This window comes from Microbacterium sp. MDV22-iso44 (genome assembly GCF_058629135.1).
Genome location: NZ_JBZVWS010000003.1, coordinates 386,846 through 443,049 on the forward strand (window position 1 = coordinate 386,846; position 56,204 = coordinate 443,049).

Below are 56,204 nucleotides of genomic sequence, written 5' to 3' on the forward strand. Positions count from 1 at the left end.
CCACGAATCGCGCCGGCGGACGGTCTCGACGACCACCTCGCGACCCGGCTCGGTGAGGTCGATGACGACCTTCCGGCGGTCGCTCTCGTCGGGGGTGCGGGTGAGGTAGCCGAGTTCCTCGAGGCAGTTCACGGTGCGGTTCATGGACGGCGCCGAGACGCGCTCACGCTCGGCGAGCTCGCCGAGCGTGTGGGGCCCGTGCACCTTGAGGCCGGCGAGGACGGCGAACTGCCCGTCGCTCATCGTGTCGACGGCGCGCTGCGAGCGGAGGCGCCGCGCGAGACGGAAGGTGGCCATGCGGAAGTCGGATGCCGCGAGCGCGAGCTCCGTCGTCGAATCGTCCGTCGTCGAGGTCTCGGGTGCACTGCTCATTTTCGTTAGCATAACTCATTAGTCTGGCTAAGAGCTTGGAGTCCGGCATCCGCCGACCGCGTCAGCGCCCTAGGATTCGAGCCATGCCCGAGTTCATCGATGCACACGGCATCGCGATCGTCTACGACGTCCACCCGGCGCAGGGCAACCCGCGCGGCGTCGTCCAGCTCCTCCACGGCGTCGGCGAGCACGCCGGCCGCTACGGCAGCACCATCGCCGCCCTCACCGCCGCCGGCTTCATCGTCTACGCCGACGACCACCGCGGCCACGGCCGCACGGGACTGCGCCAGCACGGCGGCGATCACTCCCGCCTCGGGCGGCTCGGCCCCGGCGGCCTCCGCGCCACCGTGGCGGGACTGCAGCTGTTCACGCGCGTCATCCGCGACGAGAACCCCGGGCTCCCGCTCGTCCTCCTGGGGCATTCGTGGGGGTCCTTCCTCGCGCAGAAGCTCGTGAACGCGGACCCCCGCGCGTACGACGCCGTCATCCTCTCGGGCTCGTCCCTCCTGTGGCCGGGGGACTTGAACGCCGCGCCCCTCAACAAGCGCTGGGCAGGACCGGACGCCACCGGCGTCGAATGGCTGTCGACGGATGCCACGGTCGGCCGTGCGTTCCTCGACGACCCGCTCACGACCACGGTGCCCCTGCTGAAGCTCTTCGGTCCGGTCGACACCCTGCGCCTGATCGGCAAGCCGAAGCGCGACCTCGGCGTCGACGTCCCCGTGCTCCTCATGGTCGGCCGTGACGACCCCGTCGGCGGACCGCGGAGCGTCCACCGCCTGGCCGACGCGTACCGCACGCGCTCCGGCCTCACCGACGTGACGACGCTCGTGTACCCCGAGGCGCGCCACGAGATCTTCAACGAGCGCTGCGCGCCGGAGGTGCACGCCGACCTCGTCGCGTGGCTCGACGCGCGCATCGCGCGGCGGGACGCGGCATCCGTCCCCGAGAGTGGATCCGCACCCGCTGCGGGCACGGGAGAATAGGACCATGCACGGCGAGTACAAGGTCCCTGGCGGCAAGCTGGTCGTCGTCGACCTCGAGGTGGAGGACGGCCGCATCGCGGACTTCCACCTCGCGGGCGACTTCTTCCTCGAACCCGACGACGCGCTGGCCGACATCGATGCGGCGGTGACGGGTCTGCCCGTCGAAGCCGACGTCGCGACGATCGCCGCCGCCGTCCGCGGCGCGCTCCCCGAGGGGGCGCAGCTGCTCGGCTTCACGCCCGAGGCCGTCGCCACCGCCGTCCGCCGCGCGCTCATCGTCGCACCGGGCTGGGCCGAGTTCGAGTGGGAGGTCGTCCACGAGAAGGCCGTCTCGCCCGCGATGAACCTCGCGCTCGACGAGGTGCTGACCGCTCGCGTGGGCGACGGTCGACGCACCCCCACGCTCCGCATCTGGGAGTGGAACGAGTCCGCCGTCGTCATCGGATCGTTCCAGTCGTACCGTAACGAGGTCGACCCCGAGGGTGCCGCGAAGCACGGCTTCCAGGTCGTCCGACGCATCTCCGGCGGCGGCGCGATGCTGATGGCCGCGAACTCGATCGTCACCTACTCGCTGTACGTGCCGGCATCCCTCGTCTCGGGCATGACCTTCGCAGACTCCTACGCGTTCCTCGACGACTGGGTGCTGCACGCGCTGCGCTCGCTCGGGATCGACGCGACGTACCAGCCGCTCAACGACATCGCATCGTCGAAGGGCAAGATCGGCGGCGCCGCGCAGAAGCGCCTCGCCAACGGGGGAGTGCTGCACCACGCGACCCTGAGCTACGACATGGATGGCCAGGTGCTGACCGAGGTCCTGCGCATCGGACGCGAGAAGCTCTCCGACAAGGGCACGGCATCGGCGGCCAAGCGCGTCGACCCGCTCCGCAGCCAGACCGGCATGGCGCGCGCCGACATCATCGAACGCTTCAAGGAGACGTTCACCTCGCTCTACGGCGCGAAGGCGGGCTCGATCTCCGAGGAGGAGTACGCCGAGGCCGAGGCGCTCGTCGAGTCGAAGTTCTCGACGGACGCCTGGCTGCGCCGCGTTCCGTGACCGTCGAGATCCATCTCGGCGACAACCTGGAGGTCGCCCGGCGCCTGCCGGACTCCTCGTTCGCGCTCATCTACCTCGACCCGCCCTTCAACACCGGGCGTACCCAGGAGCGGGCGATCGAGTCCGCGGTCCGCACGGAGGGGTTGCAGCCCGATCCCGACGCGCCCGCGCCGGCCGTCGGTCCGGTCAAGGGCGGCTTCCGCGGCGCGTCCTACGCCCGCACGCGTGGCGCGTTGAAGCTGTACGACGACCGGTTCGACGACTACTGGGGGTTCCTCGAGCCCCGGCTGCGCGAGGCGTGGCGGCTCCTGGCCGACGACGGCACCCTCTACGTGCACCTCGACTACCGCGAGGCGCACTACGCGAAGGTCATGCTCGACGCCGTCTTCGGTCGGGAGTGCTTCCTCAACGAGCTCATCTGGGCGTACGACTACGGCGCGAAGTCGCGCAAGCGCTGGCCGAGCAAGCACGACACGATCCTCGTCTACGTCAAGGATCCGTCGGCGTACTTCTTCGACTCGGATGCCGTCGACCGAGAGCCCTACATGGCTCCGGGGCTCGTCACCCCCGAGAAGGCTGCTCGCGGCAAGCTGCCGACCGACGTCTGGTGGCACACGATCGTCCCGACCTCGGGGCGGGAGAAGACCGGCTACCCGACCCAGAAGCCCGAGGGCATCCTGCGGCGGATCGTGCAGGCGTCGAGCCGGCCGGGCGATCGGGTGCTCGACCTCTTCGCCGGCTCGGGGACGACCGGCGCGGTCGCCCACGCGCTCGGCCGCGACGCCGTGCTCGTCGACCACAGCCCCGAGGCGCTCGCCGTCATGCAGGCGCGCATCCCCGAGGCCGTCGTCGTCGGCTGAGCCCCGGCATCCGCTCGCCTGTCACGACGCGCCGTCGGCGGGCGCGGTTCGGGACAGGGGAGCGTCGTCAGGGGCGACGGATGCGGGGAGCCGCAGCGCGCAGGCGCGACACGTCGGCGTCGTCGAGGAGCTCCCGCGGCACGATGATCGCCGGTCCCGTGAGTCCGGTGATCCGCACCATGACCGAGTTCGGCGCCGTCGAGACGCGCCAGATGGCGGATGCAGCGACCGTGAGGCTCGTGGCCGAGGTGGTCACCGTCAGGCCGGCGTCGGTCGCCGCGACGGTGAGGCGGTCTCCGTGCGGGTAGATCCCCTCGATGACGCGGGCGAGTTTCTGCGACCCCATCCGGCGGACGGAGAAGAGGGCGATGACGAGGACCACGGCCCAGAACCCGGCGATCACGAGGGAGCGGAAGTTGCCGTTCAGGGCGAACATCCCGACGCCGAGCAGGAGGAACAGGGCGATCCCGGCCGCCCATAGCCCGGGCTCCTTCGTCCGCTGATGGTCGCGTGCCAGGCGTGCGGTGACCGCACGGTCGATGACCATCGACTTCCCCGTCGTCGTCTCCTGCACTGCGGCATCCGCCATGGCGACCCCCTCGCTCGTGCCTTCATCGTGGCATGCGGCCTGTCCACGCACCAGCGCCGGCAGCCCACCCGGCGACGGGCGGACTGCCGACAGGAGGCATCAGGCCTGCAGGAACCCCAGCAGCGCCTCGTTGACCTCGGCGCCGTGGGTCCACAGCAGGCCGTGCGGGGCGCCCTCGATCTCGACGTACGTCGCCTCGGGCAGGAGCTCGCGGAACCGCCGCGCGGTCGCGTCGATCGGCAGGATGTTGTCCGCCGTGCCATGGACGATCAGTGCCGGAACGGTGACGGCGGGGATGTCGCCGCGGAAGTCGGTCGGCCACGTCAGGGGCGCGGCGGCGATGGCGGCGTTCCCCGCCTGGTTCGCGACGGCGATCGACGCGTCGACGGCCTCCTGCGAGATGCGGTCCCCGAGGTAGTCGTCGAGGTTGTAGAAGTCCCGGAAGAACCCGGTCAGGAATGCATACCGGTCCTCGGCGACGGCAGCCGCCGTTCCGTCGAAGAAGGCTTGGTCGCCGGCGCCGTCGGGGTTGTCGTCGGTCTTCAGCAGCCACGGCTCGAGCGAGCCGAGGAAGGCGACCTTGGCGATGCGGTCCGCGCCGTAGCGCGACAGGTAGCGTGCGATCTCGCCGGTTCCCATCGAGAAGCCGACGAGCACCGCGTCGGTGAGCTCGAGTTCCTCGATGAGCGCGTGCAGGTCGGCGGCGAAGGTGTCGTAGTCCGAGCCCGACGCCGTCTTCGTCGACGCGCCGAACCCACGGCGGTCGTAGGCGATGACGCGGTAACCGGCCTCGAGGAGCGCGGCCTGCTGCTTGCCCCAGGACTCCCCGTTCAGGGGGAACCCGTGGATCAGCACGACGGGCTGGCCCGATCCCTGATCGGTGTAGAAGATGTCGACGTCGACCGAGTTCTCGGTCCCCACGGTGATGTGCGCCACAGCGGCTCTCCTTCCAGCCGGAGCGAACCTCCGGCGACACCTCGACGCTACGGTCCGCGCGGCTGCCCGGCCAGCGGTTGACGGATCCTTCGTCCGTCGTTCACCGCCCGCCCGCCGGTACCGTGGCCTCATGGCGTCGATCGACCTGAACGCGGACCTCGGTGAGACCGTCGACGGCGTGCCGACCGCCGACGACGAGGCGATGTTCGCGGTCGTCTCCAGCGCGTCGGTGGCCTGCGGCGGACACGCCGGTGACGCCGCGTCGATGACGGATGCCGTCGCCCGCGCGACGGCTGCGGGCGTCGCCGTGGGCGCACATCCCTCCTTCGTCGATCGGGCCGGCTTCGGCCGTGTCGCGCGCGCCGTCGCGCCCGACCTCCTCCGCACGCAGGTGCGCGAGCAGATCGGCGCGCTCGTCGCCGCCGGCGCCGACCTCCGCTACGTGAAGCCGCACGGTGCGCTCTACCACTCCGTCACGGTCGATTCCGCGTCGGCGGAGGCCGTCGTGGCCGCCGTGGCCGACATCGCCCACGACCTCGGCAGGCCGCTGCCGTTGCTCGGGATGCCGGGTGTCGTCGTCGGGGCCGCGGCGGCCCACGGCATCCCGTTCCTCGTCGAGGCGTTCCTCGACCGCGGCTATCTGCCGTCCGGCGCGCTCGTGCCCCGCGGCGAAGCGGGCGCCCTGCTGCACGACGCCGACGCGGTCGCCGCGCGGGCGGTCCGGCTCGCCGGCGACGGGCTGGTCGACGCGGTCGACGGGTCGACGCTCCGCGTGCAGGCGGCCTCCCTGTGCCTGCACGGCGACACCGCGGGGTCGGTCGCCATGGCCCGGGCGGTGCGGGCCGCGCTCGACGCGGCGGGGGTCGCGGTGCGCGCCCCGTGGTGATCCGCCCGTTCGGCGACAGTGCGCTCCTCGTCGAGGTCGACGGGCTCGCGGATGTCCTCGACCTCCACGCGCGACTCGCCGAGGCGCCCCCACCGGGCGTGCTCGATCTGGTCCCGGCGGCACGGACGGTGCTCGTGCACGTCGACACCGCCGTCCTCCCGCTGTCCGCAGCCCGCACCTGGATCACGGCGGGGGAGAGCGCCGAGAGGCGCACCGGCACGTCGCCGGCGCCGAGCGAGGTCGAGCTCCCCGTCGCCTACGACGGCCCGGACCTCGCCGAGGCGGCATCCCTCGTCGGTCTCTCACCCGACGCGCTCATCGGGCGGCACCTCGCGGCGCGGTGGCGCGTCGCGTTCACCGGCTTCGCGCCCGGGTTCGGGTACCTCGTCAGCGACGACTGGAACCTCGACATGCCGCGACGGGCGACGCCGCGCACCCGCGTGCCCCGCGGCGCGGTGGCGCTCGCCGGCGGGTTCACCGGCGCCTACCCGCGCGAGACCCCCGGCGGGTGGCAGCTGATCGGCACGACGGACGCGCCCCTGTTCGACCCGAGCGCTGCCGAGTCCGTCCTCCTCCGCCCCGGATCGCTCGTGCGATTCCGCCGCGTCGCCTCGGTGGCCGTCGCCGCGCCCGCGCAGGCCGTCCGGCCGGCGGGACCCCACGCGTTCGACGTCGTCGACCAGGGCGCCCTCGCGACGGTGCAGGATGCCGGTCGCCCCGGACGCCTGGCCGACGGGATCGCCCTCTCGGGGGCGGCCGACCGTCCGGCGTTCGCGGCTGCGAACCGGCTCGTCGGCAACGCCGAGGGTGCTTCGGCGATCGAGATCACCCTGGGCGGTTTCCGCGCGACCTCCTCCCGCGACCTCTGGATCGCCGTGACGGGTGCGTGGGGCCCGGTCCGCATCGCCGACCGTGAGGTCGACGCCTACCGCCCGGTGCTGTGGCCGGCCGGCACCGACCTCTCGATCGGCGCGTTCCGGGCCGGCGTGCGCGCGGTCCTGGCCGTGCGCGGCGGTGTCGCCGCGGCAGCGGCGCTCGGGTCGGCCGCGACCGACTCGCTCGCCGGGCTCGGGCCGGCGCCGCTGCGCGCGGGCGACGCGGTCGCGACGGCGGATGCCGCGCGGCATCCGGTCCCCGCAGTGGACCTCTGGCCGTGGACGCCGCCGCCCGATGTGCTCGAGGTCGCGATCGCCGCGGGGCCTCGCGCAGCGTGGTTCACCCCCGAGGCGCGTCGGGCGCTCGTCGAGAGCCGGTGGGTGGTCGGGGCGCGGGCGGATCGCGTCGGCATCCGCCTCGATGGTCCGTCGCTCACGCGGACGCCGGGCGCGGTGGGGCGCGAGCTCCCGAGTGAGGGGATGCTGCCGGGCGCCGTGCAGGTGCCGCCCGACGGCGTCCCGGTGATCCTCGGTCCCGACGGTCCGGTCACGGGTGGATACCCCGTGATCGGTGTCATCACGGCGGCGGGCCGGGCGGCGCTCGCGCAGGCTCGGCCGGGCTCTCATCTTCTGGTGCGGAGCGCAAGCCCCCGCCGGTGACACGCCCCGCCGCGTAGGGTCGGCGGCATGTCCCTCCGCCGCGCCTCCGCCGTCCTCCTGCTCCTGGCGGGACTGGGTCTCGCCGGATGCGCCGCGGAGTCCGCTCCGCCCGCCGAGTCGAGCCAGGCGGCTCCCGAGAGCGACGCCGTCGAGTTCGCGCCGGCGTCGGGCGACGTGATCACCGCGGAGCAGTACACACTGACCCTGCCCGAGGGATGGGGCTACCCCGACGGTGCTCCCGACGGCTTCGACGAGACGACCTTCGCGGCCGACCTGACCATCGAGGACGGCTACCGCGACAACGTCAACATCCTGGTCTCCCCCGGGGGAGAGGTGACCTCCGAGCAGGTCGAGGAAGCGGGGGTCGCCCAGCTCGAGGAGGCCGGCGCGTCCGACGTGAAGGCGCTCGAGCGCGTCACGGCAGCCGGCTCCGAGTCGGCCCACCTGTCGGCACGCGTCGAGCAGGGGGAGACGCCCTACGTGATCGACCAGTTCTACCTGGTCAACGCGGGACAGACCTACATCGTGACGTTCGCGTCGGATGTGGAGAAGTCGCAGGAGGAACGGGACGCCCTCGCGCAGTCCGTCCTCGTGACCTGGCAGTGGACCTGACCCACGCCCGCGAGTTATACCGCAGCCCGTCGAACTCGTCAACGATTCGACTGGACACGGCGCGTCGCGCGTCCTATAGTGGGTAGTTGCGCTCCCCTCTACTTGCCCTCATATGGTGGTCGGCTTGTGCCTGCGCCCCCGACGGTCTCCGTCGGCGCGCGCCGCAGGCGTTGACGGGAGTACTCCACCTGACGACAAGGAAAACCAGCCCTCCCCGGGCTCACGGAGGTAATCCCCTTGGCTGCTGCGCGCAACGCAACTTCCACCACCACCAACAAGAACGGTCGCGGAGCATCCCGCCTCTCGTTCGCCAAGATCTCCGACACGCTGGAGGTCCCTGACCTCCTCGCGCTGCAGACCGAGTCGTTCGACTGGCTCGTCGGCAACGAGGCATGGAAGGCACGCGTCGCTCAGGCGCAGGCCGAGGGCCGCACCGACGTGCCCGAGATCAGCGGCCTCGAGGAGATCTTCGAAGAGATCTCGCCGATCGAGGACCTGGGCGAGACCATGCAGCTCTCGTTCACGAACCCGTACCTCGAGCCCGAGAAGTACTCCATCGAGGAGTGCAAGGAGCGCGGCAAGACCTACGCCGCCCCGCTCTACGTCGAGGCCGAGTTCATGAACCACCTCACGGGTGAGATCAAGACGCAGACGGTCTTCATGGGCGACTTCCCGCTCCAGACCGCCAAGGGCACGTTCATCATCAACGGCACCGAGCGCGTCGTCGTCTCGCAGCTCGTGCGTTCGCCCGGTGTCTACTTCGACAAGACGCCCGACAAGACCTCCGACAAGGACATCGTCTCGGCGCGCGTCATCCCCAGCCGCGGTGCGTGGCTCGAGTTCGAGATCGACAAGCGCGACCAGGTCGGCGTCCGCATCGACCGCAAGCGCAAGCAGTCGGTCACCGTCTTCCTGAAGGCCCTCGGCCTGTCGAGCGAAGACATCATGCAGGAGTTCGCGGGCTTCAGCTCGATCGAGGAGACCCTCGAGAAGGACACCATCCTCACGAAGGAAGATGCGCTCCGCGACATCTACCGCAAGCTCCGTCCGGGCGAGCAGGTCGCCGCCGAGGCCGCCCGCGCGCTGCTGGACAACTTCTACTTCAACTCGAAGCGCTACGACCTCGCCAAGGTCGGTCGCTACAAGATCAACCAGAAGCTGGGCATCGACAAGGCCCTCAGTGACTCGGTCCTGACCGTCGAGGACATCGTCGCGACGATCAAGTACCTCGTCCGTCTGCACCGCGGCGACGTCAGCTACGACGGCGTCCGCAGCGGCAAGCCCGCCGAGATCCGCCTGGACGTCGATGACATCGACAACTTCGGCAACCGTCGCATCCGTGCCGTCGGCGAGCTCATCCAGAACCAGGTCCGCACCGGTCTGTCCCGCATGGAGCGCGTCGTCCGCGAGCGCATGACCACGCAGGACATCGAGGCGATCACGCCGCAGACCCTGATCAACGTCCGCCCCGTCGTGGCCGCGATCAAGGAGTTCTTCGGAACCTCGCAGCTGTCGCAGTTCATGGACCAGAACAACCCGCTCGCGGGTCTGACCCACAAGCGTCGCCTGTCGGCGCTCGGCCCCGGTGGTCTGTCGCGTGAGCGCGCCGGCGTCGAGGTCCGTGACGTCCACCCCTCGCACTACGGCCGCATGTGCCCGATCGAGACCCCGGAAGGCCCGAACATCGGCCTGATCGGTTCGCTCGCATCGTTCGCTCGCATCAACGCGTTCGGCTTCATCGAGACGCCGTACCGCCGCGTCGTGGGCAACAAGGTCACCGACCAGATCGACTACCTGACGGCGGCTGAAGAGGCCGACTACGTCGTGGCCCAGGCCGGTGTCGAGCTCAACGCCGACGGCACGTTCGTCAACGACCGCATCCTGGCCCGTCGCGGTCAGGGCGGCGAGGTCGACCTGTTCCCCGTCGACGAGATCGGCTACATGGATGTCTCGCCGCGCCAGATGGTGTCGGTCGCGACCTCGCTCATCCCGTTCCTCGAGCACGACGACGCGAACCGCGCCCTCATGGGTGCGAACATGCAGCGTCAGGCCGTCCCGCTGCTGCGCAGCGAGTCGCCGATCGTCGGCACCGGTATGGAGGGCTACGCCGCCATCGACGCGGGTGACGTCCTCACGGCTCAGAAGGCCGGTGTCGTCTCCGAGGTCTCGGCCGACGTCGTCACCGTCCAGCTCGACGAGGGTGGCACGCAGGACTACTTCCTCCGGAAGTTCGACCGCTCCAACCAGGGCACGTCGTACAACCAGCGCGTCGTGGTCTCGGCCGGTGAGCGCGTCGAGGTCGGCGAGGTCATCGCCGACGGTCCCGCCACCGAGGAGGGCGAACTCGCCCTCGGCAAGAACCTCCTCGTCGCGTTCATGACGTGGGAGGGTCACAACTTCGAGGACGCGATCATCCTCAGCCAGGAGCTCGTCAAGAACGACACCCTCTCCTCGATCCACATCGAGGAGTACGAGGTCGACGCTCGCGACACCAAGCTGGGCAAGGAGGAGATCACCCGTGACCTCCCCAACGTCAGCCCCGACCTGCTGAAGGACCTCGACGAGCGCGGCATCATCCGCATCGGCGCCGAGGTGCGTCCCGGCGACATCCTCGTCGGCAAGGTCACGCCCAAGGGCGAGACCGAGCTCTCGGCCGAGGAGCGCCTGCTCCGCGCGATCTTCAACGAGAAGAGCCGCGAAGTCCGTGACACCTCGCTGAAGGTTCCCCACGGTGAGCAGGGCACGATCATCGCCGTCAAGGAGTTCAACGCCGAGGACGGCGACGACGAGCTCGGCTCGGGCGTCAACCGCCGCGTCGTGGTCTACATCGCCCAGAAGCGCAAGATCACCGCGGGCGACAAGCTCGCCGGTCGTCACGGCAACAAGGGCGTCATCGCGAAGATCCTGCCCGTCGAGGACATGCCGTTCATGGCGGACGGCACCCCGGTCGACGTCGTCCTCAACCCGCTCGGCATCCCCGGTCGAATGAACTTCGGCCAGGTCCTCGAGACCCACCTCGGATGGGTCGCGAAGCAGGGCTGGAAGGTCGACGGCTCGCCGGAGTGGGCTGCGAAGCTCCCCGAGCAGGCTCGCGAGGCCGCTCCCGGCACGAAGGTCGCCACCCCGGTGTTCGACGGCGCGTTCGAGGAGGAGATCGCAGGTCTCCTCGACTCCACGAACCTGACCCGCGACGGAGAGCGTCTCATCGACAGCTCCGGCAAGGCGAAGCTGTTCGACGGTCGCTCCGGTGAGCCGTTCCCGGCCGGCATCTCGGTCGGTTACATGTACATCCTGAAGCTGCACCACCTTGTCGACGACAAGATCCACGCACGCTCGACGGGCCCCTACTCGATGATCACCCAGCAGCCGCTCGGCGGTAAGGCCCAGTTCGGTGGCCAGCGCTTCGGTGAGATGGAGGTCTGGGCGCTCGAGGCCTACGGCGCCGCATACGCGCTGCAGGAGCTGCTGACGATCAAGTCCGACGACATCGTGGGCCGCGTCAAGGTCTACGAAGCGATCGTCAAGGGCGAGAACATCCAGGAGCCCGGCATCCCGGAGTCGTTCAAGGTCCTCATGAAGGAGATGCAGTCCCTCTGCCTGAACGTCGAGGTCCTCTCGGCCGACGGCACCGAGGTGAACCTGCGTGACAGTGACGACGAGGCCTTCCGTGCAGCGGAAGAGCTCGGCATCAACATCTCCACCCGGTTCGAGTCGACGTCGATCGACGAGATCTGACCCGTACCGGCAACGAACAGAATTCCGACACAGGAGAATCAGTGCTCGAGTCACACACCTTCGATCAGCTTCGCATCGGTCTCGCCACCGCCGACGACATCCGTCGTTGGTCCTTCGGCGAGGTCAAGAAGCCCGAAACCATCAACTACCGCACCCTGAAGCCCGAGAAGGACGGCCTCTTCGGAGAGCAGATCTTCGGACCTTCGCGCGACTGGGAGTGCGCCTGCGGCAAGTACAAGCGCGTCCGCTTCAAGGGCATCGTCTGCGAGCGCTGCGGCGTGGAGGTCACCAAGTCCTCCGTCCGTCGTGAGCGCATGGGCCACATCGAGCTCGCCGCCCCCGTCACCCACATCTGGTACTTCAAGGGCGTTCCCTCGCGCCTCGGATACCTGCTGGACATGGCGCCGAAGGACCTCGAGAAGGTCATCTACTTCGCCGCCTACATGGTGATCTCGGTCGACGAGGATGCGCGTCACCGCGACCTCCCGACCCACGAGGCGAACCTCCGCCTCGAGATCAAGAACATCGCCGACCGTCGTGACGCTCGCGTCGCCGACCGCCTGCAGAAGCTGGAAGACGAGCTCGCCGCCCTCGAGGCGGAAGGAGCCAAGGCCGACCAGAAGAAGAAGGCCAAGGACGCCGCCGAGAAGGAGATGACCACGATCCGCAAGCGCGGCGACGAGCAGGTCGCCAAGCTCGAGCGGATGTGGGACGAGTTCCGCGGTCTCGAGGTCGGTCAGCTCAAGCAGGAAGACGACATCTTCCAGGAGCTGCAGGACCGCTTCGGTCAGTACTTCGAGGCCTACATGGGCGCGGAGTCGATCAAGCGTCGCCTGCTGGCGTTCGACCTGGCCGCTGAGGCCGAGTCGCTCCACCTGCAGATCTCCGAGGGCAAGGGCCAGCGCAAGATCCGTGCGATCAAGCGTCTCAAGGTCGTCAACTCGTTCCTGTCGACGGGTATGAGCCCCGCATCGATGGTCCTGGACGTCGTCCCGGTCATCCCGCCGGAGCTCCGCCCCATGGTCCAGCTCGACGGTGGCCGTTTCGCCACGTCCGACCTGAACGACCTGTACCGTCGCGTGATCAACCGCAACAACCGTCTCCGTCGCCTGATCGACCTCGGTGCCCCCGAGATCATCGTCAACAACGAGAAGCGGATGCTGCAGGAGGCCGTCGACGCCCTGTTCGACAACGGCCGCCGCGGTCGTCCCGTCACCGGTACCGGCAACCGCGCCCTGAAGTCCCTCAGCGACATGCTGAAGGGTAAGCAGGGTCGTTTCCGCCAGAACCTGCTCGGCAAGCGCGTCGACTACTCGGGCCGTTCGGTCATCATCGTCGGCCCGCAGCTGAAGCTGCACCAGTGCGGTCTGCCCAAGCAGATGGCGCTGGAGCTCTTCAAGCCGTTCGTCATCAAGCGCCTGATCGACCTCGGTCACTCGCAGAACATCAAGGCCGCCAAGCGCGCCGTCGAGCGCACCCGTCCCGAGGTCTGGGACGTGCTCGAGGAGATCATCCGCGAGCGTCCGGTTCTGCTGAACCGTGCGCCCACGCTGCACCGCCTCGGCATCCAGGCGTTCGAGCCGCAGCTCGTCGAGGGCAAGGCCATCCAGCTCCACCCGCTCGTCTGCGCCGCCTTCAACGCGGACTTCGACGGTGACCAGATGGCCGTGCACCTGCCGCTGTCGGTCGAGGCTCAGGCCGAGGCCCGCGTGCTGATGCTCGCCTCGAACAACATCCTGAAGCCGTCTGACGGCCGTCCGGTCACCCTGCCCTCGCAGGACATGATCATCGGTCTGCACCACCTGACGACCCTCAAGGAGGGCGCTGCCGGTGAGGGCCGTGTGTTCGGTTCCGTCGGCGAGGCGATCCTGGCCAAGGACGAGGGCACCCTCGACCTGCAGGCCAAGGTCCGCATCCGCGTCCCCGGCCTGACCTTCCTCGAGGGGGAGGCTCCGGAGGGCTACGAGCGTCACGGTCTGGTGGATGCCTCGCTCGGCCAGGCGATCTTCAACGACACCCTCCCCAAGGGCTACCCGTTCGTTCGCGAGCAGGCCGACAAGGGCAAGCTGTCGCAGATCGTCAACAAGCTGGCTGAGGAGTACCCGAAGACCGAGGTCGCGGCATCCCTCGACCGGATCAAGGACGCCGGCTTCTACTGGGCCACTCGTTCGGGTGTGACCGTCGCCCTCAGCGACGTCCTCACGCCGCCGAACAAGAAGGAGATCGTCGCCGCCTACGAGAAGCAGGCAGCGAAGGTCCAGGGTCAGTTCGAGAAGGGCCTCACGACCGACGCCGAGCGTCGTCAGGAGCTCATCAAGATCTGGACCGAGGCGACCGACGAGGTCCAGAAGGCGATGCGGGACAACTTCCCGGCCGACAACACCATCAACCGCATGGTGAGCTCGGGTGCCCGTGGTAACTGGCTGCAGATCCGCAACATCGCGGGTATGCGAGGCCTGGTGAACAACCCCAAGGGTGAGATCATCCCCCGTCCGATCATCTCCTCGTACCGCGAGGGTCTGTCGGTGGCTGAGTACTTCATCGCGACGCACGGTGCGCGTAAGGGTCTGGCCGACACGGCCCTCCGTACGGCCGACTCGGGGTACCTCACGCGTCGTCTCGTGGACGTCTCGCAGGATGTCATCATCCGCGAGGAGGACTGCGGCACGACCAAGGGTCTCGAGTTCACGATCGCCGCTCCCGGCGCCGACGGCGAGCTCGTCCGCGACGCGAACGTCGAGAACTCGGTGTTCGCCCGTACCCTCGCCGCCGCCGTGGTCGACGCTCAGGGCACCGTCCTGGCCGAGGCCGGCGACGACGTGGGCGACGTCCTCATCGACAAGCTGGTCGCCGGTGGCATCGAGAGCATCAAGGTGCGCTCGGTCCTGACCTGCGACTCGGCCGTCGGTGTCTGCGCGAAGTGCTACGGCCGTTCGCTGGCCAGCGGCAAGCTCGTCGACATCGGCGAGGCCGTCGGCATCATCGCCGCTCAGTCGATCGGTGAGCCCGGTACCCAGCTGACGATGCGTACGTTCCACACCGGTGGTTCGGCATCGGCGGACGACATCACCCAGGGTCTGCCCCGTGTCCAAGAGCTGTTCGAGGCTCGTACCCCCAAGGGTGCGTCCCCGATCGCCGAGGCCGACGGTGTCATCAAGATCGATGAGACCGACAAGGCCAAGAAGCTCATCCTGACTCCGGACAACGGCGACGAGCCGCACGTCTACCCGGTCCTCAAGCGCGCCACCCTCCTCGTCGAGGACGGCCAGCGCGTCGAGGTCGGTCAGCCCCTGCAGGTCGGCACGCTCGACCCCAAGGAGGTCATGCGTGTCATGGGTGCCCGCGAGGTGCAGAAGTACCTCGTCGGCGGCGTGCAGGGCGTCTACCGCTCGCAGGGTGTGCCGATCCACGACAAGCACATCGAGGTCATCGTGCGCCAGATGCTGCGCAAGGTCACGGTCGTCGACCACGGCGAGACGGACCTGCTGCCCGGTGAGCTGGTGGACTTCAAGCGCTACCAGCAGATGAACCGCGAAGCGGTCGCCGCGGGCAAGCGCCCCGCGTCGGGTCGTCCCGAGCTGATGGGTATCACGAAGGCGTCGCTCGCGACCGAATCGTGGCTCTCGGCCGCGTCGTTCCAGGAGACCACCCGCGTCCTCACGCAGGCGGCCATGGAGGGCAAGAGCGACCCGCTCGTCGGCCTCAAGGAGAACGTCATCATCGGAAAGCTCATCCCCGCCGGCACCGGCCTTGCGAAGTACCGCAACGTCGTGGTCGAGGCGACGGAGGAGGCCAAGAGCGAGCGGTACCCCAACCGCATCTTCGCCTCGGACGGTGCGTACAGCGACGCCGACCTGAGCTACGTCGACTTCGACAGCTTCTCGACCGACGACTTCACCCCCGGCAGCTACAACTGATTGAGGTGAGAGACGAGCGAGCTTGCTCGCTCGGCCGAGCCGATTGAAGTTGTCGAGCGACGCAGTCGTGAGAACAACTGATCGAGGTGTGATCGTCTGACCGAAGGCCCCCGGGACTCGTTCCCGGGGGCCTTCGGCGTTGCCGCGCGAAGGTGGCGCGGCGGGGCCACTACCGTGGACGCATGGCACGGGTGGGTGGGCGCAACGCCGCTTTCGCATGGTTCGTCGGCATCGTCAGCGCGGCGATCGTCGTGACGTTGCTCGTCCTCGCGATCCCGATGTTCCCGGTGGCGTCGCAGTGGCTCGCCCAGAGCGGACGGACGACGGACGGGTCCGACGGTGCCGGGGCTCCGTCGCCCGGGGCGTCGAGCGCCTCCGATGCCGCGTCATCGCCGCAAGGCTGCCGCGACCTCTACAACGACGCCGCGTGGGCGGTCCTGCGGCAGACCGACGGCGCCGTGGTCACCGCGTCGACGGACCCGCCCGTCTCGAGTGCGAAGGACGTCGTGGCCGCGCTCCAGCCCGCGGTCGTCCTCACGTGTCGCTGGACGTCCGATGCGGGTGAGATCTCGACGACGGTCGCGGCCGTGCCGACGGATGCCGGGGCCATCGCTGCCGCATCCCTCCCCGCCAAGGGGTTCACGTGCGCCGACGACGACGGGCGCGTCCGATGCGAACGCACGGACGGCGATCTGGTCGAGTCGATCGAGGCGGGCGGTGGCCGGTGGCTGTCGACGTCGCAGCAGGCGTGGCATCCGTCCCGGTACGCCGAAGGCGTGGCGGATGCGGTGTGGCCGGCCGAGGGGTGAGCCCTCAGCCCCGGACCCGACCCCTCAGCCCCAGATCTTCGACACGATCGCCGCGGTGTAGCCCTGCGGGGCGAGGTTCGAGTACTGCGTGTCGATCGCCACTCCGTCGCGCCAGTAGACGGTGCGACCCACGGGGAGGCCGAGGTCGTCGGTGCCGCTCTTCTCGCACCGCAGGCCTTCGTCCGGCTCGTAGCAGAGGTAGCCGTCGTCGACGCCGAGCAGGTACAGGGCGTCGCGCGCTTCGCGCTCGGGGGAGTAGCCGACGACCGTGACGAGACTCGTGCGGCTGGCGCCCGGGTCGGCCCACACGCAGACGCGGCTGCTGTCGGGACGGATGCCGCCGCCCATCCCCGGGGCGTTCAGCGGGATGCCCTGGAGGGTGGTGAGGATGCTGTCGCTCAGGATGCTCTTGCAATCCGAGGGGAGTGGAGTGGTCGACGTCGAAGGGCCGAACGGGAAGTCGGCGATCGCGACGGGTGTCATCGTCGGTGTGGGGGTTCCGGATGCCGCATCCGTCGGTTCGGGCCGGAGCGTGTCGGGCTCGGGGGCGCAGGCCGACACGGCGGCCGCGAGCGCGGCGGCGCCGAGGAGGGCTCCGACGGCCCGTCCGATGCGTGCGCGCCGAGAGGACATGGTCACCACGATACGCACACCGCGCCACGCCGCCTGAAGAAACGACGGGGCGCCTCCCCGGCGCCCGTGGAACGCCGGGATACGCTCGCTTCAGCGGTGGCGCACGCCCCCGCGTGAGGAGTGACACGGCAATGAGCGACCCCAAGTTCGGCGAGCGGAACGACCAGGCCAACGAGCCCGCTTACGGTGAGCCGATCGAGGAGCCGACGACCTCCGACGACTCCCGCGGTGTCGACGACGTCGTCGGCAGTGCGAACGACAGCCTCGCCGACGCGGAGGCCGCCTCGCGCGCCTCGGATGAGCGCACCCGCGGCGACCGTTCCTTCGACGTGACCGATCGGGGCTCCGACCTGTCGATCGACTACGGCAAGTACAGCGAACCCGACGCGCCCGTCGCCTCCAGCGCGGTCAGCAGCGAACCGCTCTACCGCCCGTCGGCCGAGACCCGCGACGATGCGGTCACCGAGGCGATGCCTCACGCCGATGCTCCCACCCGCGTCAACGAGTCCGTGCCCGCCGATTCGACGACGGATGCCGCGGCCCCCGCCGCAGCGACGGCTGCCGCCTCCCACGTAGACCAGACCCCGACGACGGTCACCTCCAGCGAGCCCGCCGCCGCGCCGACGGCCGCGTACTCGCAGCAGCCGATCTTCGTGCAGGCGCCCGAGGCTCCCCGCCCGCGCGGCAACCGCGGCGCTGCGGGCCTCATCGGCCTGCTCGCCGCGCTCCTTTTCGCCGTCCTCTACCTCGTGGCGATCCTCGGGCTGGATGCGCTCGAGAACGGACTCACGGTCGACACCGTCGGGCAGCGGCTCGTCGAGGTCGTGACGACCTGGGCGTTCTGGGTCCCCGTCGCCGTGTTCTTCCTCGGCTTCTGGCTGCTGGGCGCGTTCATCAACCGCGGTCGCTGGGGCCTGTGGGTCGTTTTCGGGCTGATCGTCGGTGCCGTCGCTTACGGCGGGCACATCCTCGGGCAGCTCTTCCAGGCCCCGTTCTGGTCCATCGCGCCGTCGCGCGCGAACGAGATCGTCGGCGAGCAGCTCCTCGCACCGCTCGCCGTCATCGCTTTCGTCCTCGGTCGCGAGATCACCATCTGGTTCGGTGCCTGGGTCGCCAGCCGCGGTCGTCGGGTCACCGAGCTGAACGACGAGGCGCAGCGCGAGTACGAGCGCACCCTCGAGGCCGGCCCCCAGCTCCACCAGTACTGATGACTGCCCGCGGCTGATGACCCAGCCCGCCGGCGTCGCAGCGCCGATCGCCACGTTCTTCGCGGCGGTCGGCTTCGCTGCGCTCGCGATCTGCGGATTCGGCTTCACGAGCCTGGTGACCGACACCGACGTCATCGCCGCGCCGGGCCTCGGGCAGGGCGCCGGCATCGCCGCGATGCTGCTCGCGGCGGCCGCGTTCGCGGGCGCCGAGTACGGCGCGGTGCGCCGCGGACGGTACCCCGCCGCGGTGTGGGTCATGATCGCGACGGTGGCCGGTTATCTGGCGGGGATCGTGCTCGGGGGAGTGCTGACGGGTGCGGATGCGGCGCTCGCTCTGGGGGCGGCGGGCACGTTCTCGCTGTCCTGGTTCGCCCTCGTCCTCGCCGTCACCGCCGCCGCGGCGTCATGGGCCGGGATCGCCCTCGGGCGGACGCGCGCACGCCGACCCGAGTGGCCGTGGGAGCGCAGCGACGAGGACGAGTGACGGGCGCGGCATCCCGATGGCCGGAAATACCCCCGATCGGCCCGGATCTCCGCGAGAATGGGTCCGTGGAGCGCTCGCTCGAGACGCAGGTGAACCAGGCCGTCGAGGCCTGGTTGCGCTGGTTGCCGCGCTGGGAGCCCGCGACGCACCGTGGCCGGGTCGCTCCGTGCCGCCGATGTCTGGGGTCGCCGATCCTGTCGGCAGCGGGCCTCGGCTCCGACGTCCCGCACGGTGTGCAGCACGGCCTGTCGACGCGGATCAAGACGATCGTCGACTCGTCCGTCGCGCAGTACACCGAGCGCAACCTGCCCATGCTGCAGGCCGAGCTCGATCAGCAGGCTGATCGCAACAGGTCCCGCACCTACCGCCCGTCCGAGGGACTCGAGCCCGAGTTCGAGGGCCTTCCCCTCGACCCCGACCCGGTCCCCGGCGCGCCCTTTCTCTTCACGATCGCCGGCATGGCCGATGAAGCGGATGCCGCCGTGCCCGCGCTCCCGCCGCTCACCGAGGATGCGAAGGCTGCACTCCGGCAGGAGGTCCGGCTGGCCGACGAGTACGCGAGCATGGTCGGCCGCGAGGTGTGCACGATCCTCCTGCGCCACCGGCTCCGGATCCAGACCGCGGTCGCGCAGTACGTGGAGCCGCAGATCGCCGCGATGCTCGAGGAGCTGACACGGTCGCTGGATGCGCCGTTCGACACCGGTGAGGGACTCCCGGGCGTCTGACCGTACGCCTCACCTGCTCATTTAGGGTGGGGGGATGAACACGGGTGTCGACAGCGGTGCGGGTGTCGTCCTGGGACTGCTGTCGATCATCCTCGGCCTCGCCGTCTACGTCTGGATCGCCCTCGCACTGTCGGCCGCCTTCCGGAAGATGGGCGAGGAGTCGTGGCACGCCTGGGTGCCGGTGCTCAACGTCGCCGTCCTCCTCCGCTGGGGCGGGTTCTCGCCCTGGCTCGCCCTCCTCGTGCTCGTCCCCGGCCCCGGGACCGTCGCGGTGTGGGTGCTGATCGTCGTGACGATCCATCGCCTGAACCCCGGTTTCGGCTACGGCACCGGGATGACGGTGGTCGGTGCGCTGCTGTTCCCGGTATGGGTCACGATCGTCGGGTTCGGACCGGCGGAGTGGCGCGGTGCTCGTCCCGCCCACCTGCGACCCGTGTCACCGTCGCCTGCCCCCTCCCCGCTGTATCCGCCGCTCGACTCGTTCTCCTCGGAGTTCGGCGCCCCGCTCCCGCCGCCGGCGTTCCCCGCACCCGCCGAGCCCGCCCCGGCCGTCCCGCGCGCCGGGACGACACCGCAGCCCCCGGCATCCGTCGCCCCGGAGCCGTGGACGCCGGTGGCGCACGATGCGCCCGCGGCCGAGCAGCCCGCCTCCGACCAAGCGCCTCTCGAGCAGCCCGACCCCACGTCGCCGAATCCGACCTTCCGTTCCGAGTCGCCGTGGCGGGAGGACGTGGACGAGGTGTCCGCGGTGTCTCCTGCGCCTTTCCCGCCGAACGCAGCCCTCGGCGGGGCCGTCGATCCCGCCGCCGACCCGGGGACCATCTCCGCGGTTCCCGGACGCGACGAGGCACCCGTCGCCTGGGTGCGCCCGGCCCCGGTGGGAGCCGACCGCGACGAGAGCGACGTGTTCCCGGAACTGACCGACGAGGTGTCCGCCGTGGCGGGCTCCCCGGCGGCGGGCGCACCGGTCGCGGCGACGCGGTCGGTGTCGGCGCAGGAGCGCCTGCGCGACGAGGCCGATGTCGCTCCGATGGACGACGAGCTCGAACGCACGGTCGTCGTCCGGCGTGGCCACGCCCGGTGGGAGCTCGTGCTCCCCGACGGGTCGACCGTGCCGCTGTCGGGAGACGTCGTCGTCCTCGGACGCAATCCCGTCGCCGATCCCGCGCATCCTCGGGCGCAGCTCGTGGCGATCGCCGATCCGACGCGCACGGTGTCGAAGACCCACGCGCGTCTGGAACGTCGTGGCGACACGTGGCGCATCGTCGATCTGGGCTCGACGAACGGCATCCTGCTGCCGAATCTCGGGGCGGACGTCGAGGTCGAACCGGGCGTCGACGCCGAGGTCGCCGATCGCTTCCTGCTCGGTGACGCATCGATTCGTCTGCAGCGAGTGGATGCCGGTTCCTGAGGCTCGAGGACCGTCACCTGAGCACTCGCGGTGAACACCGGCCTCGTTTGACCCGGGTTCGCGATCCCGCGTATCATTGACCGGGTGTGCGCATACGCGCGCCCTGCGACGTGCCTCGGTTCGGAGCAGGCGAGGCGAACGCATCCAGGGACAGGGCCTGCGAACAGGTCACCCCCACGGCATATCCATCACCCCGCACGTCGCACTCGCGGCGCGCTGATGGATCTGTGGTGAAACCACGAACGCTGTCACCGTGCAGCACCTGTGCGAGGCGAGAGCCGAGCGCAGATCGACAAGGAGAGAACGTGCCAACCATTCAGCAGTTGGTTCGCAAGGGTCGCTCGCCGAAGGTCACCAAGACCAAGGCGCCCGCCCTGAAGGCGAACCCGCAGCAGGCGGGTGTCTGCACCCGCGTGTACACGACCACGCCCAAGAAGCCGAACTCGGCGATGCGCAAGGTCGCCCGTGTGAAGCTCCGCAACGGGACCGAGGTCACCGCCTACATCCCCGGTGAGGGCCACAACCTGCAGGAGCACTCGCTCGTGCTGGTCCGTGGTGGTCGTGTCAAGGACCTCCCCGGTGTGCGTTACAAGATCGTCCGCGGCGCCCTGGACACCCAGGCCGTCAAGAACCGTAAGCAGGCTCGCAGCCGCTACGGCGCCAAGAAGGGTTGAGTTAGATGCCTCGCAAGGGACCCGCACCCCGCCGCGTCGTCGTCAACGACCCGGTCTACGGTGCTCCGATCGTCACCCAGCTGGTGAACAAGATCCTCGTCGATGGCAAGAAGTCCATCGCCGAGGCCATCGTCTACAACGCCCTCAAGGGCGTCGAGGCGAAGAACGGCCAGGACGCCGTCGCGACGCTCAAGAAGGCGCTCGACAACGTCCGCCCCACCCTCGAGGTCAAGAGCCGCCGCGTCGGTGGCTCGACCTACCAGGTTCCCGTCGAGGTCAAGCCGCACCGCGCGAACACGCTCGCGCTGCGCTGGCTCGTCTCGTACGCGAAGGGTCGCCGTGAGAAGACCATGACCGAGCGCCTCCAGAACGAGATCCTGGATGCCTCGAACGGCCTCGGTGCCGCGGTGAAGCGCCGCGAGGACACCCACAAGATGGCCGAGTCGAACCGCGCCTTCGCGCACTACCGCTGGTAATCAGCACCTCGGTGGCCGGCCGGGCAACCCCCGGCCGGTCACCTCGCGACATCCGTCACTACACGTAAGGACACCCCGTGGCACAAGAAGTGCTCACCGACCTCAACAAGGTCCGCAACATCGGCATCATGGCGCACATCGATGCCGGCAAGACGACGACGACCGAGCGCATCCTCTTCTACACGGGTGTCAACCACAAGCTGGGCGAGACCCACGACGGCGCCTCGACCACCGACTGGATGGAGCAGGAGAAGGAGCGCGGCATCACGATCACGTCTGCCGCCGTGACCTGCTTCTGGAACAAGAACCAGATCAACATCATCGACACCCCCGGTCACGTCGACTTCACGGTCGAGGTGGAGCGCTCGCTCCGCGTCCTCGACGGTGCCGTCGCCGTCTTCGACGGCAAGGAGGGCGTCGAGCCCCAGTCCGAGACCGTGTGGCGTCAGGCCGACAAGTACGACGTCCCCCGCATCTGCTTCGTCAACAAGATGGACAAGCTCGGCGCGGACTTCTACTTCACCGTCGAGACCATCATCAAGCGCCTCGGTGCCAAGCCGCTCGTGCTGCAGCTCCCGATTGGTGCCGAGAACGACTTCGTCGGCGTCATCGACCTCGTCGAGATGCGCGCACTGGTGTGGCCCGGTGACTCCAAGGGTGACGTCACCATGGGCGCCAAGTACGAGGTCCAGGAGATCCCCGCGGACCTCAAGGACCGCGCTGACGAGTACCGTCAGAAGCTCCTCGAGACCGTCGCCGAGTCCGACGACGAGCTGCTCGAGAAGTTCTTCGGCGGCGAAGAGCTGAGCCTGGCCGAGATCAAGGGCGCCATCCGCAAGATGACCGTCGCCGGCGAGCTCTACCCCGTGCTCTGCGGCTCCGCGTTCAAGAACCGCGGCGTCCAGCCGATGCTCGACGCGGTCGTCGACTACCTCCCGTCGCCCCTCGACGTGCCCGCCATCGAGGCGCACGACCCGAAGGACGAGGAGAAGGTCATCGAGCGTCACCCCGACGCCAACGACCCGTTCGCCGCGCTGGCCTTCAAGGTCGCCGTGCACCCGTTCTTCGGTCGCCTGACCTACATCCGCGTCTACTCGGGTCAGCTCGACTCGGGTGCGCAGGTCATCAACTCGACCAAGGGCAAGAAGGAGCGCATCGGGAAGATCTTCCAGATGCACGCCAACAAGGAGAACCCGGTCGACGCGGTCACCGCCGGCAACATCTACGCCGTCATCGGCCTGAAGGACACCACCACCGGTGACACCCTGGCCGACCCGAACGAGCCGGTCGTCCTCGAGTCGATGACGTTCCCCGAGCCCGTCATCGAGGTCGCCATCGAGCCGAAGACCAAGGCCGACCAGGAGAAGCTGGGCATCGCGATCCAGAAGCTCGCCGAGGAGGACCCGACGTTCCGCACCGAGCTCAACCCCGAGACCGGTCAGACCGTCATCAAGGGCATGGGCGAGCTGCACCTCGACATCCTCGTCGACCGCATGAAGCGCGAGTTCCGCGTCGAGGCGAACGTCGGCAAGCCGCAGGTCGCGTACCGCGAGACGATCAAGAAGACCGTCGAGCGTCACGACTACACGCACAAGAAGCAGACCGGTGGTTCGGGTCAGTTCGCGAAGATCCAGTTCGCCCTCGAGCCCCTCGAGGTCACCCCGGACAAGATCTACGAGTTCGAGAACAAGGTCACCGGTGGCCGCATCCCGCGTGAGTACATCGAACCCACCAACCAGGGCTTCCAGGACGCCATGCAGGTCGGCGTGCTCGCCGGCTTCCCCATGGTGGGTGTCAAGGCGATCCTGACCGATGGTGCGTCGCACGACGTCGACTCGTCCGAGATGGCGTTCAAGATCGCCGGTTCGATGGGCTTCAAGGAGGCCGTCCGCAAGGCGAACCCCGTTCTCCTCGAGCCGCTCATGGCGGTCGAGGTCCGTACTCCCGAGGAGTACATGGGCGACGTCATCGGCGACCTGAACTCGCGTCGCGGCCAGATCCAGTCCATGGAGGACGGTGCGGGCATCAAGATCGTCCGCGCCCTCGTCCCCCTGTCGGAGATGTTCGGCTACATCGGCGACCTGCGCTCGAAGACCTCGGGTCGTGCGGTCTACGCGATGGAGTTCGACAGCTACTCCGAGGTCCCGCGCGCGGTGGCCGACGAGATCGTCCAGAAGACCAAGGGCGAGTAACACCCGCTCTTCGGATGCCGGGGGCCCGGCCCCCGGCATCCGCCCAAACTGAATATCGTCACGTCAACTACACTGACAACATCCCCGTAGAAACCCGGTCGCAATCCAGCGCCCGGATGACTACACGACAGTCCTGAGGAGGACCCAGTGGCCAAGGCCAAGTTCGAGCGGACCAAGCCGCACGTCAACATCGGAACGATCGGTCACGTCGACCACGGCAAGACCACGCTCACCGCTGCCATCTCGAAGGTGCTCGCCGACAAGTTCCCGTCGGCCACCAACGTGCAGCGTGACTTCGCGTCGATCGACTCCGCTCCCGAAGAGCGCCAGCGTGGTATCACGATCAACATCTCGCACGTCGAGTACGAGACCCCGAAGCGTCACTACGCGCACGTCGACGCCCCGGGTCACGCTGACTACATCAAGAACATGATCACCGGTGCTGCCCAGATGGACGGCGCGATCCTCGTGGTCGCCGCCACCGACGGCCCGATGGCTCAGACGCGTGAGCACGTCCTGCTCGCCAAGCAGGTCGGCGTGCCGTACCTGATGGTCGCGCTGAACAAGGCCGACATGGTCGACGACGAGGAGATCCTGGAGCTCGTCGAGCTCGAGGTCTCCGAGCTGCTCGCCTCGCAGGGCTTCGCCGAGGACGCTCCGGTCGTCCGCGTCTCGGGCCTCAAGGCGCTCGAGGGCGACGAGAAGTGGGTCCAGTCGATCCTCGACCTCATGGAGGCCGCGGACGAGAACATCCCCGACCCCGTGCGTGACAAGGACAAGCCGTTCCTCATGCCGATCGAGGACGTCTTCACGATCACCGGTCGTGGAACGGTCGTCACCGGTCGCGCCGAGCGTGGCACCCTCGCCATCAACTCCGAGGTCGAGATCGTCGGCATCCGCCCGACGCAGAAGACCACGGTCACGGGTATCGAGATGTTCCACAAGCAGCTCGACGAGGCCTGGGCCGGCGAGAACTGTGGTCTGCTCCTCCGTGGTCTCAAGCGTGACGACGTCGAGCGTGGCCAGGTCGTCGTGAAGCCGGGTTCGGTTACGCCGCACACCAACTTCGAGGGCACTGCCTACATCCTCTCGAAGGAGGAGGGTGGCCGTCACAACCCCTTCTACACGAACTACCGCCCGCAGTTCTACTTCCGTACCACGGACGTCACCGGCGTCATCTCGCTGCCCGAGGGCACCGAGATGGTCATGCCCGGTGACACCACGGACATGACGGTGGAGCTCATCCAGCCCATCGCCATGGAAGATGGACTCGGCTTCGCGATCCGTGAGGGTGGCCGCACCGTCGGCGCCGGCACGGTGACCAAGATCATCAAGTAAGTCCTTTCGGACTCACCGACAAGGGGTCGGGCCTTCGGGCCCGGCCCCTTCGTCGTTCCCGCAAGGGGTGCCGCCCGAATCCTCGGCGACCTAGACTGACCGCGCCGCGACACCCGCGCGGGCATCGATGGAGATGAGGGAGAGCATGGGAATCGACGACATCGTGGGCAAGGGGAAGCAGTTCCTCGAGCAGCACAAGGACGAGATCGAGAAGAACCTGAAGTCCGACCAGGCCGAGGACGTGAGCGACAAGGTGCTCGACGCGGCGGCCGAGTTCGTGAAGAAGGTGGCCCCCGACTCCGTCGACGCCAAGGTCGACGAGGTCCGCGAGAACGTGGATCGGCGCATCGGCAACGAGTGACGATCGCGAAGGGGACGGATGCAGCTCGCATCCGTCCCCTTCCGTGTCCCCGACCGGCGGTCCGCCGTCTGACAGAATGAACGTCGGATGGTGAGGATCGGATGACGCAGGTGAAGCGGGACGCGTCGTGAGCGGCATCCTCGTCCACGAGTGGCTGTCTCGGCACGGGGGCTCCGAGAACGTGTTCGACGTGCTCGGCGGGGTGTTCCCTGACGCCGAGCGGTGGTGCCTCTGGAACGAGAGCGAGGGACGCTTCTCGGGCGTCCACGAGACCGTTCTGGCCCGGACCCCCCTCCGCGGGCACAAGGCGGCCGCCCTGCCGCTCATGCCGCTGGCTTGGCGGGCGCTGCCGGAGCGGGACGCCGACTGGGTTCTCTGCAGCAGTCACCTCTTCGCTCACCACGCGCGATTCCGCGGGGCCGCGCGCGAGGCGCCGAAGCTCGTCTACACCCACACCCCAGCGCGGTACATCTGGACGCCCGAGCTCGACGGCCGTGGGAGCGGCGTCGCCGCTCGCGCCGCATCCGCCCTGCTGAAGCCGCTCGACCGGCGCCGCGCAGCCGAGCCCGTCGCCATCGCCGCCAACAGTGCCTTCATCGCCGACAGGGTCGCGCGTGCCTGGGGTCGCGACGCCACCGTCATCCACCCGCCGATCGACGTGGCACGGTTCGCCGACGCGCAACCGACGGACGAGACGGATGCCGCCGTCGCCGACCTCCCGCGCGACTATCTGCTCGGGGTCTCGAGGTTCGTCCCGTACAAACGCCTCGAGCTCGTCATCGACGCCGGGGTCGCGTCGGGCCTCCCCGTGGTCCTGGCGGGTGGGGGAGCGGACGAGGAGAGGCTGCGCGCGTACGCGGCGGATCGCGGGCATCCCGTCACGGTCGTCCGTGACCCGTCGTCCATCCTGCTCGCCGCGCTGTACCGGGGCGCGCTCGCGCTCGTCTTCCCCGCCGTCGAGGATTTCGGCATCATGCCGGTCGAGGCGATGGCGGCGGGCACGCCCGTCGTGGGGAACGCCGTCGGGGGAGTCGCCGAGAGCGTCATCGACGGGGCCACCGGTGCGCTCGTCCACGAGTGGGCGGGCGCGGACCTGCGCGCCGCGGTCGAGCGCGCAGCGGCGTCGAGCCGCGAGGCGTGTGTGAGGCGCGCATACGAGTTCGATCGTCCCGTGTTCGAAGCGCGCATCGCCGACTGGGTCGCGGAGGAGACAGCGTGAGCGGGCTCCTCGTCGACGACCGGTACCGCGGTGCGCACGGGATCGGGCGCTACGCCCGCGAGGTGCTCGGTCGTCTCGATCGCGACTGGCGCGGCCTGGGACTGGACGGCACGCCCTACAGCCCGTTCGACGCGTTCCGTGCCCTGCCGGATCTCGCCGCGGGATCCGTGGTCTACTCGCCCGGGTACGGGGCGCTGGTCCGCGCGCCGCGGCAGGTCCTGACGATCCACGACCTCATCCAGCTCGAGAGCCCCTGGCCCGGCCGCGCGAAGTTCCTCGCCTACTACGGCGGCCCCGTGCGGCGTGTGGTCCGGCGAGCCGGCATCGTCCTCACGGTGTCCGAGACCTCGGCCGAGGCGATCCGGCGGTGGCTGCGCGACGACGCCGTCGACGTCGTCAACGCCGGCAACGGGTGCTCCGCCGCCTTCACCCCCGACGGCCCGCGCGAGGTCGCATCCGACCCGTACGTCCTGTTCGTCGGGAACGTCCGGGCGCACAAGAACCTCGACGTCGTGCTGCGCGCTCTCGCGGTGACCAGCGGCATCCGTCTTCGCGCGGTCGTGCCGGCCGGCGAGTCGGACCAGGTGCGGCAGGCCGCCGAGCGACATGGAGTCGAGGCCCGGGTCGACGTGGTGAGCGGTGTCGACGACGCGCGGCTCGCCGAGGTCTACCGGGGCGCCGCCGCGACCGTCATGCCGTCGTTGCTCGAGGGGTTCGGACTGCCCGCCCTCGAATCCGTGGCGACCGGGACGCCGGTCATCCATTGGGCCGGATGCCGCGCCGTCGCCGAGATCGTGGACGGGCGCGGCCCGGCGATGACCGACGCGCACGATGCACACGAGTGGGCCGCCGCGATGACGGATGCCGCCGCATCCCCTCGCGCCGTCGACCCGCCGCGCGGCACGTACGACTGGGATCGCACGGCGGGGATCGTCTCCGCGACGCTCGCGCGTGCGGGCGGGTGAGCGGGTGCCGGGTGAATTCGCGCTCCGGGGCGAGCGTATAGAGTGACTGGGCGGCACCGGTGGCGTGTGGCTCCGGCCGCCGTAACGCAGCCCGGCCACCGCAGCGAACGTGCTCGGTCGGACACGATCTGATTCGGGGATGTCGGCGGCGCCGTGGCGTGTGGACGTCCTCCCGATCGATGAGGGGTGCGCGCGTCGGCGGGGGCGATGCCCCGCCAAGGGCGAGTGGGCGCGAGCCTGCCGCAGACATGCGCCGAACGACGTGTTCGGCTCGTCGCCACCCGGGGGCGAGGATGCGATATGGATAAAGTGGGGATCTATGCGATTGATTGAGTACGACGCGTCCGAATTGACTCCTGAGGAGTGGCGCGACGGGGGCGAGGCTCGAGCGTTCAACCCGACGATCGCAGAGGTCGATGGCGGCTACGTCATCGCCTATCGCGTCGTCCAGGTCGACTCCGACCATCGGCGCATCGCCACCGCCCGCCTCGACGCCGATCTGGCGTTGGTGCCGGGCAGCGTCCGTCCTCTGTCGGACGAGATCGCATTCGCTGACGAGGGGCTTCCCGAGCGCGCGAAGACGTGGCACGCGGACCCCGTGTACCTGTGGCTGCGCGGCCGCCTCTACCTCCTCTGGAACGACGGGGGTGCTCGTCCGAGCAACCACCAGTTCCTTCTCGAGATGACGTCCGACGGTCAGCACCCGGCGTCGCCCGCCCGGGAGCTGACGACCCTCGACCGACGCCCGATCGAGAAGAACTGGACCCTCTTCGAGGCGGACGGCGAGGTCTACGCGAGCTACTCCTACCGGCCGCACCGCGTTCTCCGCGTCGACCTGGACAGCTCCGACACCCGCATCGTCGCGACGACGGCCCACCGCAGCAACTTCACGACGGACTACGAGCGCATCTTCGGCATCATCCGTGGCGGGGCACAGCCCGTCCGCCGCGGCGACAGCTTCCTCACCCTCGCGCACACGAGCTTCAAGACGGCCGACGGCCGTGTCTACCGGGGCGTGCTGCTCGAGTTCGAGGCGACGGCCCCCTTCCGGATCACCCGGATCGACGAGGTGCCCTTCGACCTCCCGAACCCCCGCGGCGCCAACTTCAAGCACGAGAAGCTCAACCCCGACGTGCACGAGGTCGTCTATCCGCGCGGCATGGTCCAGCGCGGCGACGACTGGGTGGTCGCCTACGGTCTCAACGACGAGGAGTGCGCTGTCGCCATCGTCCCCGGGGACGCGATCACGTCCGCCCTCGGTACGCAGGTGCGCAGCATCTTCACCACCGCGGATGCCCGTGCCCGCCTGACCTCGCTTCCTACCGAGGACGTCAGTTCCGGCTCGTCACCGAGCCTGCCGGTGTTCTGGTACGACGCGAAGAACAAGCTCTTCGACCCGTTCCCCGCCGGCCGTCGTTTCAAGACGGGCAACTTCGGCGACCTCGCCTCGCGCTGGGCGGCGAAGCGGGTTTCGGGCGTCGAGCTGCGCGAGCCCGCTCCCGGGGCACCTCGGCTGCTCGCGATCGGCTCCGTCCTGCAGCGCGCGACGGACGGCGATGTCGTCTGGGGGTCGGGCGTGAAGGGTGGCTCCGATCCGCTGCCGGTCGGGATCGACCTGGACGTGCGCGCGGTGCGTGGACCGTACTCACTGGAGTATCTGGCCGAGGCGGGCGTGTCGACGGAGCGCGTCACGCACACCTTCGACCCGGGCGTGCTCTTCCCGACCCTCTTCGCCTCGGAACTCGCTCAGACGCCCGACCGTCCGGGGCTCCGGATCGTGCCGCACTATCGCGATGACCTGGTCCTGCGCCGGAAGCACTACGAGCACCTCGATGCCTTCATCTCGGTCGACACGACTCCGCTCGGCATGATGCGAGCGATGAAGGGTGCGGACCGCGTGATCGCGAGTTCGCTGCACGGCATCATCTTCGCCGAGGCGATGGGGATCCCCGCCTACTGGTTGGCCCCGGTTGGCGGCGAGGACGAGCTCAAGTACTACGACTACTACTACGGCACCGGTCGTACGGACGTGAAGCGGTTCGAGTCGATCGACGACGCGATGCGGGCAGACCCCATGCCGCTTCCGACGTTCGACATCGAGGCCTACCTCGCGACGTTCCCCCACGACGCGGTCGACCGCCTGACCTCGGACATGATCCGTCCTGGCCAGCGGTTCCCGTTCACGCAGTGGGGACTCCACCACTTCGCCCGCAACTTCCAGCTGGCGGGTTTCGGCATCCGCGATCAGCAGGGCGTCTGGATGACGGAGCCCCGCGCCGCACTCAGCGGCGAGCTCGAGGGAGCTCCCGGCGACGTGTTCGACGTCACGATCACCTTCGCCCCCGGCGACCCCACCCTGTTCGCCAACTCGCAGAGCCTGCGCGTCCAGGCGAACGACGGCCCCGCGCAGGTCGTGCGGTGGCGCCCGGGCGGACGCGACCCCGTCGAGGTCACCTTCCAGGTGACCGCTCGCTCGACGAACCCCCTCCTGCAGCTGGACTTCGGTGTGACCCCCTCGCCGGCGACGACGAACATCACCCTCGTCGACAAGCTGGCCCGCCGCGACCCGACCGGGCTGCTCCGGAAGATGATCCCCGCAGCGCCGCTCGGCAAGAAGCCGCGCTACGGCGTCATCAAGGCGGTGCGGGTGTCGTCGCTCACGCGACGCGCGTGACTGCGCCGCGGGTGGGGCGTCCCTCGGGGCGCCTCACTCGCGCGGCGGGATGTCCGCGGGGTAGAGGCCCCGCAGATTCGCCAGCTCTTTCTTGTAGGTGAGCGCCTCGCTCATTCCCCACTTCTCGGCGAAGTCGAGTGACTGGCGGCCTTTGTCCTTGCCGGTGAAGTGCAGGACGAAGTGCTCGAAGCCGCCCGCGACGAAGTGGCGCGGCCGGCAGTTGAACGCGGTGTAGTCGAGTTGGGCGTAGAAGCCGTCGACCGCGAAATCCGGGTTCGTCATCATCTGATAGACGAGCGCATCCTGATCTCCACCCGTCCAGTACCCGTAGACCGAGTCGTCCCACCACTCGCGTGCCTTGGCCAGATCGGTCGCGATGGTGGCGTCGATGAGCTTCCGGCCCAGCTCGGTGTTGCGGATCAGCATCGTGCCCGAACTCATCCAGGTCCAGAGGCCGGTGTCCTTCGGGCTCGCGCAGAAGATGATCGTCGCATCCGGATGCGCCTCGATGAAGCTCGTCAGGGTCGTCTTGCGGCCGGTGAAGAAGGCGTCGTCGTCGATCCAGAAGAGCCAGTCGAACAGCGGCAGGAACTTCTTGATCTTGGCGAGCTTCAAGAAGAAGTTCTTGTGCTGAGCGGGTTCGGCCACTGGGGCGATGTCGAAGATGTAGGTGTACCCGTGGGCGCGCGCGTAGAGCTCGTGATTGACGTGCGCGTTCGTCCGCAAGCGGTCGCAGTAGCTGATGATCCCGACCCGCGGACCGGTTGGCTCGCTCATGGTCGGGATGTTACGGCACGGGTCGGAACGACCGCAGGCACTTGCGCTTCGCGGTGGCGCAGGGCATGTGGACGGATGCCGCCGGGTAGGATTCTCGTGCCTCACACCGCATACCGGCGCGCGCGCGTCAGACAGGTCTCGCTTTGTCTCTTCCCCCTGATGTCATCGTCTGTTCGTTCTTCACCGATGACGAGTACTACCGCGGATGGGCCAAGAAGCTCGAGGAGAACCTCGACGATCTGGGCATCGCGCACGTCTTGCGTGAGGTGCACAAGGAGCCTGGTCAAGACTGGGCTGACATCTGCCGCCAGAAGGTCGCCTTCCTCGACACCGTGTGCCGTGAGAACCCGGACGCGCGCGTGTTCTGGACGGATGTCGACTGCGAGATCCTCGACCTTCCCGCGTACGTCCGCAACTTCACGGCCGACATCATCGGCTTCCAGCACGGTTTCTCCCGCCCGATGGAGATCGGCTACAAAGCCGCCACTCGTTTCTGGGCGCCGAGCTTCATCGGCGTGAACACGACCCCGGCGGCCCGGAAGTTCGTCTCGGATGCCGCCGACTTCGAGCGCCTGTCGACGCTCAAGGCCACGGATGACTACTTCTTCGAGGAGTCCTGGCGCGCGAATGCGGACTCGCTCAGCTTCCAGGTGATCCCCGCCGGCGGCGTCCTGGGACGCGGTAACGGCGACGTCACCGCCTTCTACGCGTTCGGGTCGAGCGGCAACGTTCCGCAGTTCCGGAACCTGGTCGTGCAGCACACCGCTCCCGGAGCCAAGGCGGCTCCGACGTCCCGCGAGGCCGGCGCGATCGCCTGGAAGGTGCGCGTCAAGGTCGCCGCCTACCGGGCGCTCAAACAGGTCGACGCCGTCGTGACGCGGATCGCGCCGCAGCGTGCGCCTCTCGTGCGCGACTGGGTCAAGCAGCATCCGCTCATCCACCGCATCCGTCCGATCACGCCTCCCAAGGCCGACAACCACCGTTCCCGCCTTCTTGCGCAGGCCGTGGCCGTCGGTCAGCGGGGCGACCTCGAGCGTTTGGACGCGATCGAACGTCGGCTGCACGCCGGTGGCATCCTCTCCGCTGCGGAAGCCGCCACCGTCGATGCGGCGAAGGCGTTCGCGTCGTACGCCACCTTCGGGTCCCCGGCCGCTGACTCGGCCGACACGACCGCGGCGGTGCCCCTCGTCTGGTGGCCCCGTCCCTTCCCCGGCAACTTCGGGGACTGGTTGAGCCCGCTCATCGTGGCGAGCGTCGCGAACACTCCGGTGGAGTTCGTGCCGGCGACGGGCAACGCGCGCAAACCGCATCTCGTCGGCCTCGGTTCGATCGCGAAGTTTGCGAACGAACACTCCGTCGTGGTGGGTTCCGGTGCGTCTGCGGGCGATGCGGAGCTCCACCCCGGGGCGCGGTACCACTCGCTCCGTGGTCCGCTGACCGCCGACATCCTCACCGCCCGCGGCGGCCCCGCCGTCACCACCTTCGGCGATCCCGGAGTGCTCCTGCGTCGCGTCCTGCCCATGGAGCGCCCCGAGACGAACGGCCGGCTGGCACTCGTCCGTCACTTCACCCACGCGACGCTCCCGGTGCGCCGGCCCGCCGGCCTCGATGAGATCAGCGTGCTCCAGTCCAGCCCCGAGAGTCTGCGGACGTTCATCGAGAAGCTGCACCAGTACGACGGCATCGTCACGAGCGCGATGCACGTCGCGATCGCGTGCCACAGCTACGGCATCCCGGTAGCGTTGATCGGGTTCGAAGGTGCGGCGAGCACCGTCGCCGGCGACGGGATGAAGTACCGCGACTACTCGCTCGGCGCGGGTCTCGAGCGGCTCTGGGAGCCCCAGCAGCTGATCCTCGACCTGCGCAACGTCGACCTTCGGTCGATGCTCGACTCCGAGTACGTCGCCGAGGAGAAACTCGACGAGGTCGAGGCAGCCATCAAGAACGCCGTCGCCGACTGGCGAGATATCGTCGCCTGAATGTTCCGGGACATCTTCGCGGCGTTCGCCCAGCAGTTCCCGCGCTGGCGGGAGCGGCGCATGATCATCGCGCTCCTCGTGCTGATGGCGATCCTGCCGGTCGGGGAGCTCCTCGTCCTGCAGGTGTTCTCGAACCTGTTGGTCGAGGCTTCGCAGTCCCTCGCCGGACAGCTCGGCACGGTGGTGCTCCTCCTGTCGCTCTTCCTCGCGGGGTTCGCGGTGACACGAGGGCTCCAGCACGGGACGAAGTTCTGGCGTGTGCGCATCTTCCGCGCCGCGTTCGCCGACCTGCAGGACCGAACCGGAGCAGGCGCCGCGAACTGGCAGTGGGCGAGGGCCTTCGGCGTCTCGTCGATCATCGCCGACCTGATGCAGATCGTCGCGGTGCTGGGCGTGCTCTTCTACTTCGATCTCGTCATCGGAGGCGTGAGCGCCGTCCTGACGGTCGTCGTGATCATCCCCCTGTCGCTGCTGTACCGGCGTCAGCTGCGGGTTCAGCTCGAGTTGATGGATGCGCCGGTGAAGCGCGTCGAGGCGCCCATCCGGGAGCGCATCTACTCCGGCGAGTTCGCCGCGATCGCGGCATCCGCCGGAAGTGGGATCGCCCTCGCGCTCGTCGTGCTCCGGATCTTCTCCGGCGGGCTCGATGTCGCCACGGCGATCGTGCTCGCCATGGCCCTGCGCATCTACTTCGGCCGCATCGCGGCGCTGTCTCCGACGTTCATGCGCTTCGCGCGTGACTCACTGCGTCACCAGCGGGACGTGGAGCGGTATCTCGCCCGAAACGGGGGCGCCCCGGATCCGGCTGCCGACGGCGATTTCGACAGCGATACCGACGCCGACCCGGATGCGGTCGCCGCTCCCGTCAAGGACGAGAAAGCCGAGAGCCGGCGTCGATCGGCTCTGGTCGGCCGGATCCTCCTCGAGGCGCAGCGGGGCGAGAGCGCCCGCTTCCACCGGGCCGCGTCGCAGCTCTGGTCGAACGGCGATGTGACCGTGCCGGAGCGTAACGCGATGCGAGGCGCCGAGGCCTTCCTGGCTTACGCGACCGCGACCTCGGCCGAGGCGGTAGCCGACGATCCGGTTCCACTGTTCTGGTGGTCCAAGCCGTTCCCGGGTTCTTTCGACGAGTGGCTGAACCCCTATCTCCTGGGAGCATCGACAGGGCGGGCGGTGCGATTCGCTGCCGCGACGGGCGCGCAGGAGGTCCCGCCCCATCTCATGATGGGCGGGTCGCTCGCGTCCCATGCGCAGTCCCGCTCGATTCTCGTCGGAACGGGTGTGTCCAAACTCGAGGCCACCGTCGAGCCGACGGCCGAGTTCATCTCCCTCCGCGGACCGCTCACTCATCGCGTCGTCCGCCGCAACGGCGGCAGCGTCACCGACAGCTTCGGCGACCCCCGCCTTCTCCTCCGGCGCGTGCACCCGCTCACGCTCGGGGGCAACAACGGGCGGCTGGCCTTCGTGCGCAACCACTCGGATGCCGGCGTCCCCTACGTGCTCGCCGAGAACATGGATGAGATCTCCATCAGCGGTTCCGCTCCGGAACAGGTCGTCGGCCTCGTCGACCGACTCGCGACCTATCGCGGCGTCGTGACGACGAGCCTCGGCGTCCTCGTCGTCTGCCAGAGCTACGGCATCCCGAGTGCCCTCGCCTGTGAGGAAGAGAGCCGGCGGATCAAGCGTATGGACATGGAGCTCCGTGACCACCTGCTGGGCTCGGGTGCAGAGGGGGACTGGGAGCTCCACAAGGTTCCCCTCGACCTCGGCCGCGTGCCGTGGTCGCTCCGCCTCGTCGGTGAGAGGATCGCCGACACCAAGCTGGACGAGATCTCGGCGGCGCTCGAGTTCGGACTGAGCCGGCAGGCCGAAGCGGTCGCTGACGCCCTCGAGCGCGAGCTCGCGGATCAAGAGCTCCCGGGCGATGGCTGACCGTCCGGGTCGTCTTCGCGTCACGCAGCTGCTCGCCGACCCGAACCGGTCCGCTCGCCCCGTCGAGAACCCCTACACGTCGCTGCTCGTCTCCTCGTTGCCGGACGAACGGATCGAGACGCGGTACTTCGGATGGGCGGACGTGCTCACCTCGGACGCTGACGTGGTCCACATGCACTGGCCCGAGAACTCCCTCCGGCATCCGCGAACGGCTGTGCGTCTCCTCAAGCGCGCCCTGTTCCTGCTGTTCATCCTGCGCCTCCGGATGCGTCGGATCGCCGTCGTGCGGACGGTGCACAACGCGCGGCCGCACGAAGAGGGGGACCGCGGTGAGCGATGGATCCTCGGCCTGCTCGAGGCTCGGACGACGCTGTGGGTGACGCTCAACGACGTGACGCCGACGCCGGACCCCCGCAGGACGGTGGTCATCCCGCACGGGCACTATCGGGATCGGTTCGCCTCTCCGACGCCGGAGCCGCGGCGAGGGAATCTCGTCCACTTCGGGATGCTGAAGCCCTACAAGGGCGTCGATGAACTGATCAGCGCCTTCGCCGCCGTGCCCCACGAGCTCGATTACCGCCTGCACATCGTCGGGGAGAGTCACGACGGGCCGCTGACCGAGCGGGTGCGCGCGGCTTCGCGCCGCGATGAGCGGATGGATATCGACCTGCGGTTCGTCGACGAGACCGAACTGGCGGATGCCGTCGGTGCCGCGGAGATCGTCGTCCTGCCGTACCGCGCGATCGAGAACTCCGGCTCGGCGCTGCTCGCCCTGTCGCTGCATCGCCCTGTCATCCTCCCCGAGTCCCCTTCGACCCGGCTCCTGGAGGAGGAGTTCGGCGACGAGTGGGTCGGCCTCTACCGGGGACCGCTCACCGCCGAGACCCTCCAGCGCGCAGTCGAGGACCTCCGCGATCGACCGAGGGACGCCGCCGGCCCCGACATGTCGGAACGCGACTGGCCGCGCCTCGGCTCGCTGCTGGCCGATGCATACGACCGCGCTGCCGCATCGCTCAGGCGCCGGGCCTGATCACAGGCCGCCGACGAATGTGAGGATGGCGGCCACCTTCGCCGTCCACGAATGGGATTGGGCGAGTTGCGCGCCGGATCCGTTCGGCTCGCGCCCCTCCAGAGCCGCCTGCAGTGCGCTCTGGGCCTCCGCCTCGTCGGCGTAGGTGTAGACCCCGTTCGGGGGATCGGAGGCGATGACCGGAGTGCGACGCGAGACCACGTTCAGCCCGCTCGCGAGGTACTCGTACAGCTTCATGGGGCTGCGACCGGCGTTGCCGGGGTCATCCGACAGGGGCAACAGGCCCACGCGGGCCGCCGCGAAGCGCGCGGGGAGCTCGTCGTAGGGGAGAGCGCCGAGGACGGCGACGTTGTCGGGGAGCGTCGGGGGCTCGCCGGTGAGCGGCCCGATCAGCTCGAACCGCACGTCACGGTGCGCACCGGCCCAGCGTGCCACCTGCCCCCAGTCGAATCGCCGGTCGAGGGCGCCGGCGTAGACGCACGTCTCGGCGCGGATGCCGTTCGTCTCGGTGAACCGCGCCGTGTCGACACCGTTGGGCACGACGATCGCGGGCACGCGCACGTCGCCGAGGCCCCGCAGCACCTCGACCGACGTCGCGATGACACCGTCCACGTGGTGGAGGGCGTCACGCTGCAGACCGGCCTTCATCCCGCGCGGGTACTCGTCGGTCGGGCGGTAGACGACGATGTCGGCGAGCTCTCGCACGGACTGGTGCCACATCAGCGGTTGGTCCACGAGGACGAGGTCGAACCGGTCGAGCCGGCGCCGTCGTAGTTCGGTGGCGACGGAAAAGGTGCCGATGCCCGCGGGGAGCGCGGTACGCGGCACGATGTGTCGCACCCCCGAGGCATCCACTTCATCCGAGGGCGTTGCGCGCGCGCGACTGCGAGGGACGCGACCGAGCACGCGATGGACCATCGAGATCGGCGTCGAGAGGTGGACGACGTCGTGGCCGAGGCGGGCGAGTTCCGCGGAGAGGTGGTGGCTGCCGACGCGGAAGATCCCGTGGCTGTCGGTGTGGCTGACGAAGAGGATGCGCATGGGCTGATTCACGGCGTCTGTGCCGCCGATGTGCTCCAGAGGTCATCAGGGAACGCCTCGAGCAACGCCGCGGCATCCCACCCGCGGAGTGGAGGGGCAGGAGGCGTGTCCAGAGCGGCGCGCCAATCGGATGCCGCGACGGGAAGCGCTCGGCCCGTCCCCGCGTAGTAGTCCTCGTACTTGAAAGCCGGCTCGGTGCTCGCGGCGACGAGGACGGCGGGGACGCCGAACGCCTCCGCGACGACGATCCCGTGAAGCGAGCTCGCGATCACCGAATCCGCCGATGCGATCTGCCGGACCTTCTCGAGCGCCGGTCCCCTCGGCGACAACGCCGTCGGGGGGAAGCGGTGCCGGTCGTGCAGATTGGGGACGAGGACGGTGCCGCCGGAGCCGCGCACGATGCCGAGCTCGTCGTCCGTCCACAGGTGGGGGAGGAGGAGAGCCGGGTCACCGAACACCTCGCTCGAGCGGTTCCCTCCCTCACGCAGGCGGGCCGCGGTCAGCGGGCCGCGCACCGCGCGGACGTCGAGGTCCCTCGGGATCGGGGCGGGCTCCTTGACGTTCGCCCCGCTTCCCCAGACGACGTCGCCGGGGCGGGCGAGGTGCAGGATCGAGCCCACGGTGAGGATGCGGCGCAGCTCCGGCCGCTCCTCGAGTCCTCGCGATCGTGCGATGCGGGCCACGATCTCCGGGCCGAGCAGGTCGCCGAAATTGTTGACACGCGGACCCACGTGGATCCGTGCCGTCACCCGACCGGATCCGAGCTTCCGGCGAGGGTTCCAATACACGACGCGCGGCACGGTCCCTCATCTCGGTCGGCGAACGCCCCGAGCCTAGTCGACGGATGCCGCGCCCCCTTCGCCGGGCCGAGCGCAGCGATCCGCCGATTCGGTGAGGCCAGGGACATCTGTGAGGATGGGGGCCGACTGTAGACGTATCGAGAGGCTGCGACAGGTGCGGATCAAGAAGTGGCAACTTTTCGCGGGCGGTGCTGTCGTGCTCGCCGGTGGGCTCACGACGGCGATCATCGTCTCCAACTCCTTCGCCTCGAACGGCGTGGCGCCCACGACGCGGCCGACGGCCGAGGCGCAGCAGACGCCCACCCCGACACCGACTCCCGAGCCGCAGCCGGCACCGGAGCCGCAGTCCGCGCCGTCGTACGGTGATCTGGTCGGGTGGGATCAGGCAGGGACGACCACGGTCGCCCGGGTGCTGCCGCAGGTCGGCGATGCCGCGGCCGGGTCCGTCGCCGCGTACGTCGACGCTCCCGTGGTCGACAAGCAGACGACGGTCCTCCAGTCCGTCGCGAAGGTCGATGCGGGTGCGCAGTACACCTTCACGGCGCAGGTCCGCTCTGCCACGGCGTTCCCCGAGCCGGTCGACGCGAAGATCGTCGTCGGCGACACCGAGATCCCCCTCCCCGACATCAGTGCCGCATGGTCCGAGGTGACCGCGGACGTCCGCGTTCCCGCAGGCGCCGACACCGTGGCGGTGGGCCTCGTCGTCACCGGCCCGGTGCGCGGCCTCGGGCTCGACGCCGTCTCGCTCACTGCGGTGACCGGCGGATCGAACGCCGTCGCCAACGGCTCGTTCGAGGACGTCAAGACAGACGACCGCATCCTCAACCGCTCCCTCATCCTGCCGGCGAGCCGACCCGTGCTGGCCGTCCGGCTGCCCGAGGGCGCCGCTTCCTGGAAGGCTCTGGATGCCGCCGGCAAGGTCGCCGCGTCCGGTAAGGCCGATCTCTCGAGCCCCATCAGCAGTGTCGACCTGACCGGCCTGCCTCAGGGGTACTACGACGTCTCGGTCGAAGCGGGCGGCACGTCGGTGTCGACGCTTCTCGGCGTCGTCGATTTCGACGGGGTCGAGATCGCGAAGGACGACCGGTTCGGGGTGGGCCTGCACGTCGAGAACGGGATCTACGCCGGCGCCGCCGACCTCGCGGCATCCCTCGGGATCGGGATGGCGCGCAACGACGTCCTCTGGCGCGACAACGAGACAACGAAGGGGAGATACGACTTCGCGGACCACTACGTCGACGGCTTCGCCCGCCTCCACGCGCACGACATCAAGGTGCTCGGCATCGTCAACTACGGCAACTGGCTCTACGGCAACGGGCAGGTTCCGGTGTCGGGCAACGCCATCGCCGCCTACGGCAAGTACGCGGCTGCGATCGCCGACCGCTTCGACCTGGTCGGGCTCGAGGTCTACAACGAGTTCAATCACGCCCGCTTCAACAAGTCCTCCTGCGGCACCTCGCCGCGCTGCTACGTGCCGCTGCTGAAGTCCGTGCATGACCAGGTCCGCAAGGTCGACCCGAAGCTCCCGATCATCTCGGGGGCGACGGCGCGGTACGAGTCGGGTTGGTTCGACGGGCTGTGGCGTGCCGGCGGACTGAAGTACTCCGACGCCGTGAGCTTCCACCCGTACGAGGTATCCAGCAAGCCCGAATCGCTCGCCGGCATCATCGACGAAGCAGACAAGAGCATGTCGACCTACGGCGGCGGGAAGCGACCCATCTGGATCACTGAACTCGGAAGCTCGTCGAAGACGGGCGGCCGCACGGTGTCCGCTCAGGCCGACTACCTGGTCCGGACCGCGACGACCGCCCTCGCCGGCGGAGCCCAGAAGTTCTTCTGGTACGACCTCATCAACGATGATCCGGACCCCGCCAAGCACGAGGGCAACTTCGGCATGTACTACCAGAAGAGCAAGGGCGTCGCGGCTCTCCAGCCCAAGCCGGTCGGCTACGCCCAGGCCCTGATGATCTCGCAGCTCCAGGGGCGTGCGTTCGCGGCATCCGAGTCCGTGGGCAAGGGCATCCAGTCGCACCGTTTCGGCGACGAGGCGAATGCGGTGCGCATCGTCTGGTCGCCCGCCGGCGACGGCGCGATGACGCTCAAGAGCGACGTCCCGGTGGCCGTGACGAACATGAACGGGGCCACCCGGTCGGTCGCCCCGGTCGACGGCGTCGTGACGATCCCCGTGAGCCCGCGTCCCCAGTTCGTCCAGACGAGCGCGGCGCCCGCCAACGCGACTCCGACGCCGACTCCCACTCCGACGGCCTCCCAGGCTCCCGCCGAATAGACTGTGACCCATGCCTCCTGAGACCCGTCGCGGCGCCCGCGAAGCGGCCGCCCGAGCTGCGGGAGACGCGTCGCCGTCGACCGATGCCTCCACCGAAGCCAAGCCCAAGGCCTCGCGTCGCCGAATCGTGGGCCGCGTGGTCCTCGGCCTCGTGATCGTCGTCCTGGGGCTCTCCGCGTGGTTGGCCGTGAAGGTCGTCATCGCGAAGAACGGCCTCGAGTCCGCGCAGGCGGCGGTCGCGTCCATTCAGAACGGCGGGCAGGTCTCCGAGGCCATTCCGCGGCTCTCCTCGGGCGCGGCGGATGCGGCGGGCGCTGCAGCCGACCCGGTCTGGCGCATGGCGGAGTTCCTCCCCTTCGCCGGCGACAACCTCCGCGGCGTGCGGCTGGCGTCCGAGACGCTCGACGTCTTCGCGAACGGCGTCGGTCGCCCGGTCTTCGCCATGCAGGATGACGGCAAGGGCAAGATCCTCGCCCGTGCGCTGCCGCTCATCGAGGCCGCAGCGCCGAAGCTCGACAAGCTCCGCGGCGAGCTGACGGGTGTCGCCGCTTCGGGCAGTCTCGTCGGGCCGGTGAAGGCCGGCGTCGAGCAGGTAGCAGAGGTGGCGGATGCCGCCGGGCCGCTGTTCGATCTCTTGCCCCGACTCCTCGGCTCGGACGAGAAGCAGAACTACCTGCTGGTGTTCCAGAACAACGCGGAAGCCCTGCCTCTGGGAGGAAGCTCCGCCTCGCAGACGCTCATCACCGCCGATGCCGGTGACCTCGCGATCGCCAACCAGGCCAGCAGCGCCTCCTTCGTCGAGGGGTCGTTCGTCGACATCGACCTGCCCGAGTCCGCGAAGACGCTCTACGGCAGCCGCTACGGCAGCTACATCAACCTCGCGCCGTCGCAGCCCGACTGGCCCGGGGCGGCCGCCATGGTCAAGGCGTTCTGGAACCGCGACATCGACGACACGCGGATCGACGGCGTCATCTCGGTGGACCCCGTCGCCCTGCAGCGCATCCTCCTCGCGACCGGCCCCATCGAGGTCGACGGGATCACCATCGATCACAACAACGCCGTGAAGACCCTCCTGAGCGACGTCTACAAGTGGTGGAACCCGTACGACGATCCCGACCTCAAGTCGGACGCCTTCTTCGCCGGTGTGGCGGGCTCCGTTTTCAGCAAGATCGCCAGTGGCGACTTCAACATCAAGGACATGGCCTGGGCCATGACCGAGAGCATCAACCGCGGCAGCATCCTCGCGTGGAGCAGCGATGCCGAGACGCAGGAGATCATCGGTGAATCGGGACGCCTGTCCGGCATCCTGCCGAAGGAGAACACCGCGCAGACGGTGAATGGCGTCTTCTTCCGCAACGTCTCCGCGTCGAAAATCGACTACTACACGAAGACGGCCGTCGAATCGACGCTCTCCTGTGCCGATGGGGTCACGACCCTCACGACCACCGCCAAGGTCTCGCTCGACATCACCCAGGGTGCAGCCGAGGATCTTCCGACGTACGTGCAGAGTCGGGCTCAGGGCGCGAAGTACTTCGGCACGCAGGTCTACATGTACGCGCCTCCGGGAATGGAGCTCGCCTCCACCGAGACCACCGGTGGTGCCTCCGCCTTCCGGCAGGGGAACGTCGACCTCGGCCGGGTCGTCGAGCCCTTCCAGGCCCGATTGACCCCCGGCGGGACCTTCACCGTGACCGCGACCTTCACGGGGAAGGGCGATTTCGGACCCCTCGAGCTGTGGACCACCCCGATGATCCACGAGACCAAGACGACGGTCACCGACACGTGCCATTGAGCGGCTGAGCGGGTATTTCCAGCTGTTTGATAACATCCTCGGAGACCGGCACCCGTCCGTCGTCGAAGATGCGAGGCCTGCCGGAGGAGTGGACGTCGTCCGCGCCGTCGACAGGAAGGCAGACCTCCGTGATGCAGACCGCTTGCACTCCGGCGTGGGGTCACCGCACCGGTCAGGCGGGCGAAGGGTGCCCGTGCTGAGGCGGGCCGCCGAACGGCAGGGCACTCGCATCGGGCGGCGCCTCGGCCGGCGCCCGAGCAAGCCGTCGCTGGTCGTCCCCGCGCGTCGCTCCGCGCGTGATTGGCCGGCGCGGTTCAGCGGTCGCATCGCCTACAGCGATCTCGTCGTCATCGTCGCCGTGCTGTTGGCCTTCCGGTTCCTGGTCCTCCCCGACACGCAGCGGGACGTGACGTGGCCGAGTGGTCCGCAGATCCCGTACGACGTCGCCCTCGGTCTGATCGGGATCGTGTGGCTGGTGGCGTTGAGCGTCTTCGAGACGCGGGATCGCAACATCGTCGGTGCGGGCGAACAGGAGTACCGCCGGTTGGTGAACGCGACGATCGCCGTGTTCGCGATCTTCGTGTCGGTCGCGTTCTTTCTGCGCATCGAGGTCTCGCGCGGTCTGTTCCTCGTCGCGATGCCGGTGGGTCTCGTGGCGCTCATTTTCTCGCGCTGGCTGTGGCGCATCTGGCTGCGGCGGCAGCAGCGCCGGTCGAAGTACGTCTACCGCGCACTCGTCCTGGGAGAACCGGCGAAGGTCGGCATGATCATCCGCGCGATCCGGCGGGCGGACACCTCCGGATTCGACATCGTGGGTGTTGTGACGAATGCGCGCGGCCGGCAGTCCATCGGCGACGTGCCGGTCGTCGGCGGCTTCGCCCACGCGATGCAGGCGATGGATGCCACCGATGCCGACACGATCATCGTCGCGGAGGCGGACGAGGTCCACCCCGAGATGATGCGTCAACTCGGATGGGATGTCGCGGACCGCAACGGCAACCTCGTCGTCGCTCCGGCGCTGACCGATGTGGCGGGCCCCCGCATCCATTCCCGCCCTGCGGCGGGTCTGCCTCTCGTGCACGTCGAGTTCCCCCGGCTCGAGGGCGTCCGTCGGTTCGCCAAGCGGACGTTCGACCTGTTCGGCTCCGTAGCCCTCATCGTCGTCTTCTCCCCGGTCATGCTCGTCACCGCCGTGGCGATCCGGATGGAGACGCCGGGGCGCGTTCTCTACCGCCAGCCGCGGATCGGCCTGGGCGGCGACGAGTTCGGGATGCTGAAGTTCCGCTCGATGGTCGCGGACGCCGACGACCAGCTCGCAAGTCTGCTGGACATGCAGGGGACGAACGACAGTCCTCTGTTCAAGGTGGCCGACGACCCGCGCATCACGAAGGTCGGCCGCGTCATCCGCAAGCACTCGCTGGACGAGCTCCCGCAGCTGTTCAACGTCCTCGTCGGCACGATGAGTCTCGTCGGACCCCGCCCGCAGCGTGCCGCCGAGGTCGCGCTGTACGACGACGCCGCGCACCGCCGGCTGCGTGTGAAGCCCGGGATGAGCGGTCTGTGGCAGGTCAGTGGACGGTCCACCCTGTCGTGGGAGGACGCGCTGCGCCTCGACCTCTACTACGTCGAGAACTGGTCGTTCATGCAGGACCTGCAGATCCTGGTGCGCACGCTGACGGCTGTCATCGCGCCGGGCCGGACGGCTCACTGAGGCCGATGGGGGAGCGTACCCCGGTGCGCGACACGCCCGGGTTTGCGACACGCCCGGACGGCACGTAGACTGTACAGGTTCCACATTCCTGCGCTCTGCGCGGGATCACTGCCAGGGCAGTGCATAGGCGTGAAGCCTAGGCCGCGGGCAGCAGAACATCACATCCCCACACCCCACTCCGGAAACGGATCTGCACGCATGCGTGCGCGGGGACGGGATGCCGCAGGTAGCCCTGCGGACTGACATCAGAACAGCGGTGCCGATCACCTCGCCTCCGGGCGGGGAGAAGTGCCCGGCGCGTAAGCGCCCCGTGCGTCCAATGCCCCCGAGGTACGACGCGAGAAAGAGAGTGAGCAGACAATGGCGGGACAGAAGATCCGCATTCGCCTGAAGTCGTATGACCACGAGGTCATCGACTCGTCGGCACGCAAAATCGTCGACACCGTGACCCGTGCGGGCGCGACGGTCGTGGGCCCCGTGCCCCTTCCGACCGAGAAGAACGTGATCGCCGTGATCCGTTCGCCGCACAAGTACAAGGACAGCCGCGAGCACTTCGAGATGCGCACCCACAAGCGCCTCATCGACATCATCGACCCGACGCCCAAGGCCGTCGACTCGCTGATGCGTCTCGACCTCCCGGCCGACGTCAACATCGAGATCAAGCTCTGAGGTCGATCATCATGGCTGACATCAACTCCAAGGTTTCCAAGGGCCTGCTGGGCACCAAGCTCGGCATGACCCAGGTCTGGGACGAGAACGGCAAGGTCGTTCCCGTCACCGTCATCGAAGTCGCCCCCAACGTGGTGACCCAGGTGCGCACGCCCGAGCGCGACGGCTACAACGCCGTTCAGATCGCTTACGGCCAGATCGACCCCCGCAAGGTCAACAAGCCCCAGACGGCTCACTTCGACGCCGCTGGTGTGACCCCGCGCCGCCACCTCACCGAGGTGCGCACGGCGGATGCCGCTGACTACTCACTCGGTCAGGAGCTCACCGTCGACGCCACCTTCGAGGCCGGCCAGCTGGTCGACGTCGTCGGCACCAGCAAGGGCAAGGGCTTCGCCGGTGTCATGAAGCGTCACAACTTCAAGGGCGTCTCGGCTTCGCACGGTGCGCACCGCAACCACCGCAAGCCCGGCTCGATCGGCGCATCGTCGACCCCGAGCCGCGTCTTCAAGGGCATGCGCATGGCCGGCCGTATGGGTGGCGAGCGCGTGACCGTCCTCAACCTCACGGTGCACGCCGTCGACGCCGAGAAGGGTCTGCTGCTCGTCAAGGGCGCCGTCCCCGGTGCTCGTGGCCGCATCGTCTACGTCCGCAACGCAGTGAAGGGTGCCTGATCATGGCTGACTCGACTCTCGCGCTCGACGTCGTGAAGGCAGACGGCAAGAAGGCCGGCTCCGTGGAGCTGCCCGCCGCACTGTTCGACGTCAAGACGAACATCCCCCTCATCCACCAGGTCGTCGTCGCGCAGCTCGCGGCGGCTCGCCAGGGCACCCACTCGACCAAGCGTCGCGGTGAGGTCTCGGGCGCCGGCCGCAAGCCCTTCAAGCAGAAGGGCACCGGTAACGCCCGTCAGGGCTCGATCCGCGCGCCGCACATGACCGGTGGTGGCATCGTCCACGGACCGAAGCCGCGCAACTACTCGCAGCGCACCCCCAAGAAGATGGTCGCCGCCGCCCTCCTGGGTGCGCTCAGCGACCGGGCACGCGGTGGTCGTCTGCACGTTGTCGACTCGTTCGGCATCGAAGGCGCTCCCTCGACGAAGGCCGCTGTCGCGGTCCTCGGCCAGCTCGCGCCGACCAAGAACGTCATGGTCGTCATCACCCGTGATGACGAGCTGACCGTCAAGAGCGTCCGCAACCTCGCGTACGTCCACGTGCTGACGTTCGACCAGCTCAACGCCTACGACGTGCTCGTCTCCGACGACATCGTCTTCACCAAGGCCGCCTACGACGCGTTCGTCGCTGCGAAGGCCGGCGCCACCGAGGAGGTCTCGGCATGACCGCCGTCAACAAGGACCCGCGCGACATCATCCTGAAGCCGGTCGTCTCCGAGAAGAGCTACGGGCTCATCGACGAGGGCAAGTACACGTTCCTCGTGGACCCCCGCGCCACCAAGACCGAGATCAAGCTCGCCATCGAGAAGATCTTCGGTGTCAAGGTCGCGTCGGTGAACACGCTCAACCGCCCGGGCAAGGCCCGCCGCACCCGCTTCGGCACCGGTAAGCGCAAGGACACCAAGCGCGCCATCGTGAGCCTGAAGTCGGGCACCATCGACATCTTCACGGCCGTCGGCTGACAGCTGGGATAGAGGACTAGAGACATGGCTATTCGCAAGTACAAGCCCACGACCCCCGGTCGTCGCGGTTCGTCGGTCGCCGACTTCGCTGAGATCACGCGGTCGACGCCCGAGAAGTCGCTCCTTCGCCCGTTGGCGAAGACCGGTGGTCGCAACAACCAGGGCCGCATCACGACCCGTCACATCGGTGGTGGCCACAAGCGCCAGTACCGCGTCATCGACTTCCGTCGTAACGACAAGGACGGCGTCAACGCCAAGGTCGCTCACATCGAGTACGACCCCAACCGCACCGCACGCATCGCGCTGCTGCACTACTTCGACGGTGAGAAGCGTTACATCCTCGCCCCGAACAAGCTGTCGCAGGGTGACATCGTCGAGTCGGGTGCTGGCGCCGACATCAAGCCCGGCAACAACCTGCCGCTGCGCAACATCCCCACCGGTACCGTGATCCACGCGATCGAGCTCCGCCCCGGCGGCGGCGCGAAGATGGCGCGCTCGGCTGGTGCGTCCGTCCGCCTCGTGGCGAAGGACGGCCCCTACGCGCAGCTTCGTCTGCCCTCGGGTGAGATCCGCAACGTCGACGCACGTTGCCGCGCCACCATCGGTGAGGTCGGCAACGCCGAGCAGTCCAACATCAACTGGGGTAAGGCCGGCCGTAACCGCTGGAAGGGCATCCGCCCGACCGTGCGTGGTGTCGCCATGAACCCGGTCGACCACCCGCACGGTGGTGGTGAGGGTAAGACCTCCGGTGGACGTCACCCCGTCACTCCTTGGGGCCAGGCCGAGGGTCGTACCCGGCACCCCAACAAGGAAAGCGACAAGTTGATCGTTCGCCGTCGCAACGCCGGCAAGAAGCGGAAGTAGGAGTAGAGGAAGATGCCTCGCAGCCTTAAGAAGGGCCCCTTCGTCGACGAGCACCTGCTTCGCAAGGTCGTCTCGCAGAACGAAGCCGGTACCAAGAACGTCATCAAGACCTGGTCGCGCCGTTCGATGATCATCCCCGCCATGCTGGGACACACCATCGCCGTGCACGACGGACGCAAGCACATCCCCGTGTTCGTGTCCGAGACCATGGTCGGTCACAAGCTGGGCGAGTTCGCGCCCACCCGCACCTTCCGCGGCCACGAGAAGGACGACAAGAAGGGTCGTCGCCGCTAAGGCGGTGGCGCTCTCAGAGAGAGGAAGAGGAGGAGTAGTAATGGTGGAATCCATCGCACGCGTGAAGCACATCCGCGTGACCCCTCAGAAGGCTCGTCGTGTCGTCGCGCTCATCAAGGGCAAGCAGGCTCAGGAGGCTCTCGCCATCCTGAAGTTCGCTCCCCAGGGTGCCAGCGAGCCCATCTACAAGCTCGTGGCCGCCGCGGTCGCGAATGCTCGTGTGAAGGCCGACAAGGACAACGAGTTCCTGGACGATCAGGATCTGTACGTGAAGAACGCCTACGTGGACGAGGGCACGACGCTGAAGCGTTTCCAGCCCCGCGCCCAGGGTCGCGCGTTCCAGATCAAGAAGCGCACCAGCCACATCACCGTGGTGCTCTCGACCCCCGAGGTCGCTGACACCGCTGCGGCTGACACCAAGAAGGCGAGCAAGTAATGGGACAGAAGGTCAACCCGTACGGCTTCCGCCTCGGCATCACCACCGACCACGTGTCGCGCTGGTTCTCGGACTCCACCAAGCCCGGGCAGCGTTACGCCGACTACGTGGCCGAGGACGTCAAGATCCGTCGTCTCCTGACGACGTCGCTCGACCGTGCCGGCGTGAGCAACATCGAGATCGAGCGCACGCGTGACCGCGTCCGCGTCGACATCCACACCGCCCGTCCGGGCATCGTGATCGGCCGCCGCGGCGCCGAGGCCGAGCGCATCCGCGCCGACCTCGAGAAGCTCACGGGCAAGCAGATCCAGCTGAACATCCTCGAGGTCAAGAACCCCGAGGCCGACGCTCAGCTGGTCGCCCAGGGCATCGCCGAGCAGCTCTCCGCTCGTGTGGCGTTCCGCCGCGCGATGCGCAAGGGTCTGCAGGGCGCGCAGCGTGCCGGTGCCAAGGGTGTCCGCATCCAGGTCTCCGGCCGTCTCGGCGGCGCTGAGATGAGCCGGTCGGAGTTCTACCGCGAAGGCCGTGTGCCCCTGCACACGCTCCGCGCGAACATCGACTACGGCTTCTACGAGGCCAAGACCACCTTCGGCCGCATCGGCGTGAAGGTCTGGATCTACAAGGGCGACCTCACCAACAAGGAGCTCGCTCGCGAGCAGGCCAACGCACCGAAGTCCCGTCGTGACGACCGTGGCGGCGACCGCCGCCGTGGCCCGCGCAACGAGGCCCCCGTCGCAGAAGGAGCGTCAGCCTGATGCTTATTCCCCGCAAGGTCAAGTACCGCAAGCAGCACCACCCGAAGCGCGACGGCGCCGCCACCGGCGGCACCACGGTCAGCTTCGGTGAGTACGGCATCCAGGCTCTGACCCCCGCGTACGTGACCAACCGTCAGATCGAGTCCGCTCGTATCGCCATGACGCGTCACATCAAGCGTGGTGGAAAGGTGTGGATCAACATCTACCCCGACCGTCCGCTCACGAAGAAGCCGGCCGAAACCCGCATGGGTTCCGGTAAGGGTTCGCCCGAGTGGTGGGTCGCCAACGTCAAGCCGGGTCGCGTCCTCTTCGAGGTCGCGGGCGTCAACGAGGAACTCGCTCGTGAGGCCCTGACCCGTGCTATCCACAAGCTGCCGCTCAAGGCACGCATCATCAAGCGCGAGGAGGGCGACGCGTAATGGCTGTCGGCACCAAGACGCTCGCCCCGAGCGAGCTGGACACATTCGAAGACCAGCGCCTCGTGGAGGAGCTGCGCAAGGCCAAGGAAGAGCTGTTCAACCTGCGCTTCCAGTCGGCCACCGGCCAGCTCGAGAGCCACGGCCGCATCCGTGCGGTCAAGCGCGACATCGCGCGGCTCTACACCGTCATCCGCGAGCGGGAGCTCGGCATCCGTGCCACCCCCGCCCCGGTCGAGACGGCCACCAAGGCGAAGAAGAGCAAGGCCAAGAAGGCGGACGAGTCCGCTGAGGCCGCGAAGGAAGAGGCCGAGTGATGGCTAAGAAGGATGCCGCCGAGGCGACCGTGGCCGCTGGTCACGAGTCGTCCGAGCACGACGTCCGCGACGTCAACGCCCGTGGGTACCGCAAGGCCCGCCGTGGCTACGTCGTCAGCGACAAGATGGACAAGACGATCGTCGTCGAGGTCGAGGACCGCGTGAAGCACCCCCTCTACGGCAAGGTCATCCGCCGCACGTCCAAGGTGAAGGCTCACGACGAGCAGAACTCCGCGGGCATCGGTGACCTCGTCCTCATCAACGAGACCCGTCCGCTCAGCGCCACGAAGCGCTGGCGCCTGGTCGAGATTCTCGAGAAGGCGAAGTAACCCATGATCCAGAACGAGTCCCGCCTCAAGGTCGCTGACAACACCGGCGCCAAGGAAATCCTCACGATCCGCGTTCTCGGTGGTTCCAACCGCCGCTACGCCGGCGTGGGCGATGTCATCGTGGCGACCGTCAAGGACGCGATCCCGGGCGGCAACGTCAAGAAGGGCGACGTGGTCAAGGCTGTCGTCGTCCGCACCGTCAAGTCGACCCGTCGGCCCGACGGTTCGTACATCAAGTTCGACGAGAACGCCGCCGTCATCCTGAAGAACGACGGGGAGCCCCGCGGCACCCGCATCTTCGGCCCGGTCGGTCGTGAGCTTCGCGACAAGAAGTTCATGAAGATCGTCTCGCTGGCACCGGAGGTCATCTGATCATGGCGCACATCAAGAAGGGTGACCTGGTTCAGGTCATCAGCGGCCGCAAGCAGGACAAGGGCGGCGACCGCGGCAAGCAGGGCGAGGTCCTCGAGGTCCTCGTCGAGCAGAACCGCGTCGTCGTGCAGGGCGTGAACTACGTCACGAAGCACTCCCGTGTCGGTCAGTCGCAGCGCGGCACCAAGACGGGCGGCATCGAGACGATGGAAGCCCCGATCCACATCTCCAACGTGGCGCTGGTCGACCCGTCGACCAAGAAGCCGACCCGTGTCGGTCACCGCGTCGAGGAGCGGACCAAGGACGGCGTCAAGCGCACCGTCCGCGTCCGTTACGCCAAGAAGAGCGGCAAGGACCTCTGAACATGAGCAACGCAACTGCCGCGGCGGCTGGCAAGATCCAGCCCCGCCTGAAGCAGAAGTACCAGAGCGAGATCAAGAAGGCTCTGCAGGAGGAGTTCGGTTACGCGAACGTCATGCAGATCCCCGGTCTCGTCAAGGTCGTCGTCAACACCGGTGTCGGTGAGGCTGCGCGCGACAGCAAGGTGATCGATGGTGCGGTCGACGACCTCACCAAGATCACCGGCCAGAAGCCGGTCGTCACCAAGGCCCGCAAGTCCATCGCGCAGTTCAAGCTGCGTGAGGGCCAGGCCATCGGTGCCCACGTCACCCTTCGCGGTGACCGCGCGTGGGAGTTCGTCGACCGCCTCGTCAACCTGGCGCTGCCCCGCATCCGCGACTTCCGTGGACTCTCGGCTGCCCAGTTCGACGGCAACGGCAACTACACCTTCGGTCTCCAGGAGCAGTCCGTGTTCCACGAGATCAACCAGGACAAGATCGACCGCGTCCGCGGTTTCGACATCACGATCGTGACGACGGCCAAGACGGATGACGAGGGTCGGGCGCTGCTGAAGCACCTCGGCTTCCCGTTCAAGTCGGCCGACGCTCAGGCGTGATCCGATAAGATCGATCGTTCGGCCTCGGGGCGTGCTCCGGGGCCGAACGACTGCACAACTGAATATTGCTCATTCATAGAAGGTCGGCTGTCGTGTAACGGCAGTCGAAACCTCATGACTAAAGGAACATACTCATGACGATGACAGACCCGGTCGCAGACATGCTGACCCGTCTGCGCAACGCGAACTCCGCGCACCACGACTCCGTCGCGCTGCCGAGCTCGAAGCTCAAGACGCACATCGCCGAGATCCTCCAGCAGGAGGGCTACATCTCCGGCTGGGAGGTCTCCGACGCTCGTGTCGGCCAGACCCTCACCCTCACCCTCAAGTACGGCCCGAACCGCGAGCGGTCGATCGCCGGAATCAAGCGCGTCTCGAAGCCCGGCCTCCGCGTCTACGCGAAGTCGAACGAGCTTCCCAAGGTCCTCGGTGGCCTCGGTGTCGCGATCCTGTCCACCTCCTCTGGCCTCCTCACGGACCGCCAGGCCGAGCAGAAGGGCGTCGGCGGGGAAGTCCTCGCCTACGTGTGGTGATCTGACATGTCGCGTATTGGACGTCTTCCCATCGACATCCCCGCCGGCGTGACCGTTTCGGTCTCCGGCCAGGACGTCGCCGTCAAGGGCCCCAAGGGTGAGCTCAGCCTCACCGTTGCACAGCCCATCGAGGTCAAGGTCGAGGAGAACCAGGTTCTGGTCTCCCGCCCCGATGACGAGCGCGAGTCCCGTGCTCTCCACGGGCTGACCCGCACCCTCATCAACAACAACATCATCGGCGTGACCCAGGGCTACACCAAGGGCCTCGAGGTCGTCGGCACGGGTTACCGCGTCGCTCAGAAGGGCACGGCGGTCGAGTTCGCTCTCGGCTTCTCGCACCCCGTCCTGGTCGAGGCTCCCGCGGGCATCACGCTCACCGTCGAGGGCAACAACAAGGTGACCGTCGCCGGTATCTCGAAGCAGGCCGTCGGCGAGGCAGCTGCCAACATCCGCAAGATCCGCAAGCCCGAGCCGTACAAGGGCAAGGGTGTGCGGTACGCGGGCGAGGTCGTTCGCCGCAAGGCCGGAAAGAGTGGTAAGTAACCATGGCTCTTAAGTCGAAGTCCGACGCACGTTCGCGTCGTCACCTCCGTCTTCGCAAGAAGATCGTGGGCTCCGAGGTGCGTCCGCGCCTCGTCGTGACCCGCTCCGCCCGCCACGTCTTCGTTCAGCTCGTCGACGACAGCAAGGGCACCACGCTGGCGTCCGCCTCGACCCTCGAGTCGGACCTGCGCACGTTCGACGGTGACAAGACCGCCAAGGCCCGCAAGGTCGGCGAACTCGTTGCTGAGCGTGCCAAGGCTGCCGGCATCGAGACGGTCGTGTTCGACCGCGGCGGCAACCGCTACGCGGGCCGCGTCGCTGCGATCGCCGATGGCGCTCGCGAAGGAGGTCTGAAGCTGTGACCGAGAACAAGGAGAACGAAGTGACCGCGACCGAGCAGCCCGCTGCGGCTGCGGCTACGGCCGAGGCTCCCGCCGAGCGTGAGCGCGAGCCGCGCCGCGGTGGCCGCGAGCGCAGCCAGACCCGCGACCGCAACTCGCGCGACCGGGGCGACAACCAGTTCCTCGAGCGCGTCGTCACGATCAACCGTGTGTCCAAGGTCGTCAAGGGTGGTCGTCGCTTCAGCTTCACCGCACTCGTCGTCGTGGGCGACGGCAACGGTCTCGTCGGTGTCGGCTACGGCAAGGCGCGCGAAGTCCCCCTCGCCATCTCCAAGGGTGTCGAAGAGGCCAAGCGCAACTTCTTCCGGGTGCCGCGCGTCGGCTCCAGCATCCCCCACCCCGTCCAGGGTGAGGCTGCTGCCGGTGTCGTGCTGCTCCGTCCGGCTGCTGCCGGTACCGGGGTTATCGCCGGTGGTCCGGTCCGCGCCGTCCTCGAGTGCGCCGGCATCCACGATGTGCTGTCGAAGTCGCTCGGTTCGTCGAACACGATCAACATCGTGCACGCGACCGTTGCGGCGCTGAAGCAGCTCGAAGAGCCGCGCGCCGTCGCCGCTCGTCGTGGTCTCGACTTCGACCAGGTCGCGCCCGCGCGTCTTGTTCGTGCCGAGGCTGACGCCGCCAAGGCTGCAAAGGTGGGTGCATGATGGCTGCTCGTCTGAAGGTGACCCAGGTCAAGTCCAAGGTGAGCGAAAAGCAGAACCAGCGTGACACGCTGCGTTCGCTCGGTCTTAAGCGGATCAACGACTCCGTCGTTCGTCCCGATGACGCGCAGACGCGCGGTTACATCAAGACCGTCGCGCACCTCGTGAAGGTTGAGGAGATCGACTGATGGCTGAGAAGAAGGACGAGACGGTCGAGACCGTCGAGCCCAAGGCCAAGAAGCCGGCAACCCGGAAGGCTGCGGCCAAGCCCGCCGCCGACAAGGCTGCCCCGAAGAAGGATGCGGCACGCCCCGGCGTGCTGAAGGTCCACCACCTGCGTCCGGTCCCCGGATCCAACGTCGCGAAGACCCGTGTCGGTCGCGGTGAGGGTTCCAAGGGTAAGACGTCGGGCCGCGGTACCAAGGGCACGAAGGCTCGTTACCAGGTCAAGGTGGGCTTCGAGGGTGGGCAGATGCCCCTCCACATGCGTACGCCGAAGCTGCGCGGGTTCAAGAACCCGTTCCGCGTCGAGTACCAGGTGGTCAACCTCGACAAGCTCGCGGAGCTGTACCCCAATGGTGGCGACGTCACCATCACGGATCTGGTCGCCAAGGGCGCCGTCCGCAAGAACGAGAAGGTCAAGGTGCTCGGCACCGGCGACATCTCGGTCGCGCTGACGGTCTCCGTCGACAAGGTCTCGGGATCGGCCGAGCAGAAGATCGTCGCCGCTGGCGGTTCGATCAAGTAATCACGTGCCAGGGGCCGGAGGGTAACCTCCGGCCCCTGTTGCCGTATGTTGGAGTGCGGCCCGTCTGGGCGGGCCCGGCATCCCACTGGAGGAAATCCCCTTGTTCAGCGCCATCGCGCGGGTCTTCCGCACCCCGGATCTGCGTCGGAAGATCGGTTTCACGCTCGGCATCATCGCCATCTACCGATTCGGCGCGCACATCCCGGCTCCGTTCGTCGACTTCCCGAACGTGAAGACCTGTCTCGACCAGTCGGGCTCCACGCAGGGCCTCCTGTCGCTGGTCAACCTCTTCTCCGGCGGCGCCCTGCTGCAGCTGTCGATCTTCGCCCTCGGTGTCATGCCGTACATCACGGCGACGATCATCGTTCAGCTCCTGCGCGTCGTCATCCCTCACTTCGAGACGCTGTACAAGGAAGGCCAGGCCGGTCAGGCCAAGCTGACCCAGTACACCCGGTACCTGACGATCGCGCTGGCGCTGCTTCAGTCGACCACTCTCGTCACCGTGGCCCGTTCGGGCCAGCTCTTCGGCATCTCCGGTGTCGCCGAGTGCCAGCAGCTCCTCACCGATGAGGCCTGGTGGGCACAGCTCCTCATGATCGCCACCCTCACCGCGGGCACCGGCCTCATCATGTGGATGGCCGAGCTCGTCACCGAGCGCGGCATCGGCAACGGCATGTCCCTCCTCATCTTCACCTCGATCGCGGCGACGTTCCCGTCCGCGCTGTGGAGCATCGCCGTCGCGCGCAGCTTCGAGATCTTCCTCCTCGTCCTGGCCGTCGGCATCGCCACCGTCGCGCTCGTCGTCTTCGTCGAGCAGTCGCAGCGACGCATCCCGGTACAGTACGCGAAGCGCATGGTCGGTCGCCGGACGCTCGGCGGCAGCAACACCTACATCCCGATCAAGGTGAACATGGCCGGCGTCGTGCCCGTCATCTTCGCCTCCTCGCTGCTGTACATCCCGGCGCTGATCGCGCAGTTCAACGCCAACCCGGCGGCGGACGGCAGCGTCCCCGGTTGGGTGTCCTGGATCCAGGCGAACTTCGTCAACGGTGACCACCCGCTGTACATGGCGGTGTACTTCCTCCTCATCATCGGGTTCACCTACTTCTACGTCGCGATCACGTTCAACCCCGTCGAGGTCGCCGACAACATGAAGAAGTACGGCGGGTTCATCCCCGGCATCCGTGCGGGTCGTCCCACGGCCGAGTACCTCGACTACGTCCTGACCCGCATCACCCTGCCGGGTTCCATCTACCTGGGCCTCATCGCCCTGCTTCCCCTTCTCGCCCTCGCCACGGTCGGCGCCAACCAGAACTTCCCGTTCGGCGGCGCCTCGATCCTGATCATCGTCGGCGTCGGTCTCGAGACCGTGAAGCAGATCGACGCCCAGCTCCAGCAGCGCCACTACGAAGGACTCCTCCGATGACGCAGACCCCCGCCCGCCTCCTGATCATCGGCCCGCAAGGTTCGGGCAAGGGGACGCAGGGGGCCCGGATCGCCGATCTGCTCGGCATCCCGACCGTCTCCACCGGAGACGTCTTCCGCGCGAACGTCAAGGACGGCACCGAGCTCGGGCTGAAGGTCAAGGCACTGATCGACGCCGGCGACCTGGTTCCGGATGACCTGACGAGTGAGATCGTCCGCGACCGGCTGGAGCAGGAGGATGCCGCAGAGGGCTTCCTCCTCGATGGGTACCCGCGGAACCTCGGCCAGGTCGGCGACCTGGATGCGTTCCTCGACGGGCGAGGTGAGCCGCTCACCGCGGTCATCGAGCTCTCGGTTCCCCGGGACGAGTCGATCGCGCGGCTCTCGCGTCGCGCGGCCGAGCAGGATCGGTCCGACGACAACGAGGAGTCGATCGCCAAGCGGCTCTCGATCTACGAGTCCGAGACGGCACCCATCCTCGACGTCTACCGCGAGCGCGGCATCGTCGACGAGATCGACGGTGTGGGCTCGCTCGACGAGATCACCGAGCGCATCGCGGCGGCCCTCGCAGCGCGCGGCATCACCGCCTGATGGTGTTCCGCCGCTCCATCTACAAGACTCCCGCGCAGCTGCGCGCGATGGTCGCCCCCGGCCTCATCACGGCGGCTGCGCTGGATGCGGTGCGTCCGGCGGTCCGAGCCGGTGTCACGACGGCCGAGCTCGACGGGATCGCGGAGGCGACGATCGTCGCTCGCGGTGCGGAGTCGAACTTCCAGCTCGTCCGCGGCTACCGCCACACGACCTGCATCTCGGTCAACCAGGAGGTCGTCCACGGCATCCCCGGCGACCGTGTCCTGCAGCCGGGCGACATCGT

At 68.4% G+C, this 56,204-nt stretch carries 57 protein-coding genes (2 of these 57 running past the window's edge); 50 read left to right on the forward strand and 7 right to left on the reverse strand.

Annotated features, from left to right (window positions below; translation table 11 throughout):
• Positions 1 to 372 carry the 5' portion of a MarR family winged helix-turn-helix transcriptional regulator gene (locus AC4NN1_RS12085; RefSeq protein WP_018187384.1) on the reverse strand. 90 nt of this gene lie to the left of the window's left edge, so 372 of the gene's 462 nt are visible here — the first part of the coding sequence; its start codon is at positions 370 to 372; its stop codon lies beyond the left edge, outside the window.
• A gap of 83 nt (positions 373 to 455) precedes the next feature.
• Between AC4NN1_RS12085 and AC4NN1_RS12090 the strand changes: the two genes are divergently transcribed.
• The 3 genes from AC4NN1_RS12090 to AC4NN1_RS12100 are packed head-to-tail and all read left to right on the forward strand — an operon-like array spanning position 456 to position 3,272.
• The gene (locus AC4NN1_RS12090; protein WP_491955454.1) at positions 456 to 1,358 is read left to right on the forward strand and encodes an alpha/beta fold hydrolase; all 903 of its coding nucleotides are present in this window, start codon (positions 456 to 458) and stop codon (positions 1,356 to 1,358) included.
• Between the two features lie 4 nt (positions 1,359 to 1,362).
• The gene (gene lplAB, locus AC4NN1_RS12095; RefSeq protein WP_018187382.1) at positions 1,363 to 2,412 is read left to right on the forward strand and encodes a lipoate-protein ligase LplAB; all 1,050 of its coding nucleotides are present in this window, start codon (positions 1,363 to 1,365) and stop codon (positions 2,410 to 2,412) included.
• Positions 2,409 to 3,272: a DNA-methyltransferase gene (locus tag AC4NN1_RS12100; protein WP_491955455.1), complete on the forward strand. Its 864-nt coding sequence runs from the start codon at positions 2,409 to 2,411 to the stop codon at positions 3,270 to 3,272. Before lplAB ends, AC4NN1_RS12100 begins: the two co-directional genes overlap by 4 nt.
• Before the next feature lie 67 nt (positions 3,273 to 3,339).
• Here the strand turns inward: AC4NN1_RS12100 and AC4NN1_RS12105 are convergent, their stop codons facing one another.
• Entirely contained in the window at positions 3,340 to 3,861 is a 522-nt protein-coding gene (locus tag AC4NN1_RS12105) for a YcxB family protein (RefSeq protein ID WP_491955456.1), read from the reverse strand.
• 99 nt (positions 3,862 to 3,960) lie between these two features.
• Positions 3,961 to 4,797, reverse strand: coding sequence for an alpha/beta fold hydrolase (locus AC4NN1_RS12110; RefSeq protein ID WP_491955457.1), 837 nt, complete (start codon positions 4,795 to 4,797; stop codon positions 3,961 to 3,963).
• A gap of 130 nt (positions 4,798 to 4,927) precedes the next feature.
• Between AC4NN1_RS12110 and pxpA the strand changes: the two genes are divergently transcribed.
• The 6 genes from pxpA (at position 4,928) to AC4NN1_RS12140 (ending at position 16,291) form a co-directional block, all read left to right on the forward strand.
• Positions 4,928 to 5,683 (forward strand): 5-oxoprolinase subunit PxpA, encoded by a 756-nt coding sequence (gene pxpA, locus AC4NN1_RS12115; RefSeq protein ID WP_491955458.1) that lies wholly within the window; start codon positions 4,928 to 4,930, stop codon positions 5,681 to 5,683.
• Positions 5,677 to 7,218 (forward strand): 5-oxoprolinase subunit B/C family protein, encoded by a 1,542-nt coding sequence (locus AC4NN1_RS12120; protein WP_491955459.1) that lies wholly within the window; start codon positions 5,677 to 5,679, stop codon positions 7,216 to 7,218. Before pxpA ends, AC4NN1_RS12120 begins: the two co-directional genes overlap by 7 nt.
• Before the next feature lie 27 nt (positions 7,219 to 7,245).
• Positions 7,246 to 7,830 (forward strand): hypothetical protein, encoded by a 585-nt coding sequence (locus AC4NN1_RS12125; RefSeq protein ID WP_491955460.1) that lies wholly within the window; start codon positions 7,246 to 7,248, stop codon positions 7,828 to 7,830.
• 237 nt (positions 7,831 to 8,067) lie between these two features.
• Positions 8,068 to 11,565: a DNA-directed RNA polymerase subunit beta gene (gene rpoB, locus AC4NN1_RS12130; RefSeq protein WP_018187375.1), complete on the forward strand. Its 3,498-nt coding sequence runs from the start codon at positions 8,068 to 8,070 to the stop codon at positions 11,563 to 11,565.
• A 41-nt stretch (positions 11,566 to 11,606) separates the two neighbouring features.
• Positions 11,607 to 15,482: a DNA-directed RNA polymerase subunit beta' gene (gene rpoC / locus AC4NN1_RS12135; RefSeq protein WP_018187374.1), complete on the forward strand. Its 3,876-nt coding sequence runs from the start codon at positions 11,607 to 11,609 to the stop codon at positions 15,480 to 15,482.
• 182 nt (positions 15,483 to 15,664) lie between these two features.
• Positions 15,665 to 16,291 carry a hypothetical protein gene (locus AC4NN1_RS12140; protein WP_491955461.1) on the forward strand — a complete coding sequence of 209 codons (627 nt, stop codon included), beginning with the start codon at positions 15,665 to 15,667 and terminating at the stop codon, positions 16,289 to 16,291.
• A gap of 24 nt (positions 16,292 to 16,315) precedes the next feature.
• Here the strand turns inward: AC4NN1_RS12140 and AC4NN1_RS12145 are convergent, their stop codons facing one another.
• On the reverse strand, positions 16,316 to 16,924 hold the full coding sequence (locus AC4NN1_RS12145) for a hypothetical protein (RefSeq protein ID WP_491955462.1): 609 nt from the start codon (positions 16,922 to 16,924) through the stop codon (positions 16,316 to 16,318).
• A gap of 131 nt (positions 16,925 to 17,055) precedes the next feature.
• On the opposite strand from AC4NN1_RS12145, the gene AC4NN1_RS12150 reads away from it, so the two are divergent.
• The 12 genes from AC4NN1_RS12150 to AC4NN1_RS12205 all read left to right on the forward strand — a co-directional run bounded on the left by AC4NN1_RS12150 (position 17,056) and on the right by AC4NN1_RS12205 (position 30,651).
• Positions 17,056 to 18,132 carry an ABC transporter gene (locus AC4NN1_RS12150; RefSeq protein WP_491955463.1) on the forward strand — a complete coding sequence of 359 codons (1,077 nt, stop codon included), beginning with the start codon at positions 17,056 to 17,058 and terminating at the stop codon, positions 18,130 to 18,132.
• A gap of 16 nt (positions 18,133 to 18,148) precedes the next feature.
• Positions 18,149 to 18,616: a DUF6121 family protein gene (locus AC4NN1_RS12155; RefSeq protein ID WP_018187371.1), complete on the forward strand. Its 468-nt coding sequence runs from the start codon at positions 18,149 to 18,151 to the stop codon at positions 18,614 to 18,616.
• A gap of 65 nt (positions 18,617 to 18,681) precedes the next feature.
• On the forward strand, positions 18,682 to 19,341 hold the full coding sequence (locus tag AC4NN1_RS12160) for a hypothetical protein (RefSeq protein ID WP_018187370.1): 660 nt from the start codon (positions 18,682 to 18,684) through the stop codon (positions 19,339 to 19,341).
• 34 nt (positions 19,342 to 19,375) lie between these two features.
• Positions 19,376 to 20,752, forward strand: a complete 1,377-nt coding sequence (locus AC4NN1_RS12165; protein WP_491955464.1) for a DUF5684 domain-containing protein — start codon at positions 19,376 to 19,378, stop codon at positions 20,750 to 20,752.
• Between the two features lie 305 nt (positions 20,753 to 21,057).
• Positions 21,058 to 21,426 carry a 30S ribosomal protein S12 gene (gene rpsL / locus AC4NN1_RS12170; protein ID WP_018187369.1) on the forward strand — a complete coding sequence of 123 codons (369 nt, stop codon included), beginning with the start codon at positions 21,058 to 21,060 and terminating at the stop codon, positions 21,424 to 21,426.
• A 5-nt stretch (positions 21,427 to 21,431) separates the two neighbouring features.
• Positions 21,432 to 21,902, forward strand: coding sequence for a 30S ribosomal protein S7 (rpsG, locus tag AC4NN1_RS12175; protein WP_018187368.1), 471 nt, complete (start codon positions 21,432 to 21,434; stop codon positions 21,900 to 21,902).
• A 77-nt stretch (positions 21,903 to 21,979) separates the two neighbouring features.
• A complete protein-coding gene (gene fusA, locus AC4NN1_RS12180) occupies positions 21,980 to 24,094 on the forward strand; it encodes an elongation factor G (protein ID WP_028497534.1) in 2,115 nt (704 codons plus the stop codon).
• A 147-nt stretch (positions 24,095 to 24,241) separates the two neighbouring features.
• Complete coding sequence (gene tuf, locus AC4NN1_RS12185) at positions 24,242 to 25,432, forward strand: elongation factor Tu (protein ID WP_018187366.1); 1,191 nt, start codon at positions 24,242 to 24,244, stop codon at positions 25,430 to 25,432.
• A 145-nt stretch (positions 25,433 to 25,577) separates the two neighbouring features.
• Complete coding sequence (locus tag AC4NN1_RS12190) at positions 25,578 to 25,793, forward strand: hypothetical protein (RefSeq protein WP_491955465.1); 216 nt, start codon at positions 25,578 to 25,580, stop codon at positions 25,791 to 25,793.
• Positions 25,794 to 25,920: 127 nt separating this feature from the next.
• Positions 25,921 to 27,012 carry a glycosyltransferase gene (locus AC4NN1_RS12195; RefSeq protein WP_491955466.1) on the forward strand — a complete coding sequence of 364 codons (1,092 nt, stop codon included), beginning with the start codon at positions 25,921 to 25,923 and terminating at the stop codon, positions 27,010 to 27,012.
• Positions 27,009 to 27,977, forward strand: coding sequence for a glycosyltransferase (locus tag AC4NN1_RS12200; RefSeq protein ID WP_491955467.1), 969 nt, complete (start codon positions 27,009 to 27,011; stop codon positions 27,975 to 27,977). Before AC4NN1_RS12195 ends, AC4NN1_RS12200 begins: the two co-directional genes overlap by 4 nt.
• Before the next feature lie 319 nt (positions 27,978 to 28,296).
• Positions 28,297 to 30,651: a polysaccharide pyruvyl transferase family protein gene (locus AC4NN1_RS12205; RefSeq protein WP_018187362.1), complete on the forward strand. Its 2,355-nt coding sequence runs from the start codon at positions 28,297 to 28,299 to the stop codon at positions 30,649 to 30,651.
• Positions 30,652 to 30,684: 33 nt separating this feature from the next.
• Here AC4NN1_RS12205 and AC4NN1_RS12210 read toward each other — a convergent pair whose 3' ends face one another.
• Positions 30,685 to 31,428 (reverse strand): glycosyltransferase family protein, encoded by a 744-nt coding sequence (locus AC4NN1_RS12210; protein ID WP_311859827.1) that lies wholly within the window; start codon positions 31,426 to 31,428, stop codon positions 30,685 to 30,687.
• A gap of 143 nt (positions 31,429 to 31,571) precedes the next feature.
• Between AC4NN1_RS12210 and AC4NN1_RS12215 the strand changes: the two genes are divergently transcribed.
• Genes AC4NN1_RS12215 through AC4NN1_RS12225 form a run of 3 tightly spaced genes read left to right on the forward strand, consistent with a single transcriptional unit; the run spans position 31,572 to position 36,369 of the window.
• Positions 31,572 to 33,407 (forward strand): glycosyltransferase family protein, encoded by a 1,836-nt coding sequence (locus tag AC4NN1_RS12215; protein WP_491955468.1) that lies wholly within the window; start codon positions 31,572 to 31,574, stop codon positions 33,405 to 33,407.
• Complete coding sequence (locus AC4NN1_RS12220; protein WP_491955469.1) at positions 33,408 to 35,339, forward strand: hypothetical protein; 1,932 nt, start codon at positions 33,408 to 33,410, stop codon at positions 35,337 to 35,339.
• Complete coding sequence (locus AC4NN1_RS12225; protein ID WP_336124762.1) at positions 35,332 to 36,369, forward strand: glycosyltransferase; 1,038 nt, start codon at positions 35,332 to 35,334, stop codon at positions 36,367 to 36,369. The genes AC4NN1_RS12220 and AC4NN1_RS12225 overlap by 8 nt, the downstream gene beginning before the upstream one ends.
• Here AC4NN1_RS12225 and AC4NN1_RS12230 read toward each other — a convergent pair whose 3' ends face one another.
• Positions 36,370 to 37,410, reverse strand: a complete 1,041-nt coding sequence (locus tag AC4NN1_RS12230; RefSeq protein ID WP_491955470.1) for a glycosyltransferase family protein — start codon at positions 37,408 to 37,410, stop codon at positions 36,370 to 36,372.
• An 8-nt stretch (positions 37,411 to 37,418) separates the two neighbouring features.
• The gene (locus AC4NN1_RS12235; protein ID WP_491955471.1) at positions 37,419 to 38,159 is read right to left on the reverse strand and encodes a polysaccharide pyruvyl transferase family protein; all 741 of its coding nucleotides are present in this window, start codon (positions 38,157 to 38,159) and stop codon (positions 37,419 to 37,421) included.
• A gap of 205 nt (positions 38,160 to 38,364) precedes the next feature.
• On the opposite strand from AC4NN1_RS12235, the gene AC4NN1_RS12240 reads away from it, so the two are divergent.
• The 26 genes from AC4NN1_RS12240 to map all read left to right on the forward strand — a co-directional run.
• Positions 38,365 to 40,497, forward strand: a complete 2,133-nt coding sequence (locus AC4NN1_RS12240) for a glycoside hydrolase 5 family protein (protein WP_491955472.1) — start codon at positions 38,365 to 38,367, stop codon at positions 40,495 to 40,497.
• A gap of 10 nt (positions 40,498 to 40,507) precedes the next feature.
• Positions 40,508 to 42,289, forward strand: a complete 1,782-nt coding sequence (locus tag AC4NN1_RS12245; protein WP_336124756.1) for a DUF4012 domain-containing protein — start codon at positions 40,508 to 40,510, stop codon at positions 42,287 to 42,289.
• Positions 42,290 to 42,482: 193 nt separating this feature from the next.
• Positions 42,483 to 44,000: a sugar transferase gene (locus AC4NN1_RS12250; RefSeq protein WP_363454869.1), complete on the forward strand. Its 1,518-nt coding sequence runs from the start codon at positions 42,483 to 42,485 to the stop codon at positions 43,998 to 44,000.
• Between the two features lie 360 nt (positions 44,001 to 44,360).
• Positions 44,361 to 44,669 carry a 30S ribosomal protein S10 gene (rpsJ, locus tag AC4NN1_RS12255; RefSeq protein ID WP_018171443.1) on the forward strand — a complete coding sequence of 103 codons (309 nt, stop codon included), beginning with the start codon at positions 44,361 to 44,363 and terminating at the stop codon, positions 44,667 to 44,669.
• Between the two features lie 11 nt (positions 44,670 to 44,680).
• On the forward strand, positions 44,681 to 45,340 hold the full coding sequence (gene rplC / locus AC4NN1_RS12260) for a 50S ribosomal protein L3 (protein ID WP_018187352.1): 660 nt from the start codon (positions 44,681 to 44,683) through the stop codon (positions 45,338 to 45,340).
• A 2-nt stretch (positions 45,341 to 45,342) separates the two neighbouring features.
• The gene (gene rplD, locus AC4NN1_RS12265) at positions 45,343 to 46,005 is read left to right on the forward strand and encodes a 50S ribosomal protein L4 (RefSeq protein ID WP_018187351.1); all 663 of its coding nucleotides are present in this window, start codon (positions 45,343 to 45,345) and stop codon (positions 46,003 to 46,005) included.
• On the forward strand, positions 46,002 to 46,301 hold the full coding sequence (gene rplW / locus AC4NN1_RS12270; protein WP_018187350.1) for a 50S ribosomal protein L23: 300 nt from the start codon (positions 46,002 to 46,004) through the stop codon (positions 46,299 to 46,301). The genes rplD and rplW overlap by 4 nt, the downstream gene beginning before the upstream one ends.
• 24 nt (positions 46,302 to 46,325) lie before the next feature.
• Entirely contained in the window at positions 46,326 to 47,165 is an 840-nt protein-coding gene (gene rplB, locus AC4NN1_RS12275) for a 50S ribosomal protein L2 (RefSeq protein WP_018187349.1), read from the forward strand.
• A gap of 12 nt (positions 47,166 to 47,177) precedes the next feature.
• The gene (gene rpsS, locus AC4NN1_RS12280) at positions 47,178 to 47,459 is read left to right on the forward strand and encodes a 30S ribosomal protein S19 (RefSeq protein WP_018187348.1); all 282 of its coding nucleotides are present in this window, start codon (positions 47,178 to 47,180) and stop codon (positions 47,457 to 47,459) included.
• A 40-nt stretch (positions 47,460 to 47,499) separates the two neighbouring features.
• The gene (gene rplV / locus AC4NN1_RS12285) at positions 47,500 to 47,895 is read left to right on the forward strand and encodes a 50S ribosomal protein L22 (protein WP_018187347.1); all 396 of its coding nucleotides are present in this window, start codon (positions 47,500 to 47,502) and stop codon (positions 47,893 to 47,895) included.
• Positions 47,895 to 48,650 (forward strand): 30S ribosomal protein S3, encoded by a 756-nt coding sequence (rpsC, locus tag AC4NN1_RS12290; RefSeq protein ID WP_018187346.1) that lies wholly within the window; start codon positions 47,895 to 47,897, stop codon positions 48,648 to 48,650. Before rplV ends, rpsC begins: the two co-directional genes overlap by 1 nt.
• On the forward strand, positions 48,650 to 49,069 hold the full coding sequence (gene rplP / locus AC4NN1_RS12295) for a 50S ribosomal protein L16 (RefSeq protein ID WP_018187345.1): 420 nt from the start codon (positions 48,650 to 48,652) through the stop codon (positions 49,067 to 49,069). Before rpsC ends, rplP begins: the two co-directional genes overlap by 1 nt.
• Positions 49,069 to 49,383 (forward strand): 50S ribosomal protein L29, encoded by a 315-nt coding sequence (gene rpmC, locus AC4NN1_RS12300; protein ID WP_018187344.1) that lies wholly within the window; start codon positions 49,069 to 49,071, stop codon positions 49,381 to 49,383. The genes rplP and rpmC overlap by 1 nt, the downstream gene beginning before the upstream one ends.
• Positions 49,383 to 49,712, forward strand: coding sequence for a 30S ribosomal protein S17 (gene rpsQ / locus AC4NN1_RS12305; protein ID WP_018187343.1), 330 nt, complete (start codon positions 49,383 to 49,385; stop codon positions 49,710 to 49,712). The genes rpmC and rpsQ overlap by 1 nt, the downstream gene beginning before the upstream one ends.
• A gap of 3 nt (positions 49,713 to 49,715) precedes the next feature.
• Positions 49,716 to 50,084, forward strand: a complete 369-nt coding sequence (gene rplN, locus AC4NN1_RS12310) for a 50S ribosomal protein L14 (protein WP_018187342.1) — start codon at positions 49,716 to 49,718, stop codon at positions 50,082 to 50,084.
• 2 nt (positions 50,085 to 50,086) lie between these two features.
• Positions 50,087 to 50,446 (forward strand): 50S ribosomal protein L24, encoded by a 360-nt coding sequence (rplX, locus tag AC4NN1_RS12315; RefSeq protein WP_018187341.1) that lies wholly within the window; start codon positions 50,087 to 50,089, stop codon positions 50,444 to 50,446.
• 2 nt (positions 50,447 to 50,448) lie between these two features.
• Positions 50,449 to 51,039 (forward strand): 50S ribosomal protein L5, encoded by a 591-nt coding sequence (rplE, locus tag AC4NN1_RS12320; RefSeq protein ID WP_018187340.1) that lies wholly within the window; start codon positions 50,449 to 50,451, stop codon positions 51,037 to 51,039.
• A 134-nt stretch (positions 51,040 to 51,173) separates the two neighbouring features.
• Positions 51,174 to 51,572, forward strand: coding sequence for a 30S ribosomal protein S8 (gene rpsH / locus AC4NN1_RS12325; protein WP_018187339.1), 399 nt, complete (start codon positions 51,174 to 51,176; stop codon positions 51,570 to 51,572).
• Positions 51,573 to 51,578: 6 nt separating this feature from the next.
• The gene (gene rplF, locus AC4NN1_RS12330) at positions 51,579 to 52,115 is read left to right on the forward strand and encodes a 50S ribosomal protein L6 (protein WP_018187338.1); all 537 of its coding nucleotides are present in this window, start codon (positions 51,579 to 51,581) and stop codon (positions 52,113 to 52,115) included.
• Between the two features lie 2 nt (positions 52,116 to 52,117).
• Positions 52,118 to 52,477 (forward strand): 50S ribosomal protein L18, encoded by a 360-nt coding sequence (rplR, locus tag AC4NN1_RS12335; protein ID WP_018187337.1) that lies wholly within the window; start codon positions 52,118 to 52,120, stop codon positions 52,475 to 52,477.
• Positions 52,474 to 53,160, forward strand: a complete 687-nt coding sequence (gene rpsE / locus AC4NN1_RS12340) for a 30S ribosomal protein S5 (protein WP_020098643.1) — start codon at positions 52,474 to 52,476, stop codon at positions 53,158 to 53,160. Before rplR ends, rpsE begins: the two co-directional genes overlap by 4 nt.
• Positions 53,160 to 53,345: a 50S ribosomal protein L30 gene (gene rpmD / locus AC4NN1_RS12345; RefSeq protein ID WP_020098644.1), complete on the forward strand. Its 186-nt coding sequence runs from the start codon at positions 53,160 to 53,162 to the stop codon at positions 53,343 to 53,345. Before rpsE ends, rpmD begins: the two co-directional genes overlap by 1 nt.
• On the forward strand, positions 53,345 to 53,905 hold the full coding sequence (rplO, locus tag AC4NN1_RS12350; RefSeq protein ID WP_020098645.1) for a 50S ribosomal protein L15: 561 nt from the start codon (positions 53,345 to 53,347) through the stop codon (positions 53,903 to 53,905). The genes rpmD and rplO overlap by 1 nt, the downstream gene beginning before the upstream one ends.
• A gap of 100 nt (positions 53,906 to 54,005) precedes the next feature.
• A complete protein-coding gene (gene secY, locus AC4NN1_RS12355) occupies positions 54,006 to 55,331 on the forward strand; it encodes a preprotein translocase subunit SecY (RefSeq protein WP_020098646.1) in 1,326 nt (441 codons plus the stop codon).
• Positions 55,328 to 55,921 (forward strand): adenylate kinase, encoded by a 594-nt coding sequence (locus tag AC4NN1_RS12360; RefSeq protein WP_491955473.1) that lies wholly within the window; start codon positions 55,328 to 55,330, stop codon positions 55,919 to 55,921. The genes secY and AC4NN1_RS12360 overlap by 4 nt, the downstream gene beginning before the upstream one ends.
• Positions 55,921 to 56,204, forward strand: the 5' portion of a protein-coding gene (gene map, locus AC4NN1_RS12365) for a type I methionyl aminopeptidase (RefSeq protein ID WP_116227483.1). 550 nt of this gene lie beyond the right edge of the window; 284 of the gene's 834 nt are visible here — the first part of the coding sequence; it begins with the start codon at positions 55,921 to 55,923; the stop codon falls past the right edge of the window. Before AC4NN1_RS12360 ends, map begins: the two co-directional genes overlap by 1 nt.

What these genes read in the sequence shown, in the direction of transcription:
- AC4NN1_RS12155 (WP_018187371.1), top strand. Translation starts at nt 18,149, where the DNA reads ATGACCCAGCCCGCCGGCGTCGCAGCGCCGATCGCCACGTTCTTCGCG.
- AC4NN1_RS12210 (WP_311859827.1), bottom strand. Translation starts at nt 31,428, where the DNA reads ATGAGCGAGCCAACCGGTCCGCGGGTCGGGATCATCAGCTACTGCGAC.
- rplW (WP_018187350.1), top strand. Translation starts at nt 46,002, where the DNA reads ATGACCGCCGTCAACAAGGACCCGCGCGACATCATCCTGAAGCCGGTC.
- AC4NN1_RS12145 (WP_491955462.1), bottom strand. Translation starts at nt 16,924, where the DNA reads ATGTCCTCTCGGCGCGCACGCATCGGACGGGCCGTCGGAGCCCTCCTC.
- pxpA (WP_491955458.1), top strand. Translation starts at nt 4,928, where the DNA reads ATGGCGTCGATCGACCTGAACGCGGACCTCGGTGAGACCGTCGACGGC.
- rpmC (WP_018187344.1), top strand. Translation starts at nt 49,069, where the DNA reads ATGGCTGTCGGCACCAAGACGCTCGCCCCGAGCGAGCTGGACACATTC.
- rplC (WP_018187352.1), top strand. Translation starts at nt 44,681, where the DNA reads ATGGCTGACATCAACTCCAAGGTTTCCAAGGGCCTGCTGGGCACCAAG.
- rplF (WP_018187338.1), top strand. Translation starts at nt 51,579, where the DNA reads ATGTCGCGTATTGGACGTCTTCCCATCGACATCCCCGCCGGCGTGACC.
- rplR (WP_018187337.1), top strand. Translation starts at nt 52,118, where the DNA reads ATGGCTCTTAAGTCGAAGTCCGACGCACGTTCGCGTCGTCACCTCCGT.
- AC4NN1_RS12220 (WP_491955469.1), top strand. Translation starts at nt 33,408, where the DNA reads ATGTTCCGGGACATCTTCGCGGCGTTCGCCCAGCAGTTCCCGCGCTGG.
- AC4NN1_RS12165 (WP_491955464.1), top strand. Translation starts at nt 19,376, where the DNA reads ATGAACACGGGTGTCGACAGCGGTGCGGGTGTCGTCCTGGGACTGCTG.
- AC4NN1_RS12360 (WP_491955473.1), top strand. Translation starts at nt 55,328, where the DNA reads ATGACGCAGACCCCCGCCCGCCTCCTGATCATCGGCCCGCAAGGTTCG.
- rpsG (WP_018187368.1), top strand. Translation starts at nt 21,432, where the DNA reads ATGCCTCGCAAGGGACCCGCACCCCGCCGCGTCGTCGTCAACGACCCG.
- AC4NN1_RS12090 (WP_491955454.1), top strand. Translation starts at nt 456, where the DNA reads ATGCCCGAGTTCATCGATGCACACGGCATCGCGATCGTCTACGACGTC.
- rplX (WP_018187341.1), top strand. Translation starts at nt 50,087, where the DNA reads ATGGCGCACATCAAGAAGGGTGACCTGGTTCAGGTCATCAGCGGCCGC.
- rpsS (WP_018187348.1), top strand. Translation starts at nt 47,178, where the DNA reads ATGCCTCGCAGCCTTAAGAAGGGCCCCTTCGTCGACGAGCACCTGCTT.
- AC4NN1_RS12230 (WP_491955470.1), bottom strand. Translation starts at nt 37,410, where the DNA reads ATGCGCATCCTCTTCGTCAGCCACACCGACAGCCACGGGATCTTCCGC.
- AC4NN1_RS12150 (WP_491955463.1), top strand. Translation starts at nt 17,056, where the DNA reads ATGAGCGACCCCAAGTTCGGCGAGCGGAACGACCAGGCCAACGAGCCC.
- AC4NN1_RS12205 (WP_018187362.1), top strand. Translation starts at nt 28,297, where the DNA reads ATGCGATTGATTGAGTACGACGCGTCCGAATTGACTCCTGAGGAGTGG.
- AC4NN1_RS12105 (WP_491955456.1), bottom strand. Translation starts at nt 3,861, where the DNA reads ATGGCGGATGCCGCAGTGCAGGAGACGACGACGGGGAAGTCGATGGTC.
- rplE (WP_018187340.1), top strand. Translation starts at nt 50,449, where the DNA reads ATGAGCAACGCAACTGCCGCGGCGGCTGGCAAGATCCAGCCCCGCCTG.
- AC4NN1_RS12225 (WP_336124762.1), top strand. Translation starts at nt 35,332, where the DNA reads ATGGCTGACCGTCCGGGTCGTCTTCGCGTCACGCAGCTGCTCGCCGAC.
- rplB (WP_018187349.1), top strand. Translation starts at nt 46,326, where the DNA reads ATGGCTATTCGCAAGTACAAGCCCACGACCCCCGGTCGTCGCGGTTCG.
- rpmD (WP_020098644.1), top strand. Translation starts at nt 53,160, where the DNA reads ATGGCTGCTCGTCTGAAGGTGACCCAGGTCAAGTCCAAGGTGAGCGAA.
- rplN (WP_018187342.1), top strand. Translation starts at nt 49,716, where the DNA reads ATGATCCAGAACGAGTCCCGCCTCAAGGTCGCTGACAACACCGGCGCC.
- AC4NN1_RS12140 (WP_491955461.1), top strand. Translation starts at nt 15,665, where the DNA reads ATGGCACGGGTGGGTGGGCGCAACGCCGCTTTCGCATGGTTCGTCGGC.
- rplD (WP_018187351.1), top strand. Translation starts at nt 45,343, where the DNA reads ATGGCTGACTCGACTCTCGCGCTCGACGTCGTGAAGGCAGACGGCAAG.
- rpsQ (WP_018187343.1), top strand. Translation starts at nt 49,383, where the DNA reads ATGGCTAAGAAGGATGCCGCCGAGGCGACCGTGGCCGCTGGTCACGAG.
- AC4NN1_RS12245 (WP_336124756.1), top strand. Translation starts at nt 40,508, where the DNA reads ATGCCTCCTGAGACCCGTCGCGGCGCCCGCGAAGCGGCCGCCCGAGCT.
- rplV (WP_018187347.1), top strand. Translation starts at nt 47,500, where the DNA reads ATGGTGGAATCCATCGCACGCGTGAAGCACATCCGCGTGACCCCTCAG.
- rpsC (WP_018187346.1), top strand. Translation starts at nt 47,895, where the DNA reads ATGGGACAGAAGGTCAACCCGTACGGCTTCCGCCTCGGCATCACCACC.
- AC4NN1_RS12125 (WP_491955460.1), top strand. Translation starts at nt 7,246, where the DNA reads ATGTCCCTCCGCCGCGCCTCCGCCGTCCTCCTGCTCCTGGCGGGACTG.
- rplP (WP_018187345.1), top strand. Translation starts at nt 48,650, where the DNA reads ATGCTTATTCCCCGCAAGGTCAAGTACCGCAAGCAGCACCACCCGAAG.
- rplO (WP_020098645.1), top strand. Translation starts at nt 53,345, where the DNA reads ATGGCTGAGAAGAAGGACGAGACGGTCGAGACCGTCGAGCCCAAGGCC.
- AC4NN1_RS12190 (WP_491955465.1), top strand. Translation starts at nt 25,578, where the DNA reads ATGGGAATCGACGACATCGTGGGCAAGGGGAAGCAGTTCCTCGAGCAG.
- rpsH (WP_018187339.1), top strand. Translation starts at nt 51,174, where the DNA reads ATGACGATGACAGACCCGGTCGCAGACATGCTGACCCGTCTGCGCAAC.
- lplAB (WP_018187382.1), top strand. Translation starts at nt 1,363, where the DNA reads ATGCACGGCGAGTACAAGGTCCCTGGCGGCAAGCTGGTCGTCGTCGAC.
- rpsJ (WP_018171443.1), top strand. Translation starts at nt 44,361, where the DNA reads ATGGCGGGACAGAAGATCCGCATTCGCCTGAAGTCGTATGACCACGAG.